58 protein-coding genes and 2 riboswitches (1 of these 60 cut by a window edge) are annotated in these 54,669 nt (G+C 65.0%); of the genes, 24 read left to right on the top strand and 34 right to left on the bottom strand.

The genetic code is table 11. The annotated features are described in order from the left end of the window. Positions 1-204: the start of a hypothetical protein gene (locus ABQJ54_RS10915; RefSeq protein ID WP_367854313.1), read on the bottom strand. It extends 1,224 nt beyond the left edge of the window; 204 of the gene's 1,428 nt are visible here — the first part of the coding sequence; the start codon lies at positions 202-204; the stop codon falls past the left edge of the window. 120 nt (positions 205-324) lie between these two features. Then, complete coding sequence (locus ABQJ54_RS10920; protein ID WP_367854314.1) at positions 325-726, bottom strand: H-NS histone family protein; 402 nt, start codon at positions 724-726, stop codon at positions 325-327. A gap of 302 nt (positions 727-1,028) precedes the next feature. Here ABQJ54_RS10920 and ABQJ54_RS10925 point away from each other — a divergent pair, with 302 nt between their 5' ends. The 5 genes from ABQJ54_RS10925 (at position 1,029) to ABQJ54_RS10945 (ending at position 6,725) form a co-directional block, all read left to right on the top strand. Next, positions 1,029-1,850, top strand: coding sequence for an SDR family NAD(P)-dependent oxidoreductase (locus tag ABQJ54_RS10925; protein WP_367854315.1), 822 nt, complete (start codon positions 1,029-1,031; stop codon positions 1,848-1,850). A 53-nt stretch (positions 1,851-1,903) separates the two neighbouring features. Continuing rightward, entirely contained in the window at positions 1,904-2,974 is a 1,071-nt protein-coding gene (locus ABQJ54_RS10930; RefSeq protein ID WP_367854316.1) for an HlyD family secretion protein, read from the top strand. 2 nt (positions 2,975-2,976) lie between these two features. Beyond that, entirely contained in the window at positions 2,977-4,548 is a 1,572-nt protein-coding gene (locus tag ABQJ54_RS10935; protein WP_367854317.1) for an MDR family MFS transporter, read from the top strand. Positions 4,549-4,620: 72 nt separating this feature from the next. Next, positions 4,621-6,063: an efflux transporter outer membrane subunit gene (locus ABQJ54_RS10940; protein WP_367854318.1), complete on the top strand. Its 1,443-nt coding sequence runs from the start codon at positions 4,621-4,623 to the stop codon at positions 6,061-6,063. A gap of 71 nt (positions 6,064-6,134) precedes the next feature. Further along, complete coding sequence (locus tag ABQJ54_RS10945) at positions 6,135-6,725, top strand: TetR/AcrR family transcriptional regulator (RefSeq protein WP_367854319.1); 591 nt, start codon at positions 6,135-6,137, stop codon at positions 6,723-6,725. Between the two features lie 521 nt (positions 6,726-7,246). Here ABQJ54_RS10945 and ABQJ54_RS10950 read toward each other — a convergent pair. Further along, the gene (locus ABQJ54_RS10950; RefSeq protein WP_367854320.1) at positions 7,247-8,152 is read right to left on the bottom strand and encodes a LysR family transcriptional regulator; all 906 of its coding nucleotides are present in this window, start codon (positions 8,150-8,152) and stop codon (positions 7,247-7,249) included. A gap of 95 nt (positions 8,153-8,247) precedes the next feature. On the opposite strand from ABQJ54_RS10950, the gene ABQJ54_RS10955 reads away from it, so the two are divergent. The 13 genes from ABQJ54_RS10955 to ABQJ54_RS11015 all read left to right on the top strand — a co-directional run bounded on the left by ABQJ54_RS10955 (position 8,248) and on the right by ABQJ54_RS11015 (position 18,104). Then, positions 8,248-8,925 (top strand): peroxiredoxin-like family protein, encoded by a 678-nt coding sequence (locus ABQJ54_RS10955; protein WP_367854321.1) that lies wholly within the window; start codon positions 8,248-8,250, stop codon positions 8,923-8,925. Between the two features lie 43 nt (positions 8,926-8,968). Further along, the gene (locus tag ABQJ54_RS10960; protein ID WP_367854322.1) at positions 8,969-9,673 is read left to right on the top strand and encodes a glutathione S-transferase family protein; all 705 of its coding nucleotides are present in this window, start codon (positions 8,969-8,971) and stop codon (positions 9,671-9,673) included. A gap of 28 nt (positions 9,674-9,701) precedes the next feature. Continuing rightward, on the top strand, positions 9,702-10,580 hold the full coding sequence (gene yghU, locus ABQJ54_RS10965) for a glutathione-dependent disulfide-bond oxidoreductase (protein WP_437343345.1): 879 nt from the start codon (positions 9,702-9,704) through the stop codon (positions 10,578-10,580). Continuing rightward, positions 10,577-11,383 carry an SDR family NAD(P)-dependent oxidoreductase gene (locus tag ABQJ54_RS10970; RefSeq protein ID WP_367854324.1) on the top strand — a complete coding sequence of 269 codons (807 nt, stop codon included), beginning with the start codon at positions 10,577-10,579 and terminating at the stop codon, positions 11,381-11,383. Before yghU ends, ABQJ54_RS10970 begins: the two co-directional genes overlap by 4 nt. Positions 11,384-11,508: 125 nt before the next feature. Next, on the top strand, positions 11,509-12,009 hold the full coding sequence (locus ABQJ54_RS10975; RefSeq protein WP_367854325.1) for a DoxX family protein: 501 nt from the start codon (positions 11,509-11,511) through the stop codon (positions 12,007-12,009). A 28-nt stretch (positions 12,010-12,037) separates the two neighbouring features. Further along, positions 12,038-12,292 carry an aldehyde dehydrogenase family protein gene (locus tag ABQJ54_RS10980; RefSeq protein WP_367854326.1) on the top strand — a complete coding sequence of 85 codons (255 nt, stop codon included), beginning with the start codon at positions 12,038-12,040 and terminating at the stop codon, positions 12,290-12,292. Positions 12,293-12,799: 507 nt separating this feature from the next. Then, on the top strand, positions 12,800-13,321 hold the full coding sequence (locus ABQJ54_RS10985; RefSeq protein ID WP_367854327.1) for a sigma-70 family RNA polymerase sigma factor: 522 nt from the start codon (positions 12,800-12,802) through the stop codon (positions 13,319-13,321). Positions 13,322-13,325: 4 nt separating this feature from the next. Further along, positions 13,326-13,988, top strand: a complete 663-nt coding sequence (locus ABQJ54_RS10990) for an NrsF family protein (protein WP_367854328.1) — start codon at positions 13,326-13,328, stop codon at positions 13,986-13,988. A gap of 83 nt (positions 13,989-14,071) precedes the next feature. Next, positions 14,072-14,389, top strand: a complete 318-nt coding sequence (bufA1, locus tag ABQJ54_RS10995; protein WP_367854329.1) for a BufA1 family periplasmic bufferin-type metallophore — start codon at positions 14,072-14,074, stop codon at positions 14,387-14,389. A 43-nt stretch (positions 14,390-14,432) separates the two neighbouring features. Next, positions 14,433-15,266 (top strand): MNIO family bufferin maturase, encoded by an 834-nt coding sequence (gene bufB / locus ABQJ54_RS11000; RefSeq protein ID WP_367854330.1) that lies wholly within the window; start codon positions 14,433-14,435, stop codon positions 15,264-15,266. Then, positions 15,241-16,050: an HvfC/BufC family peptide modification chaperone gene (locus tag ABQJ54_RS11005; RefSeq protein ID WP_367854331.1), complete on the top strand. Its 810-nt coding sequence runs from the start codon at positions 15,241-15,243 to the stop codon at positions 16,048-16,050. Before bufB ends, ABQJ54_RS11005 begins: the two co-directional genes overlap by 26 nt. After that, on the top strand, positions 16,041-16,556 hold the full coding sequence (locus ABQJ54_RS11010) for a DoxX family protein (RefSeq protein ID WP_367854332.1): 516 nt from the start codon (positions 16,041-16,043) through the stop codon (positions 16,554-16,556). Before ABQJ54_RS11005 ends, ABQJ54_RS11010 begins: the two co-directional genes overlap by 10 nt. A 501-nt stretch (positions 16,557-17,057) precedes the next feature. Further along, entirely contained in the window at positions 17,058-18,104 is a 1,047-nt protein-coding gene (locus tag ABQJ54_RS11015; protein WP_367854333.1) for a hypothetical protein, read from the top strand. Between the two features lie 468 nt (positions 18,105-18,572). Here ABQJ54_RS11015 and ABQJ54_RS11020 read toward each other — a convergent pair whose 3' ends face one another. The 4 genes from ABQJ54_RS11020 to ABQJ54_RS11035 all read right to left on the bottom strand — a co-directional run bounded on the left by ABQJ54_RS11020 (position 18,573) and on the right by ABQJ54_RS11035 (position 21,398). Beyond that, positions 18,573-19,343 carry an SDR family oxidoreductase gene (locus ABQJ54_RS11020; RefSeq protein ID WP_367854334.1) on the bottom strand — a complete coding sequence of 257 codons (771 nt, stop codon included), beginning with the start codon at positions 19,341-19,343 and terminating at the stop codon, positions 18,573-18,575. A 34-nt stretch (positions 19,344-19,377) separates the two neighbouring features. Further along, positions 19,378-20,232 (bottom strand): alpha/beta fold hydrolase, encoded by an 855-nt coding sequence (locus tag ABQJ54_RS11025; protein ID WP_367854335.1) that lies wholly within the window; start codon positions 20,230-20,232, stop codon positions 19,378-19,380. Positions 20,233-20,310: 78 nt separating this feature from the next. Next, positions 20,311-20,784: a nuclear transport factor 2 family protein gene (locus tag ABQJ54_RS11030; protein WP_367854336.1), complete on the bottom strand. Its 474-nt coding sequence runs from the start codon at positions 20,782-20,784 to the stop codon at positions 20,311-20,313. Positions 20,785-20,852: 68 nt separating this feature from the next. After that, the gene (locus ABQJ54_RS11035) at positions 20,853-21,398 is read right to left on the bottom strand and encodes a carboxymuconolactone decarboxylase family protein (protein ID WP_367854337.1); all 546 of its coding nucleotides are present in this window, start codon (positions 21,396-21,398) and stop codon (positions 20,853-20,855) included. Positions 21,399-21,534: 136 nt separating this feature from the next. Here ABQJ54_RS11035 and ABQJ54_RS11040 point away from each other — a divergent pair, with 136 nt between their 5' ends. The 3 genes from ABQJ54_RS11040 (at position 21,535) to ABQJ54_RS11050 (ending at position 23,308) form a co-directional block, all read left to right on the top strand. Next, entirely contained in the window at positions 21,535-22,446 is a 912-nt protein-coding gene (locus ABQJ54_RS11040) for a LysR family transcriptional regulator (protein WP_367854338.1), read from the top strand. A 351-nt stretch (positions 22,447-22,797) separates the two neighbouring features. After that, positions 22,798-22,947 (top strand): hypothetical protein, encoded by a 150-nt coding sequence (locus tag ABQJ54_RS11045; RefSeq protein WP_367854339.1) that lies wholly within the window; start codon positions 22,798-22,800, stop codon positions 22,945-22,947. After that, on the top strand, positions 22,940-23,308 hold the full coding sequence (locus tag ABQJ54_RS11050) for a hypothetical protein (protein WP_367854340.1): 369 nt from the start codon (positions 22,940-22,942) through the stop codon (positions 23,306-23,308). The genes ABQJ54_RS11045 and ABQJ54_RS11050 overlap by 8 nt, the downstream gene beginning before the upstream one ends. A 280-nt stretch (positions 23,309-23,588) precedes the next feature. Here the strand turns inward: ABQJ54_RS11050 and ABQJ54_RS11055 are convergent, their stop codons facing one another. The 8 genes from ABQJ54_RS11055 to ABQJ54_RS11090 all read right to left on the bottom strand — a co-directional run bounded on the left by ABQJ54_RS11055 (position 23,589) and on the right by ABQJ54_RS11090 (position 32,342). Then, positions 23,589-24,935, bottom strand: coding sequence for a carbohydrate porin (locus ABQJ54_RS11055; protein WP_367854341.1), 1,347 nt, complete (start codon positions 24,933-24,935; stop codon positions 23,589-23,591). A gap of 225 nt (positions 24,936-25,160) precedes the next feature. After that, positions 25,161-25,916 (bottom strand): class II aldolase/adducin family protein, encoded by a 756-nt coding sequence (locus ABQJ54_RS11060; protein WP_367854342.1) that lies wholly within the window; start codon positions 25,914-25,916, stop codon positions 25,161-25,163. Between the two features lie 3 nt (positions 25,917-25,919). Then, complete coding sequence (locus ABQJ54_RS11065; RefSeq protein ID WP_367854343.1) at positions 25,920-27,326, bottom strand: MFS transporter; 1,407 nt, start codon at positions 27,324-27,326, stop codon at positions 25,920-25,922. 56 nt (positions 27,327-27,382) lie between these two features. Continuing rightward, positions 27,383-28,387 (bottom strand): amidohydrolase family protein, encoded by a 1,005-nt coding sequence (locus ABQJ54_RS11070; protein WP_367854344.1) that lies wholly within the window; start codon positions 28,385-28,387, stop codon positions 27,383-27,385. Between the two features lie 32 nt (positions 28,388-28,419). Further along, the gene (locus tag ABQJ54_RS11075) at positions 28,420-29,094 is read right to left on the bottom strand and encodes a dienelactone hydrolase family protein (RefSeq protein WP_367854345.1); all 675 of its coding nucleotides are present in this window, start codon (positions 29,092-29,094) and stop codon (positions 28,420-28,422) included. Positions 29,095-29,117: 23 nt separating this feature from the next. Beyond that, positions 29,118-30,323, bottom strand: a complete 1,206-nt coding sequence (locus ABQJ54_RS11080) for an acyl-CoA dehydrogenase family protein (RefSeq protein WP_367854346.1) — start codon at positions 30,321-30,323, stop codon at positions 29,118-29,120. Next, the gene (locus ABQJ54_RS11085; RefSeq protein WP_367854347.1) at positions 30,316-31,191 is read right to left on the bottom strand and encodes a succinate--CoA ligase subunit alpha; all 876 of its coding nucleotides are present in this window, start codon (positions 31,189-31,191) and stop codon (positions 30,316-30,318) included. Before ABQJ54_RS11085 ends, ABQJ54_RS11080 begins: the two co-directional genes overlap by 8 nt. Continuing rightward, positions 31,188-32,342 (bottom strand): ATP-grasp domain-containing protein, encoded by a 1,155-nt coding sequence (locus ABQJ54_RS11090; RefSeq protein WP_367854348.1) that lies wholly within the window; start codon positions 32,340-32,342, stop codon positions 31,188-31,190. The genes ABQJ54_RS11085 and ABQJ54_RS11090 overlap by 4 nt, the downstream gene beginning before the upstream one ends. A gap of 289 nt (positions 32,343-32,631) precedes the next feature. Between ABQJ54_RS11090 and ABQJ54_RS11095 the strand changes: the two genes are divergently transcribed. Continuing rightward, on the top strand, positions 32,632-33,558 hold the full coding sequence (locus ABQJ54_RS11095) for a LysR substrate-binding domain-containing protein (protein WP_367854349.1): 927 nt from the start codon (positions 32,632-32,634) through the stop codon (positions 33,556-33,558). Between the two features lie 89 nt (positions 33,559-33,647). On the opposite strand, the gene ABQJ54_RS11100 is transcribed toward ABQJ54_RS11095, so the two are convergent. From ABQJ54_RS11100 to ABQJ54_RS11120, 5 genes are all read right to left on the bottom strand, one after another. Further along, entirely contained in the window at positions 33,648-34,496 is an 849-nt protein-coding gene (locus ABQJ54_RS11100) for an HpcH/HpaI aldolase/citrate lyase family protein (RefSeq protein WP_367854350.1), read from the bottom strand. Next, positions 34,493-34,948, bottom strand: coding sequence for a MaoC family dehydratase (locus tag ABQJ54_RS11105; RefSeq protein ID WP_367854351.1), 456 nt, complete (start codon positions 34,946-34,948; stop codon positions 34,493-34,495). Before ABQJ54_RS11105 ends, ABQJ54_RS11100 begins: the two co-directional genes overlap by 4 nt. Positions 34,949-34,955: 7 nt before the next feature. Next, complete coding sequence (locus ABQJ54_RS11110; RefSeq protein WP_367854352.1) at positions 34,956-35,621, bottom strand: dienelactone hydrolase family protein; 666 nt, start codon at positions 35,619-35,621, stop codon at positions 34,956-34,958. Positions 35,622-36,093: 472 nt separating this feature from the next. Continuing rightward, positions 36,094-36,324: a hypothetical protein gene (locus ABQJ54_RS19140; RefSeq protein WP_437343341.1), complete on the bottom strand. Its 231-nt coding sequence runs from the start codon at positions 36,322-36,324 to the stop codon at positions 36,094-36,096. A gap of 431 nt (positions 36,325-36,755) precedes the next feature. Then, complete coding sequence (locus tag ABQJ54_RS11120; RefSeq protein WP_367854353.1) at positions 36,756-37,958, bottom strand: PepSY-associated TM helix domain-containing protein; 1,203 nt, start codon at positions 37,956-37,958, stop codon at positions 36,756-36,758. Positions 37,959-38,264: 306 nt separating this feature from the next. On the opposite strand from ABQJ54_RS11120, the gene ABQJ54_RS11125 reads away from it, so the two are divergent. Further along, positions 38,265-38,963 (top strand): Fe2+-dependent dioxygenase, encoded by a 699-nt coding sequence (locus ABQJ54_RS11125; protein ID WP_367854354.1) that lies wholly within the window; start codon positions 38,265-38,267, stop codon positions 38,961-38,963. A gap of 17 nt (positions 38,964-38,980) precedes the next feature. Here ABQJ54_RS11125 and ABQJ54_RS11130 read toward each other — a convergent pair whose 3' ends face one another. From ABQJ54_RS11130 to ABQJ54_RS11190, 13 genes are all read right to left on the bottom strand, one after another. Next, positions 38,981-39,757: a tetratricopeptide repeat protein gene (locus ABQJ54_RS11130; protein ID WP_367854355.1), complete on the bottom strand. Its 777-nt coding sequence runs from the start codon at positions 39,755-39,757 to the stop codon at positions 38,981-38,983. A gap of 10 nt (positions 39,758-39,767) precedes the next feature. After that, the gene (locus tag ABQJ54_RS11135; RefSeq protein ID WP_367854356.1) at positions 39,768-41,894 is read right to left on the bottom strand and encodes a TonB-dependent receptor; all 2,127 of its coding nucleotides are present in this window, start codon (positions 41,892-41,894) and stop codon (positions 39,768-39,770) included. A gap of 532 nt (positions 41,895-42,426) precedes the next feature. After that, positions 42,427-42,651: a hypothetical protein gene (locus ABQJ54_RS11140; RefSeq protein WP_367854357.1), complete on the bottom strand. Its 225-nt coding sequence runs from the start codon at positions 42,649-42,651 to the stop codon at positions 42,427-42,429. Between the two features lie 125 nt (positions 42,652-42,776). Then, positions 42,777-44,684 (bottom strand): TonB-dependent receptor domain-containing protein, encoded by a 1,908-nt coding sequence (locus ABQJ54_RS11145; RefSeq protein WP_367854358.1) that lies wholly within the window; start codon positions 44,682-44,684, stop codon positions 42,777-42,779. Between the two features lie 132 nt (positions 44,685-44,816). Further along, a riboswitch (cobalamin riboswitch) is annotated at positions 44,817-45,041 on the bottom strand. Positions 45,042-45,091: 50 nt separating this feature from the next. Continuing rightward, a complete protein-coding gene (locus ABQJ54_RS11150) occupies positions 45,092-45,811 on the bottom strand; it encodes an adenosylcobinamide-GDP ribazoletransferase (protein ID WP_367854432.1) in 720 nt (239 codons plus the stop codon). Next, positions 45,808-46,380, bottom strand: coding sequence for a histidine phosphatase family protein (locus tag ABQJ54_RS11155; protein WP_367854359.1), 573 nt, complete (start codon positions 46,378-46,380; stop codon positions 45,808-45,810). The genes ABQJ54_RS11150 and ABQJ54_RS11155 overlap by 4 nt, the downstream gene beginning before the upstream one ends. 2 nt (positions 46,381-46,382) lie before the next feature. Next, positions 46,383-47,429: a nicotinate-nucleotide--dimethylbenzimidazole phosphoribosyltransferase gene (gene cobT / locus ABQJ54_RS11160; protein ID WP_367854360.1), complete on the bottom strand. Its 1,047-nt coding sequence runs from the start codon at positions 47,427-47,429 to the stop codon at positions 46,383-46,385. Further along, positions 47,426-47,947 carry a bifunctional adenosylcobinamide kinase/adenosylcobinamide-phosphate guanylyltransferase gene (gene cobU, locus ABQJ54_RS11165; RefSeq protein WP_367854361.1) on the bottom strand — a complete coding sequence of 174 codons (522 nt, stop codon included), beginning with the start codon at positions 47,945-47,947 and terminating at the stop codon, positions 47,426-47,428. Before cobU ends, cobT begins: the two co-directional genes overlap by 4 nt. Next, entirely contained in the window at positions 47,935-49,422 is a 1,488-nt protein-coding gene (locus ABQJ54_RS11170) for a cobyric acid synthase (RefSeq protein ID WP_367854362.1), read from the bottom strand. The genes cobU and ABQJ54_RS11170 overlap by 13 nt, the downstream gene beginning before the upstream one ends. Then, positions 49,419-50,402, bottom strand: coding sequence for a threonine-phosphate decarboxylase CobD (cobD, locus tag ABQJ54_RS11175; protein ID WP_367854363.1), 984 nt, complete (start codon positions 50,400-50,402; stop codon positions 49,419-49,421). Before cobD ends, ABQJ54_RS11170 begins: the two co-directional genes overlap by 4 nt. After that, the gene (cbiB, locus tag ABQJ54_RS11180; RefSeq protein ID WP_367854364.1) at positions 50,395-51,324 is read right to left on the bottom strand and encodes an adenosylcobinamide-phosphate synthase CbiB; all 930 of its coding nucleotides are present in this window, start codon (positions 51,322-51,324) and stop codon (positions 50,395-50,397) included. Before cbiB ends, cobD begins: the two co-directional genes overlap by 8 nt. 11 nt (positions 51,325-51,335) lie before the next feature. Beyond that, positions 51,336-51,956, bottom strand: coding sequence for a cob(I)yrinic acid a,c-diamide adenosyltransferase (gene cobO / locus ABQJ54_RS11185; RefSeq protein ID WP_367854365.1), 621 nt, complete (start codon positions 51,954-51,956; stop codon positions 51,336-51,338). After that, positions 51,953-52,534 (bottom strand): hypothetical protein, encoded by a 582-nt coding sequence (locus tag ABQJ54_RS11190; protein WP_367854366.1) that lies wholly within the window; start codon positions 52,532-52,534, stop codon positions 51,953-51,955. The genes cobO and ABQJ54_RS11190 overlap by 4 nt, the downstream gene beginning before the upstream one ends. A gap of 32 nt (positions 52,535-52,566) precedes the next feature. Then, positions 52,567-52,802, bottom strand: a riboswitch (cobalamin riboswitch). Positions 52,803-52,861: 59 nt separating this feature from the next. On the opposite strand from ABQJ54_RS11190, the gene bluB reads away from it, so the two are divergent. Continuing rightward, the gene (bluB, locus tag ABQJ54_RS11195) at positions 52,862-53,560 is read left to right on the top strand and encodes a 5,6-dimethylbenzimidazole synthase (RefSeq protein ID WP_367854367.1); all 699 of its coding nucleotides are present in this window, start codon (positions 52,862-52,864) and stop codon (positions 53,558-53,560) included. Between the two features lie 138 nt (positions 53,561-53,698). On the opposite strand, the gene ABQJ54_RS11200 is transcribed toward bluB, so the two are convergent. Beyond that, positions 53,699-54,262 (bottom strand): 2'-5' RNA ligase family protein, encoded by a 564-nt coding sequence (locus ABQJ54_RS11200; protein ID WP_367854368.1) that lies wholly within the window; start codon positions 54,260-54,262, stop codon positions 53,699-53,701. Positions 54,263-54,669: the final 407 nt, after the last annotated feature.

Genomic DNA, 54,669 nt, shown 5'->3' on the forward strand with positions numbered 1-54,669 from the left:
TTTGCATTTAATGCCGGCTACCGCTTCGATAAATCCAAGGGTCTGTTCAAGCGATTCGAAACTCGGTGTTTCTTTACATGGATATTTGTCGTCCCAATAAAGATCTTCTTGGAGTTCACTGAAGGTGGCTATTTCATCCAGTCGGCAACTTCCGGTGAACTCAAAACGCAGTGGGTCCTTGGGTTTTTCTCTACGGTGGCTCATGGTGAATAGGATCTTGGTGCGGATCAGAGTTGCTAGATCTTGTAGTGCACGCTTCGTGTGCATAAAGAAGCCCCACAGGAACACCTGTAGGGCCTTCTGATTGACACGAGGTGGCTCGCCTTACTTCTTGGAGGAGGCTTTCTTGGTTGCCTTGACGGGGTACTTGCGAGCGGGCGCGGCCTTGGCGGCACCCTGGATGAGCAAGCTCTCTGCCGTCACACCCTTCTTCTTCAGGGCAGCAACGAACCACAAAGGGCGCTTGCCGCGACCTGACCAGGTCTGTGCCGCGTTTTCCGGGTTGCGATACTTCGGGGCGACAGCCGACTTCGCGCTTTTCGTGCCTTTACCGCCCCGCCGCGGATACACCTCATCCAGCGTCAGGCCGGCGCTTGCCAACAGGTTGTCGATCTTCGTGCGGGTGTCCCTGATATGGCTCTGACGGGAGGCAGCCATCTGCGCTTCGGCACTTTTGATGAGTGCTTGCAGCTCGGAGGGGGAAAGGGCGTCGAGATTGATGGCCATGGTTGTTCCTTGAAGGATAATTGGGACGCATGTTGGGATGGATGTGCCGCGTATTCAATGTACAACACTGTCTGGTGGTTGGAGTTGCTGGCGCTGCTCGGTGAATTGTGGAACCTTTCTACATCCTTTTTTTCCTGCACGGCGTCGAGCACGAAGTCGGTACGGGCCAAGGACGACAACTTTCAGTCCCCGATGTGGCAGGCCCCTCGTTAGTTCCTCGATCCTATCGACACAGAGATTGAGACGTGTCCTGGCGTTGGCTTTACATTGGATGATGATTGTAATATGATGATCATCATCCAATGAACGAGGCAACTGCCATGAACCAAAACGTAATCGAAGGTTCGGTCCTGATCACGGGCGCGTCCGCCGGCATCGGCGCGACGTATGCACAGCGTTTCGCGGCACGGGGACACGATCTGGTGCTGGTCGCCAGGGATGTGGCGCGGCTGGAAGAGATCGCCGCGGGATTGGCCAAGGAGTACGGCGTGCAAGTCGAGGTGCTCCCCGCTGATCTCACCAACCGTGAGCAGTTGGCGCGGGTGGAACGGCGCCTGCAGGCGGACGACCGCATCGGCGCGCTGGTCAACAATGCCGGCATGGGCGCACCCGAACGATTCGTCGGCTCTGATGTCGAGACACTCGACCGGGTGGTGCAGTTGAACATCACCGCCGTCATGCGGTTGGCCGGTGCTGTGCTACCGGCATTCAAGGCGCGCGGCAGGGGTACCTTGATCAACATCGCCTCGGTGCTGGCGCTGGCGCCCGAGCTTTTCAGCGGCGTCTACAGCGGCACCAAGGCTTTCGTGCTCAACTTCAGCCAGTCGCTGCAGCAGGAACTGGCCGGCAGCGGGGTGCACGTGCAGGCGGTACTGCCTGGTGCGACCCTGACCGAGATCTGGGCGCGCGCCGGCAAAAAGATCGAGGAGCTTCCCACACACATGGTGATGCCGGTCGATGCGATGGTGGACGCGGCCTTGGCTGGTCTGGACCGCGGCGAGTCGATCACCATCCCGCCGCTGCACGACGAGACCCAGTGGCAGGCGTTGCAGGCGGCGCGCGTCGCCATGTTGCCGAACCTTTCCACCGACCGGCCCGCGGTCCGCTATCTCGCCGCCGTCTGAACGCTACTCATTGAGAACATGCCCGGCGCCCGGCGCCGGGTGCTGGAGTCGTCATGCAAGAGCATGTATCCGCGCCTTCCGCGAAGCCGCGGCGGCGCAAGCGCTTCGTCGTACCCGGGTTGATGCTGGTTGCCGCGCTGATGCTGGCCTGGATCGGCTACTGGTGGTTCCACGGGCGTTATTTCCAGAGCACCGACGATGCGTACGTGGGCGGCAACGTCACCGTGATTTCGCCGCGGGTTTCCGGCTACGTGTCGAAAATCTGCGTCAAGGACAACGCTTACGTGCATGCTGGCGATGCGCTGGTGGAACTCGACCCGGCGGACTTCGCCGCACGCCGGCGTGCCGCCGATGCCAAGGTCGACGCCGCGAAGGCGGCGTTGGAGCGCCTGGACGCGCAGGTGCAGCTCACCCATGCGGACATCGCCGAGGCGACGGCCGAACAACAAGCCAGCCAGGCCACGCTCACTTTTGCGGCGCAGGACGCTGCGCGCTACGCGCAACTGGCCAGCAGTTCGGCCGGCACGGTACAGGCGGCGCAACAGGCGCGTTCACGTCATGCGCAGGCCGAGGCGCAGTTCCACGCGGCTGCTAGTGCACTGCTGGCGCGCCAGCGCCAGCTCGCCGTGGTCGAGGCACAGGTCGTGGAGGCCCGGGCGATCCTGTCGCAGGCACGGGCCGAAGCACACGAGGCAGCACTCGATGCCGGCTACACAGTGATCCGTGCACCGATCGACGGCTACGTCGGCGACCGCTCGGCCCACGTGGGCACTTTTGTCGGTGCGGGCACCCAGCTCATGTCGCTGGTGCCGGCCCGCGGCCTGTGGGTCGACGCAAACTTCAAGGAGGACCAGCTTGCGCGCATGCGTCGCGGGCAGGCGGTGAGCATCGTTGCCGACGTGGACTCAGGCGAGAAGATCAGCGGTCATGTGGTCAGCCTATCGCCGGCCTCGGGTTCGGTGTTCAGTCTGATCCCCGCGCAGAACGCCACCGGCAACTTCACCAAGATCGTGCAACGCGTGCCGGTGCGTATCGCGCTTGATGGCCGGTTCGCCGACGTGGGCGTGTTGCGGCCGGGACTGTCGGTCACCGCGACGGTCGACACGCAGGTGCAGGAGCGCTAGTCGTGAACGCCGCCGCACCTGCGTCGAATCCCCCGCATCCTTCGATCTTGCCGTTCACGGTGATGTGCGTGGGCATGTTCATCGCATTGCTCGACATCCAGATTGTTGCCGCGTCGCTGCAGGACATCGGCGGCGGCCTGTCGGCGGGGCAGGACCAGATCGGCTGGTTGCAGACCGCCTACCTGATCGCCGAGATCATCGTCATTCCCATGTCCGGCTGGCTTACCCGCGTGTTTTCCACCCGCTGGCTGTTCGTGTCGTCAGCACTGGGATTTACCGCGGCCAGCGCGCTATGTGGCATGGCTTGGAACATCGAGAGCATGATCGCGTTTCGCGCCCTGCAGGGCATGCTGGGCGCGTCGATGATCCCCACTGTCTTCACCTCCACCTTCCATTTCTTCCCGGGCAAGCGCCAGCCGCTGGCGGCAGCAGTGATCGGCACCATCGCATCGGTGGCGCCGGCACTAGGCCCGATGATCGGCGGCTGGATCACCGACACCCTGTCCTGGCACTGGCTGTTCTACATCAATCTTGTGCCTGGCCTGCTGGTGGCTGCCGGCGCTGCGGCCTGGGTCGACATCGACCGTCCAGAACGGGGCCTACTGAAAGACGCCGATTATCTCGGTATCGGGCTGATGGCCATTTTCCTCGGCAACCTGGAATACGTGCTGGAAGAGGGCGCGCGCTGGAACTGGCTCGACGACGCCGGCATCCGCCATTCGACCTGGGCAGCCGTCGTGGCAGGCGTGCTGTTCGTGTGGCGCAGCCTGGCCTACGCGCATCCGATCGTGGAACTGCGCGCGCTGAGCAATCGCAATTTTCTGATCGGTTGCGTACTGTCCTTCATCACCGGCATGGGGATCTTCGGCACTATCTACCTGATCCCGCTGTTCCTGGGCTATGTGCGCGAACTGTCGGCCTGGCAGACCGGCGTGGTCCTGAGCGCCACCGGCCTGGGCTCGCTGCTGGGTGTGCCGTGCTACATCGCGCTGGCGCGGCGGGGTGTGGATACACGCTGGCTGATGGCGTTCGGCCTGGCGATGTTCGGCCTGTCCATGCTCAGCTTCAGCCGCATCACCCACGATTGGGGTGGCGACCAGTTGTTCTGGCCACAGATCATCCGCGGCTTTCCGCAAGTGTTCGCGGTGGCACCTGCCGTCACGCTGGGGCTGGGCAGCCTGCCGATGGAACGGCTCAAGTACGCCAGCGGACTGTTCAACATGATGCGCAATCTGGGCGGCGCGGTCGGCATCGCGATCTGCGGGGCTATTCTCAACGACCGCACCAATCTGCATTTCGAGCGCATCGCCAGCTCGCTCAATGCGACACATGCGCCCCTGGGCGTGACCATCGCAGGCATGCAGGCGCGCCTGCAGCAGACGCTGGGCGACGGTACGCGCGCCACGGTGGCCAGCTTGGCGGAGCTGCGCCAGCTCGTCTATCGCGAGGCCTCGACCATGGCCTACGCGGACGCTTTCCTCGTGATGCTGGTGGCATTCGCCATCGCCATCGCCCTGGTACCGCTGTTGCGCAAGGTGGCGCCGCAGGGAGCCAGCGGCGCAGCTGGACATTGAGTCATGCGAACTTCGACGATCAACCACAACATTCATATCGCCAGGCGCATGCGTGTGTCATGGATCTTGCCGATGGTGCTCGCCATGTCCGGCTGCATGGTCGGGCCGGACTACACGCGGCCGCACATCGCCTTGCCCGAGCATTACGTCGGTACCGCGGCCCTTGCCGGAAGCCCGGCACAGACCAGGCTGGATGATTGGTGGAAGAGCTTCCGCGACCCGGTGCTGGACAGCATCGTCGGCCACGCCATGAGGCAGAACCTGGACATCCGATCCGCGGAAGCGCGGGTTGCGCAGGCGCGCGCGGTAGCACACGAAGCCGGCTCGGACCTGTATCCACAAGGCAGCCTCGACGGTGACGTGGCGCGGCAGCGCCAGTCGTTGCTGAGTCCCGAGGGGCGTGTGGCCAGCCAGTTCCCCGGCTACGCCCGCGACCAGACCCTGCAGCAGCTCGACGCCGGTGCGAGCTGGGAGACGGGTCTTGCCGGCGGCCTGCATCGTCGCGCCCGCGCCTACCGCGATGAAGCACAGGCTGCCGAGGCCGCGCGGATGGGCGTGCGCATCTCCGTGGTGGCCGAGGCAGCGGATGCCTATTTCCGGATACGCGAGGCGCAGTCCAGCGTGTCCTTGATGGACGCGCAGATCGATGCGGATCGCCGCCTGTTGCAACTGACCGGCGCACGGATCGCCGCGGGCGTGGCGACCGATCGCGACGAAGACGACGCACGCGCCGTGCTCGAGGCAGACAAGGCGGAGATGGCCGGGCTGCAGGATCAATGGCGGCAGCAGAGCTACCGGCTCGATGTGCTGATGGGCGACGCACCCGGTACGGACCGCTTCGACCTGCATGCATCCACGGATGCGACATGGACTGTTCCAGGCATTCCAGCCGATATTCGACCGGCGGAGCTGATGCGGCGGCGCCCCGACGTGATCGCGGCCGAGCGCCAGTTGGCCGCGCGAACCGAGAACATCGGCGTAGCGCTGTCCCAGTATTACCCCTCGTTGTCGCTCGGCGGTCTGCTCGGTTTCGAACGGCTGGGCACCGGCAGCCTGTTCGAGAGCACGGCCTTCCAGCCGGCGCTGTTGGCCGGGATCCATTGGCGCCTGTTCGATTTCGGCAAGGTCGACGCCGAAGTGGCCACTGCACGCGGCGGTCGGGCCGAAGCCTTGTCGAACTACCGGCAGACGGTGCTGCACGCGAGCGAAGACGTGGAGGACGCGCTCTCCACCCTCGCCAGGGTCGATGCACAAGGGCGCCGCCGGCAACAAGTGGTCGATGCTGATGCACGATCCAGGGCTTCGATCGGGCGAAGCTTTCGGGCTGGCGCTTCGAGCATGGTCGAGGTACTGCAGCAGGAACGCACGCTACTGGTTGCCAGGCGCGTGCAGGCCGTCCTGCGCACCGACCGTGCGCGTGCCACTATCGAAGTCTTCCGCGCACTGGGCGGTGGTTGGTCGCCGGCGAAGCGGCATGGTACTTCAGCATCGCTGGCGACAGCAGCCTCGCCATGATCCCGTAGGGCTCCGGAAGTGCACGCGAGTTCGTGATATGATGCATGGCATATAAAGGCAGGAGAAACGCCATGCGTTACAACGCCGAACACAAGCAGCAGACTCGCGACAAGGTGCTCACTGTGGCGGCGCGCGCTATCCGTGAGCAGGGGCCGGAGCGCGTCAGCGTGGCCGCTGTCATGGGCGAGGCCGGACTGACGCACGGCGGCTTCTATGCGCACTTTGCCTCCAAGGAGGCATTGGTCGCTGCCAGCATCGAGCACATGTTCGAACAGATGAGCGAACGCATCGACGATGTGACCAACGGCAAGGACGCGCGGACAGCACTTCACGATTACATCGATTTCTATCTCTCCGAGCGCCATGCCCAGGCACGCGGCCGCGGCTGCCCGATAGCGGCGCTGGGATCGGATCTCCCACGACTGGACGACGCGACGAGGAAGGCTTTCGCCGATGGCATGGGGATTCAGCACCGGCGCCTGCTGGGCCTCTTCAAATCGCTGGACGTTGCGGATCCTGACGACTCCGCCCGCTCGTTGCGTTCGGAATTGCTGGGAGCGCTGCTCGCCGCGCGCCTGGTCGGCGCTGGCGAACGCAAGGCGATACTGGAAGCGTCGCGCCGATCACTCAAGAGACGTTTTCGCCTGGAGCTGCAGACATGAGCGACATGAGAACGCTTTCATGTCTGCAATAGCTTTGGGGCAGAATGGTGCATGCCGCGTACCTGGCATCGGCATCTTGCTGGATTTCGATCTGGTGGCGGTCGACGTAAGGCAGGCAGTTTTTCTCTGACATGCCTAGCGACCACGCCTATAACCCCATCGATATGATCCATGGCAGTCATGCAGGAACCTTGCTGGACTCCGCCTATGATTGCGCCGTACATTCTGCATCCGCGGCCACTTCGATAATGCTCGTTATCGAGGGTAGGTCGACAAGGCGCGCCGAGTTGGTCCCCATCGCCTGGAAGAACAAGTCGCTGGCATCGTAGTTCCGGCTGTGCAAGCTCGGCGCCGGCAAGTCTCCCAACCCAAAGGTCTCGTCGTCGCGTGCACTCGTGGAGCAGCGGGTTTCGGCAGCCCCATGAAGCCGCTTTGAGCGGCTCACATAGTTAAAGCCCCCGGCTTTGCCGGGGGATACTTGCCTTGTCTGCACATCACTTATGGCCTGTCGCGCCTGTGGCTTATACCGCGAGTGCGGGCGACCCGGTATGGAGCGCCGTCATCATGTAGTCGGTGAACGCCCGTACCTTGGTCGAGGGGTGGGGGCCGCCGGGAAAGACGGCATGGACATCGACAGGCTCCAGCGTGTAGTCGGTCAACAGGGCCACCAGCGCACCTGACCGCAGTTCCGTGCCGCACATGGCGGCGGAAGCCCGGGCGATGCCAAGGCCGGCGAGCGTACTGGCGTGGAGTCCGGGGCCCGAGTCCGTGCAGATGCGGCCAGTCACATCGACCGAAATGACCGTGTTGCGCCGCTTGAAGGTCCAGCTCTCGCGGCCCAGCCCATTCGGGCCGAAGATGCAGTCGTGTTTCGCGAGTTCGGCAGGGCTGCGGGGTACGCCGCGCGTCTCCAGATACGCCGGCGCGGCGACGACGAACTTCGGCAGCGTCGCCAGCCTGCGCGCGCCGAAAGTGGAGTCCGCCAGCTTGCCGAGTCGAATCGCGACATCCACCCCTTCCGCGATGAGATCCTGGTAGGCGTCGGATACGCGCAACTCCACCCGCAACAGCGGATGGCGCGCGAGGAATCCAGGCAAGCGCGGGATCACTTCCCGCATGCCGAAAACCACGGGCAGCGCCACGCGGAGCGTGCCGCGCAGCGAGTCGACACCCCGTGCGGCATCCTCGGCCTCGTCCAGGTCGGCGAGAACGTCGCGTGCCCTTTCAAGGAACTTCTCGCCTGCCGCCGTCAAGGTGAGCCGCCTCGTCGTGCGCAGCAGCAGTTTCACGCCCAGCCGCGCCTCCAGCTCTCCAATGATGCGCGATACCGAGGGCTGGGACAGGTTCATGTCGTGGGCGGCACGGGTGAAGCTGCCGCTCTCGCCCACACGCACAAAGACGGTCAGTGCCTGGAGTCGATCATTCATTTGATAAATGGATAAATGTTGTCCAATCCTGAGCATACCCTTGGATTAATGGATGGACCACAATCGCTCCGTCATCCACTCGGGAACTGCGCGCCATGCCTCTTCAAGATCGTCTGGACGCCTTCAAGGCGGATTTCGAAGGCGGAAAGCTCGCTTACAAACCCGGCCCGGATGTGCTCGACGTCATACACCGCTCCACGGCGGAGCTGATCGCTACGGGCCAGGCGCTCAACGCCAAGAAGGCGGGTGACAAGGCACCGGAATTCACACTCAAGGATGCCGACAGCCATGGGGTTTCCTCCGCGGAGCTTCTGGCGAAGGGCCCGCTGGTCGTATCGTTCTATCGGGGTGCCTGGTGTCCCTACTGCAATCTGGAACTGCAGGCCCTTCAGATGGCATGGCCGCAGATCGAGGCTCGTGGTGCCCGCCTCGTCGCCATCTCGCCGCAGACGGCGTCCAACAGCCGCAAGTCCCAGCGCGAGCATCATTTGACCTTTCCCATCCTGAGCGATGAGAAGAGCCGCATCGCCGCGGCCTTCGGGTTGCGGTTCTCGCTGCCGGACTACCTCGTCGAACTCTACAAGGGCTTCAAGAACGATCTGCCGACGGTCAACGACGATCCGGCCTGGGTATTGCCGATGCCCGCGCGGTACGTCATCGGCACCGATGGCATCATTGCCTATGCGGAGGTCAATCCGGACTACACCCAGCGTCCCGATCCGGCGGAACTCCTCCCGGTGCTCGACAAACTGCGGGCGGCTTCCGTGGCCTGAGTGACGGCGATCTTCGCGGTTTCGACTACGGACGGAGACATCCATGATCCGCTTCTATTTCCATCCCACACCCAATCCGGCGAAGGTCGCGCTCTTTTTCGAAGAAGCGCGGCTGCCGAACGAGGTGATCCCGGTCGACACCAGCAAGGGCGAGCAGCACCTTCCGGCCTTTCGCGCGATCAACCCCAACGGCAAGGTGCCTGCCATCGTCGATACGGAAGGGCCGGGCGGCAAGGAGACACGTGTCTTCGACTCCACGGCGATCCTGCTTTATCTCGCCGGGAAGACCGGCCAGTTCCTCGGCGCGCCGGAAGATCGGCCCGAGCTGCTGTCCTGGCTGCTGTTCCTCGCCTCAGGACTCGGGCCGTTCTCGGGGCAGGCCGTGCATTTCCAGTTTGCCGCGCCGGAAGGCCTCGACTATGCGGTGAACCGCTATCGGCGCGAGGCCGAGCGTCATTACCAGGTACTCGACGAGCATCTCGAAGGGCGGACTTATATCGTCGGCAACACGTACACGATTGCCGATATGTCGGCCTGGGGCTGGCTGGATCGGGCCTCGCGGGTACGCAAGGGCGCCGAGGATGCGCTTGGCCCGTATCCGAACCTCAAGCGTCTCTTCGAGACGGTCGATGCACGGCCGGCGGCGGCACGCGCACGCGATGTCGGCAAGGACCATCCGTTCAAGAAAACCAACGACGAAGAGTCCCGGCGTGCGCTCTTTCCGTCCAATTACCCACCGGCGGCGTGAGCCGACCCAGGCGATCGTGGAGACGAGCATGACGGATTCCATCGGCTATGTGCCGCCGAAGGTCTGGACTTGGACCCAGCCGAGCGGTGGCGCCTTCGCGAATATCAATCGGCCGATAGCCGGCCCGACGCACGACAAGGAGCTGCCGATCGGCCGGCATCCGCTGCAGCTCTATTCGCTGGGCACGCCGAACGGCGTGAAGGTCACCATCCTGCTGGAAGAACTGTTGGCCCTCGGCCACTTCGGCGCCGAGTACGACGCCTGGTTGATCAAGATCGGCGAAGGCGATCAGTTCGGCAGCGGCTTTGTGGCGATCAATCCAAACTCGAAGATTCCGGCGTTGCTGGATCTTAGCGGGCCGGAGCCGATACGTGTATTCGAGTCAGGTTCGATTCTGCTGTATCTCGCGGAGAAGTTCGGTGCCTTCCTGCCGAAGGACGTCGCGGGCCGGACCGAGGTGTTGAACTGGCTGTTCTGGCAGATGGGCAGTGCGCCGTACCTGGGCGGTGGCTTCGGTCATTTCTACGCCTATGCCCCGACCAAGATCGAATACGCGATCGACCGCTTTGCCATGGAGGTGAAGCGGCAACTCGACGTGCTCGACCGGCGCCTGGCCGAGAGCGAATACCTAGCCGGCAATGACTACACCATCGCCGACATCGCGGTGTTCCCCTGGTACGGCGGACTGGTGATGGGATGGCAGTACGGCGCGGCCGAGTTCCTGTCGGTGCAGGGCTACAGGAACGTCCAACGCTGGGCCGACGCGATTTTCGCGCGACCCGCCGTCAAGCGTGGACGGATGGTCAACCGCACGAGCGGCGAGCCGTCGGAGCAGCTTCGGGAGCGCCACGATGCCAGCGACTTCGACGACAAGACCCAGGACAAGCTTGCGGGAGCGTCATCATGAACCTCGAAGGCAAGCGCATCCTCATCACGGGCGGATCGAGCGGCATCGGCCTCGCGCTCGCGAGGTTTTTTCTTGCCAAGGGGGCGAGAGTCGCCATCAGCGGTCGACGTGCCGACGCGCTTGCGAAGGCGGTCGAAGCGCTTCGCCAGGCGAGCCCGTCCGTCTGGGGCATCGCCGCCGACGTGGCGACGCCCGATGGCCGTGCGGCGACACTCAAGCAGGCCCTCGACACGCTCGACGGGCTGGACATCCTGGTGAACAACGCCGGAGGCGTCAGGGCAGGGCGCCTGGAGAACACACCCGAAGCCGAGCTGCAGGCCATGATCGACGTCGATCTCGTCGCACCGATCCTGCTGACCCGCGCGGCGCTGCCGGCACTGCGTACCAGCGGCGATGCCATGGTCGTGAACGTCGCCTCCGGCATCGCGTTGATCGGCGCACCGTTCTACGCGACCTATGCCGCCACCAAGGCCGGTCTTGCCCGCTTTGGCGAGGCGCTGCGGCGCGAACTCAAGGGCGAAGGCATCCACGTGTTGACCGCGTATCCCGGCGCGACCGACACGCCGATGATGCAGTCGAACCGCGCCGGTCCCGAACTCGGCTTCTCGCGGGAGCCGGCCACCACCGTCGCCGACGCCATCGTCGAGGGGATCGAGACGGGGGCGTTCGAGGTGATCCGGGGCGGCGAGGCGAGGGCGCAGATGATTGCCCTCAATCGTGACCATCCGGCCGCCGTCGACGAACGCTTCCTGGGTCTGAAGCTGGCGCTGGAGGACGCAGTGAAGGATCACTCGGCGCTCTGAATGTAGAACAGCGGTAAATACGCCTGTTTTCAGCAGGGGCTGGGTAGCCGGACAAGTGTCATTTATTCGGTTCCATGTGTCGGTTCCATGTGCAACCAGACCATTTCCTGGAGCGATCTGTCGGCATGAGCATCAAAGCGATTCTTCGGAAGTTTGCCGTAGCCCCTCTTCCTCTCCCGGCGGACTGGTATGCCATTCCGCTCCGACTGATTGTAGGCGCCGGATTTGTTGAGCACGGTTACGCCAAGCTGGCGAGAGGCCCGGAGGTATTCATCGCCATTCTTCATGCGATCGGTGTACCGCTCCCGCACCTGTTGGGTTGGGCAACCATCGTTGTCGAGGTGGTCGGCGGTCTGTCGATTCTCGCCGGAGCGTTCGTGCCGGTTGCAACTGGGCCCATGATCGCCGTGCTTCTGGTGGCGACCTTTACCGTGCACCTGCCCAACGGATTCAGCTCGATCAAGCTCCTGTCCTACGATGCAGCCGGTGCGCATTTCGGCCAGCCCGGTTATGAGACGGACCTGTTGTATATCGCGGGCCTTCTTGCGTTGTGCGTGGGTGGCGCGGGCCCCATCTCACTGGATCGCTGGCTGAAGAGACGCCACTTTGCTTCCTGTGGCCATTGAGTGCCGGTGTCCTCTCCGAGTTCGCGGCATGAAAGCCATATACGACGAGGCTATCCAGATCACCCATGACTCCAGGTACGGACTGCATACCTGCGTCTTCGGAATCGATCTGGAACGGGTACGCCGCGTGGCTTCCCGGATTCGTGTCGGCCGTGTCCTGACCAACGGCATGACGGATGATCCGCAAGTACCTACGAGAACAAGGACATCAAGGCCCTGGCCAAGGTGGCGGCCGGCGCCTCGCCATAGCCCCATCATGGCCATTTTGATCGTGACGGCATGACCACCCAGGCACGGACCGATGCGGGCGATGATCGGGCACGACGGGGCTCAGGCGCCGGGCGGCATCGTGCAGGCGATTCGTCTGCTGCGAACCCTTTCCCCGCCACCGGGCGGTTTCCTCGCGCAGCGGATTCTCTGTGCCTATCGGCTCTCCACTGTGTTTCGAGCGCAAGCGGCGCGCCCCGTCCGCCCCGTCGGCCAAATCGCGGCACGGACAGGATGGGTGCGACCTCGGTTGACCCGAAAGGAGAAAGCATCAAGGCCAGCATCGACACCTTCGCAGGTCAGAACGGCAGCCGCGACACCGGCGTGGCGGGGAAGAAAGTCGGCAAGGTAACTTCCAGCCTGACCGTGGCGAACCATTCCTCAAGGCATTTGGCGAGGTATCCCGCCCGTGACCGCAGGCACTGCAGTCGTGCTCCATGATGATCGTTCCCGGGCCGAGCCCCGCAGCCACGTGTTAGCCGACGCTGCCGGCGCGCCAGCCGACCATCGGCGCAGGGTATGGATGGCCGCTGCGCAAGTGGGCGACCGCGTTGCCTACGAGCGCGTGTTGGCGGATTCCGTCGTGCTGATCCGCCACGTGGCGCGAAGACGCGGTATACCGGCCGATTCGCTCGATGACGTGGTGCAGGAGACCCTGCTCACCGTCCACCGGGTACGCCATACCTACGATCCATCGCGCTCCTACGATGCCTGGCTGGCCGCCATCGCCGGCCGGCGCGCGGTCGACGCGCTGCGCCGGCACGGTCGCCGCCGCCGCGAGGTCCATGACGAAATCGCCCTCAACCAGCAAGCCGACCCGGACGATGCGAGCACCGCCAGCGAACAAATGCAGCAGGCGCGCCGCCTGCGCGCGGCCATCGCGGAGCTGCCACCGCGACAACGCGAAGCAGTGGAGCGCCTGGGCCTCGAAGAACAGTCCTTGGCGGATGCTGCGGCCCATACCGGCCACAACACTGGCGCGCTGAAGGTGAGCCTGCACCGGGCGCTGAAAGCGTTGCGTGCGCGCTTGCATGGAGAATCCTAGAACCGTGTCGGCCGATCCACGCCAGCAAAGCCTGATCGTGTCGCTCGGCGCCGGGCTGACACCGGTGCGACGCCTGCGGTCGCCATGGCTCCGCATGCTCGTATGGGCGCTTTTGGTGGCCGTGATCGCGGCATTGCTGCTGTGGCACTCCGGCGCCACCGCGATGCTGCGGCGCTGGGCGGGTGCACCCGACCTGGCCTGGGCCACCGTTGGCGCTGTCCTCACGGCGGTCGGTGCCGCGTGGGCCGCCCTCGCACTCGCCGTGCCAGGGCGTTCGCGCGCATGGGCGTGGTTGCCGTTGCCCGGCGCCTTGCTGTGGATCGGCGCCAGCGGCTTGGGCTGCCTACAGCCCTGGCTGGCTCCCGGTACGACCATCGCCAGCGCGTATCAGTCCACGGTTCACTGCCTGACGTTCATCGTCGTTATCTCGATCCCGCTGTCGGCGTTGCTGCTGTGGTTGCTGCGACGTGCTTGTCCGCTACGCCCGGCACTCACCGCCTGCCTGCTGGGATTGGCGAGCGCCGCAGCCTCGGCGGCCCTGCTAGCCATCTTTCATCCTTTCGAGTCGACGGTTTCCGATCTCCTCGTCCACGGGTTGGCCGTCACCATCGTGGTGGCGATAAATGCGGCATGGGGCAACCGGCTGTTGTTACGACACCGGATGTAACCGCGGGTGTTCCGGTAGCGAAAAGAGGGGTGGAAACGGATCGGCCGCTTCCACCCTTTTCTTTCCATCACGGAGACACGTCCATGAACAGCACCACCCTCCTCAAGAGCAGCCTGGCCTGCGCGCTGACGCTCGGCATGGCGTCGCTGGCATCCACCGCTTTCGCCGGGCAGCGCGACGCGATGATGAAGATGACCCCGCCGCAAAAGACGGATGCGATGATGGCAAAGAACCATTACACCCCCTGTTACGGCATCAATGCGGCCTACAAGAACGACTGCGTGTCACCAGGGCATTCCTGCGCGGGGCAGGACTCCAAGGCTAACGATCCGAGCGCTTTCGTCGCGGTGCCGGCGGGGCTGTGCACCAAGATCGCGGGCGGTAGCCTGAAGGCCGCGTGAGCATCGCCCCGTGACGTATCCCACTGCCACGGGGATGCAACCGATGCCGGCGCGTGCCGGCATCGGTCTGCGCGCACCGCACGTCGCCCGCGTGCTGGCCGAACGGCCGCCGATCGCGTGGCTGGAAACCCACAGCGAAAACCTGTTCGCCGCGGGCGGCAGCTTCCACCACGCACTGGAACGCATTCGCGCCGATTATCCCTTGAGCCTGCACGGCGTCGGGTTGTCGCTGGGTTCGGCGGACGAACTGGATCGCGCGCATCTTCGGCGCTTGCGCGAAATCGTCGATCGTTACCAGCCCGCGCTGGTGTCCGAACACCTGTGCTGGGGCGCGCTCGGCGGCCGGCACAGCAACGACCTCTTGCCGTTGCCGTTCACCGAGGAGGCGCTGGAGCTCATAGTGTCGCGGATCGGGCAGGTGCAGGACGCGCTCGGCCGCGACATCCTGGTCGAGAACATTTCGACGTATTTGCGCTTCGAAGGCGGCGACTACGCCGAATGGGATTTCGTCGCCGCAGCGGTGCGGCTCAGCGGCTGCGGTCTGCTGTGCGACGTCAACAACATCTACGTCAACAGCATCAACCATGGCTTCGATCCGCATGTATATCTGCGTGCGCTTCCACGCGCGGCCGTGAAGGAGATGCACCTGGCCGGTTTCACCCGCAAGGACAACCTGCCGGTTCCGTTGCTGATCGACTCGCACAGCCGGCGCGTGGATGTGCAGGTCTGGGCGCTGTACGCCGACGCCGTCGACCTGTTCGGGCCGGTGCCGACCCTGATCGAATGGGATCAGGACATTCCCGAACTGGACGTGCTGCTGGACGAAGCTGCACGCGCCGAGGAGGTGCTCGATGCACGCCGTGCCCGCGCTGCCTGAGTGGCAGCGGCAATTCCTCGACGCGTTGTACGACGCCGACGCGCCCGGTCCGCGCGCAGTAATCCTCGGCAACGGGCTGGAACCGGATGCGCGCCTGCGCATCTACCGCCACAGCAGCGAGGCGATCCACACGGGCGCACTGCGCATCACGTATCCCGCGGTGCTGGCGCTGGTGGGCGAGGACTATTTCGATCAGGCCGTGCGCGGCTATCGCGGTGCGCATCCTTCGCCGTCGGGCAATCTGCAGGCGTTCGGCACACGCTTTGCCGAGTATCTGGAAACGCTGCCGGATATGGACGCGCTCGCGTACTTGCCTGACGTCGCGCGGCTGGAATGGTTGCGGCAGGAAAGCGCACTGGCGGCCGATGCCGAACCCACGGCTCCAGACACTTTCACGAATGGGTTGGCGCATGCCGGCGAATCGCTGCGGATCGGTCTGCATCCGAGCGTCCGACTATGGGCGAGTGTGCACCCGATCCTGACGATCTGGCGTTATGCGATCCAGCCGACTTCCGAACGGCTCGTGCTGGATGGCGAAGGCGAATACGTGGTGTTGTGGCGCGAAGACAGCGAGGTCGCGATGGCGGGGGTCGACCCCGCGAGCTTCACCTGCATCGCGTCACTCGCCAGCGGCGATACGCTCGATGCGGCACACGCGGCGGCGCAGGCGCGCGATCCCGCCTTCGACCTTGCGGCCTGCCTTGCCAGCCTTTGCCGGCAAAACCTGATTAGTGCCATCGATCCATTCGACGAATCCTGCGAGGAACCCGCGCCATGTCGATGATTAACTGCATCAACGACTGCTATACCCGCACCGCCGACGGGCTCGCTCGCTGGTTGGGCCCGGTCACCCTGCTAAGCATGCGCCTTTGGGTCGCATGGGCGTTCTGGCAGGCCGGACTGGTCAAGATCGCCGATCCAGAGGGCACGCGTTACCTGTTCGAGAGCATGTACCACGTACCCTTGCTGCCACCGGATTTCGCGGCAGGGCTTGGCACCTGGATCGAGCTGATCGTGCCGTGGTTCGTGGGCCTCGGCCTGTTTGGACGTCCGTTCGCGTTGTTCCTGTTCGTCTACAACATCATTGCCTTCACGTCGTTCCCGGCGTTGTGGCCACACGGTTTCTGGCACAGCCTGTTCAACACCACGGACTTCGCTGACCACAAGGTCTGGGGCCTGATGCTGATGGCCGTGATCGCTTGGGGCCCGGGCGCGCTGTCGGTGGACAAGTTGATCGGAATCACGTGGCGGCGCTGGCGCGGAGCGAGTGGCGCCCTGCAATTAGGATGAGTTTACCGGTTCGCACATCGATCACCGCGAGGGCAGGCACGAGTGCAGCGAGTTGGCGCCGCGGCTCCGCAGCGGGTGATGCAGGGCGCCCTATAGAAGGCGTTTGACTGGATGAAGGTCCATATGCCGACACGTCGAACTGCCGGGTGAGTCGGGTTTTCCGCTGCAATCCTCCCAGCGCTCGTTCCATGGCGTGGGTCGTTTACCGGGTCGCGAGACAACTGCTTATCGGTCCGGCCAGCACATGCGACGCACGCACCGTTTGCCTTGAGTACGGCCACGCGGGATCGAAGGACATCAGCGGTTACTGTTTGCGAGCTGGATCAATAAGCCCGCAACCCTGCGATCAGTGTCACAAAGTGCACAACGTGTTTGCAGGCATGTAACCCGATAGAACTTCTCGTCGAAGTAGGCGTAGGTCGATGCGCACGGCCGTTGGCAACACCCTGCCGCGACAACACCTGTTGCCGCCGTCACCCACGCTCAATTCGAGGAAGAACCATGAAAAAGGCAGTCTACGGAGCAGCGCTGCTTGCGCTGCTGGTAACCGGCGCCGTCAATGCACAGACCGGCCCCCGCTGGAACGATGGCGACTTCATCGTCACCTCGTCGAACACGTCCAACAATGAGTTGCTCGTCTACAATCCCCAAGGTGCTCTGGTCGAACAGTCCAGGACTGGCGGTTCCGGTGGCGTTACCGGCAATGCAGGAGGTATCGCCCAGAGCCGCGACCTCCTGGCCGTCGTCAATTTCGGATCCGGCGATGTTTCGGTCTTCAAGAAAGGCGACGGCCGCGTTCCGCTGCAGTTGCAGAAGATCGTTCCCGCCCTGAACAATCCGGTGAGCGTCGCCTTCGGCCGGCATCATCTCTACATTCTCACCACGACCTACATCGAGTCGCACCTGATCGGCCCGTACGGCATAAGCTCCACCCCCGATGGCAAAACCAGGCTCGCCATCGCCGACGGCTCCGCGGCCCAGGTGGGCGTCCTGGACGGACAACTGGTCATCTCCGAAAAAAGCAATGCCATCGAGACGGTCGACCTGAACTACCAGGGCGCCATATCGGGCTCGCCCCAGGTGGTGGCCAACATCCCTGCCAACGTCAACGCACCGTTCGGCCTGGCCACGCGCGGCGACGATGCCTACGTGACCATCGCGCACGCCAACGAGATCAGTCTCGTGCGCCATAACGCCGTGCTGACGGTCACGGGCTCCGGCACGCAAATGGCGCCGTGCTGGGCCGCCCTCGATGGTCCCTTCCTCTTCACAGCCAACTCGCCCAGCCGCTCCGTTTCCCGCTATGCGGTCTACGGCCAGAAGATCATTCAGGACGCGGCCGTCGTGGCGACCTTCAACGGTGATCCGACGGATATCGCCTATGGCGACGGCCTTGCGGCGGTAGTCGACGCCAACGGCTCCGTCTCGCACGTGTCCATTTTCGGCGTGGACGGCGACGGCGACTTCAACCTGAAAAGCAGCGTCACCCTCAACAATGCCGCCACCAACGGTATCGCGATCATGCACAACGACTACCGCTTCAACTGAGCAGCTGCCTATCCGTACCGGGGAGCGAAGACGCTCCCCGGTACGCCACTTTCCCTCAGCACCCCATTTGGGACGAGTACCTCGCTCGGCCCATAGGCTTGCGGACTGACGACGGATCCCGGATGCGCATCTCGCCACTGCAGGGCGCGGGCGCAGGATACGGGCCGCGCATCGGAACGAACGTGTGGGTCATGCTAACTAAGAGATGACATACATGAAGCCGGTCTTGTTGTTCGCTTGTTTTATGCTGTCTTGCCCTCGCGGAAGGTGATGCGGACGAAATGCCAATTCAGCCATGCGCACGCCAGGAGAAAGGCGGCGGTGATGAAGAACACGTACCTCAAGCCGATATGCGCGCCGATGGATCTCTCGGCCATTGCTTCTGGCACCTGTCTCTCGTGAACTGCGCCGATGGCAGATAGCCGAGAGCCTCATCATCGCGGTGGAAGAGTGTTGCTCAATAGGCAGCTAGATTGATTTGACCTCACCGCCGTCCATGCGAAGCGAGGCTCCAGTCATCCAACGTGCACCGGGCGACACCAGGAACGCCATCAGTTCGGCAATCTCCTCCGGCTTGCCATAACGGGCGATGCCGGCTTCGCGCGGAAAATGCTCGGTCGCTTCGGCCACACTCATGTCATGCAACGGCGCCCAGTGCTCCAGATACGAGCGTCGACGCCCCGTCATCACGGGGCCGGGCAACACGCTATTGACCTGCACTCCATCACCGATGCCGCGATCGGAAAACGCCTTGGCCAACGCGGTGATCGCCGCGTTGATGGTGCCGACAGCAGCATACGGCGCCTTGGGAAAGATCGCCGAATTGCCCGAGGTGAACACCACCGATCCGTTGGCTTGCCTGAGCGCGGGCCACGCTTCGATGGTCAACCGCCGGGCACCGTGTAGCTTGAGCGCCATGCCGGCATCCCACTGTTCGTCTGTCATCTCGAACAGATCGATTTGCGGCACGGCTCCGGCGATGTTGACCAGTGCATCGATGCGGCCGAATGCGGAGAGCGTCTTCTCGACGACGATTTTCGCGGCAGTTTTTTCCGCGAGGTCGAGATCCAGCACCAAGGCTTTCGCGCCTTCCGCCTCGACCATCCCCGCCGTCTCCAGCAGATGATCGCGATTCCTGGCGACCAGCACCAGCGAACCGAAATCCTTGGCCAGGCGCACCGCCGTGGCACGACCGATGCCCTGACTTGCACCGGTGACTATGGCCGTTGAGTGGGACATGTTCTTCTCCGTATCCGACTGCTATTGACAGATCTCAGGTCGCGAAAAACTCGCGGATGGCTTGCGCAATCTCTTTTGCGTGCGTCTCCAGGGCGAAGTGTCCCGTATCGAAGAAGCGCACCTGGGCATCGGGTATGTCGCGCTTGAATGCTTCCGCACCCGGCGGCAGGAAGAATGGATCGTTCTTGCCCCACACCGCCAGGAAGCGTGGGCGATGTTTGCGGAAATACGCCTGGAAGGCGGGATAAAGCGCTACGTTGCTTTGATAGTCGAGGAACAGATCCAGCTGGACCTCGTGCGCGCCTTCGCGTGCAAGGTAGTGATTGTCGAGCGCGATGCCGTCGGGCGACACGAGGGATTCATCCGTCACACCGTGCGTGTATTGCCAGCGGGTGGTTTCCGGCGCGAGGAAAGCGCGTAACGCTTCACGGTTATCCGCCGAGGGCTTTTCCCAGTACGCGCGTATCGGATTCCAGCCATCGCTCAACCCTTCCACATAGGCATTGCCGTTTTGCGAAATGATTCCGGCGATACGCTCCGGATGTTTCGCAGCAAGGCGAAAACCGGTCGGCGCGCCGTAGTCGAAGACGTAAACCACGAAGCGATCGAAGCCCACCACGTCCGTAAAACGGTCGATCACGCTGGCAATATGGTCGAACGTGTACGCGAACGCTTCGCGCGATGGCATGTCTGACTGGCCGAACCCCGGCAGATCGGGCGCGACCATATGGAAGCGATCGCCAAGCAGCGGCATCAGGTCGCGGAACATGTGGCTGGAACTCGGAAAGCCGTGCAGCAGCAGGAGCTTGGGCTTATCGGGCGAGCCGGTCTCGCGGTAGTGGATCTTGAAGCCATCCACGTCGACGCTTCGGTAAGTGGTATGTGTCATGAGCGTTCTCCAACACGTCTGGCCATCGTGCGATAACCGTCCTGAAGTGATCGTTGCAGGAACCTGGAAAGCGACCGGCTAGAACCCGAGGTCACTCAGCCCAGAATGACCATCCGGCCGCCGACCCAGCGGCCAGTGGAAACGGCGGTCCGCTTCGCGAATGGGAGCGTCGTTGATGCAGGCGAAGCGCTTTCGCATCAGGCCGTCCTCGTCAAACTCCCAGTTCTCGTTTCCATACGACCGGAACCAGTGGTCGCTGTCGTCGTGCCATTCGTAAGCGAAGCGGACAGCCATGCGGTTCTCGCGGAAACCCCATAGTTCCTTGATGAGCCGGTAGTCCAATTCGCGCTGCCATTTTCTGGTCAGGAACGCGACGATCGCTGCGCGGCCATTCACGAACTCGGCGCGATTGCGCCACTGGCTGTCGACGGTATAGGCCAAGGCCACCTTGGCGGGGTCACGGCTGTTCCAGCCATCCTCGGCGAGGCGCACTTTCTCGATGGCCGTTTCAAGCGTGAACGGCGGAAAGGGAGGTCTGGCGGTGTCCATCATGTTTCTCCAAGGGTTCTGGGCCCGGCACGTCGAACTGTATTTCCGGTTCTAGTGGGGCCTGGCATGCCTCAGGCGAGTTCCTTTGCGAGGACGACGGGGAAATCGATGTCGGTCCTGGCAACTTCGTTGAGGTAGTTGGTGAACGTGTTCTCCGCGACCAGCGCGATGATTTCCACGATCTGCGCATCACTGAACCCTGCGGCACGCACGGCCGCGATGTCGGTGTCTTCGACGTGACCGCGCAGGGAAGCCACCTTCGAGGCGAACCCGACTGCGGCGCCGGCCTTGGCGTCTCCCGATGCGCCCCGGCGATTAAGGGTCATTTCTTCGGGGCTGATCTTGGCCAGGTTCAGTCCCAGATAACTGTGGGCAGACAGGCAATAGTCGCAGCCGTTGACCTGGGCGACCGCCAACGCGATGCGTTCGCGCGTCTTGACATCCAACGTTCTGGACAATGCAGCTTGGAAGCCGGCGAATGCGCCAAGCGCGACTGGACTGGTACCGATCAGCCGAAACAGGTTGGGTACAACGCCCAGTTGCTTATGCACAGCATCGAGAATCGGCCTGGATGCTTCCGGGGCGGAATCGACGGTCGGAATGGGGAGGCGAGACATGGCGAACTCCTTCGTGGAAGGCCGGTACGGCCTTGGGCGAAGGAGATACTGCGTCTTTCCGTTTGATAGGATAATCTGGCAACATTGGAAATGTTCTTTCCAGAAAATGGAATAGTCTGTGGATCGTCTTGAAGCCATGTCGATGCTCGTCGCCGTTGCGGACAAAGGCAGCTTTTCTGCGGCGGCGCGAGCTTTGAAGATCCCTCTGGCCACATTCAGTCGCAGGATTTCCGATCTCGAAGCGCATCTGGGAACGCGGCTTCTCTTTCGCACGACACGCAAACTTGCGTTGACCGATGCCGGCCAGGCTTATGTGCTGGCCGCGCGGCGCATCCTTGACGAAGTGGAGAGCGCCGAGCGCGAGGCGGCAGGCGAATTCAGCACACCCAAAGGCGAGCTGGTGGTGACCGCCCCGGTCTTCTTCGGCCGTCTGCATTTGCTGCCGGTGGTGACCGACTTCCTTGCCATGTATCCGGAGATCAACCTTCGCCTCATACTGACCGATCGCAACATCGATCTCATCGACGATCACGTGGACATGGCGGTGCGCATCGGCAAATTGCCGGACAGCTCCATGGTGGCCACCCAAGTGGGCGTGATGAGAACCGTCACCTGCGCGAGTCCTGCGCTGCTTGCAGCTCACGGTGCCCCACGGCAGCCGGACGACCTGTTGAAATATCCGTGCGTGGCGGCCATCACCCCCATGCCCGTACCGTACTGGCGATTTCGTTTGCCAGGGTCACGGACGACACATGAGGTTTCCATTCTTCCTCGGCTCGCAGTGACAACACCCGAGGCGGCGGTACTGGCAGCCATCCGAGGAGCAGGTGTCACTCGCTTGCTGCATTACCAAGTGGCTGATGCACTGCGGGATGGCGAGCTGCAGATCGTGTTGGAAAGCTACGAGCCTGAGCTGGTACCTGTCCATCTTCTCCATGCAGCTCGGGGTCAGATGCCGCTCAAGTTGCGAAGCTTCATCGATTTCGCCGTGCCGCGATTGCGGGAAGCGCTGATTCATCTTTCGCGTGCCCCGCAATGCGTGAACTGAAGGTCTGGATGGCGCTTGTCGGATGCTGCAAGGTTTCTCGATTTGAGCCCACCACCATCCAAATAGTTGATCCAACTACTTGTTTAGTACCCAACCCATGGTTCGAATGCCATACATCTAGGCAAGCACGGAAATCGTGCGTTGGGAAAGCGGTTGTCCAGCGCGATTCCCAAGGCTGGGCAGGCCGTCAAACGGGTTCGAGTGATCGCGATCTGCTGGCGCGCGCAAGCTTGGTATAGCAGCGTCTCAATCCAACGTCTTTCAAATCCACATCGCCCTGTTGAGCAGAGCGTTCTCTGCTCCTTTCGCATGCTTTACGTCCGGAAGCCACATCCTCATGGAGTCTTGGTGATGTTCAACAACGCATGGGTGGGTTACGCCTGTTCTTCCCTTGTCGAATGCCTGATTGTGTTCGCCATCCTGTTCCTCGCGGGTTTCCTATGGTCGTGGGGTCTGCGCCGGTACGTAGCCCATCGCCTGAAGGACGACATCCATGAATGATGCCTTCCCGGACGACGAATGGAGCGGCGACCTCATGGAGTTCACGTCGTGCTGCTCCCAATGCCGATCGACGCACGTCGAACCACGCAACCTGGCAAGACACTACGGCGGAGCGATTGGCGCCATCGTGGGAACGACTGGTGGCGTCGCTGCCGCCGTAGCGAGTGCAGAGGCCGGTGTCCTGGGTGGCCCCATCGGAGTGCTGCTTGGCGCAGCAGTTGGCGTGGTCATCGACGGCATTGTCGGCGGGGCCACGGACTGTGCGGCCGGTTCGCGTCTGGGTGAAACCATCGACCGGAGCATCCTGCACAACCACCGCTGTCGTACCTGCGGGCATACCTTTGGCGACACGTCCCGCTGAGCCTGGCTCCCCTGCTGCGGTTCACCCCCTACCTTTCCCTCTCATGGCGACATACGCCCCGGGCCCGGCAGAAGCCGGGCCCGGGGCGTTATGCCGTCTCATCCAAGGAATCTGTCATGCCAACGCCTTCACCTTCGGCATCGTCGTCTGCCGATCCTTCCCTCGACGTCCGGAATCATGTAATGACCCAGCAAATTCCGTCGAGTTCCGGCAGCCAAGACTGCCAGATGTTCTCCTTTTAAATGACGGCCGCTTAGGGAGGGCTATGTCCCGACGTCGATCAGAATTTGATGGCTAGTTCACCGCCGACGACTATCGCATTAGGATAGTGCGTCTTACTGTAGACGCCTGGGTCCATTAGGTATTGGACGTCGGGTGTGATGAACAGCCAAGGCGTCAGCTGGATGTGGTACGAGAGATCAATGTACTTCTCCGCATCGTAGTATCTGACGTCCGGTCGTCGCTGACGTTCGGCGGCGAGGATGCGGCCGTTGATGTCGGACTTGGCCCAGCCCAGGCTGAGGATGTCGTCCGGCCGGCTGGCGAAGGGGCCGAGGAAAACGAAGCCGGCAGAGTTGTAGCTCTGGATCTGCTCATTGCTCCGGCCGGCCTCGGTGAGGTTGAGGAACAGCACCAGGCCGCGTTTCGCGTCTGGGCCGATACCGTAGACCATCTGATCGATGGCCAGCCAGCCGTTGGTGCGGCCCTTGCGCTGGATGCTCGTGTCCACCACGTCCGGGGCATCGCTGGTGTCGTAGTAGCCGCCGATCTTGTAGTGGCCGACCAGCCCCTGCTCGCCGAGCTTCGCGTCCCAGCCCAGTTCGCTCAGGTAGATGTTACCGGTGGCGCCGCCGGTGCCGAGGTGGAAGCCGTAGGCGTTGTTGACGTAATCGCGCGGGATTACCTTGAAGGCACCGACCTTGAGGTAGACGTCCGGCAGGATGAAGCCGGTGACGCGCGCACCCATCTGCGCGCCGGGCGGGTTCTGGATGCCGGAGGAATCGGCCGCCAGCGAGTTCGGGTGGCCGCAGAAGCCCTGGTTGAGCAGGCCGCACAGGATCGGGCTGTAGTCGAACTCAGCCGCCGCCGGGAAGTAGCCGACTTGGTAGCTGAGCCGGCCTTTGAGCAGCGACTGCCGGAAGCTCAGGTTGGCCAGGCGGAAGTTCTCGCCTTCGCCGTAGTTGCTGTCGATGATGACCTTGGTGCCAGCCCAGTTGGAGGCGTTGGAACCGAAGCGGTCGGAGACGGCGAAAGTGAAGTTGCCACCCGGGATGCCCATCAGCTTGTCGAGGTTGAGCGTAGTGCCTGCGACGACTTGGTAGGTGGTTGCAGTGCCGCGCTTCTTGCCGCCGTGGGTGATCGAGGAGGTCTGCGACTGGAGGTTGCCGAAGAAGTTGTAGCCGTCGTTCGACAGCTGGGTGCGTTCGCCACCCCAGTCGCCGAGGAAGCCGGTATCGTGCAGCCAATCGGTCGGCGTTTCCACCGGCGAGGTGGCGGTGTTAGGGTCCTGCGTTTGGGTTTGTGCATGTGCGTTTGCGGTCACGTAGCACGCCAGCACGATCAGGCAGGCGGCCGTGATACGGCCGCGCGTGCCGGTGGTTTTTCCCGTGGCCTTGCTGTGTCCCATGGCTGGATTCCTCCCCTCGTTGTCGTGGCTTGGCTGCGGGTGTCTTGCCTGCAGCATTTACTACGAGCCATCCAAGAACGCGGGCAAAACCCTCCCGCCAGCACCCCCGGCCTTTGCCGCAGTGCTGCTTGCTTCCCGCCTGGACAGCCCTATTCCCTGGCTTTTCTTCAGGCCGGCGCGGCGCTGTTTCTGCGACGCGTCGACCGTGTTTCGTCACTCCCGGCGCTACCAGCTTTCCGGCATCGGCGTATTGTTGGCGAGCGCTTGGCGCGCCTTGCGTTCGTAATAGCCCCACAATAGCCGCAGCAGCCGCGGGTTGAAGGTGCCGCGAGCGCAGTCGGCGGCTTCCTCCGGCTTCAGCGGCAGCGCGCCACCGAGGATTTCCGCCTCGACCTGCTTGCGCGCGTTCTCCTCGAAGAAAGTGCTGCGGAAGAACGCGATCTCGGCCGACTCGCCCACCACCACGCTGCCGTGGCCGCGCTGCTGTACTGCCACGTTCTTGCCCAGCGCCGCCGATAACGAGGCGGCCTGAGCGTCGTTCACCACCAGCCGGGGGTCGTCCCAGACCGGCACGCCGGTGTGCAGGAAGGCGCCGTGCAGGAACACCGGCACGATCGGCCGCCCGGCGATGCCGAGCAGGGTCGAGTGCTGCGCGTGCAGGTGGGTGACGCTCATGATTTCCGGGCGGTCGCGGTGGATCTGCGTGTGGATGCGCCACTCCAGCGGGATCTCACCGCCGGGGTGTTCGAGGATCTCGCCGTGAATGTCGAACACGAACACGTCTTCGGGCCTGATCGCGCCCTTCTCCGAACCCGCGCCGGGGCTGAGCAGAATGCGATCGGTGTCGGGCACACGGATCGAGACGTGGCCGAACATGCCAATGGAGCCTTGCAGGTTCAGCATCATGCACATCGTGGCGGTCTTGCCGCGCAGCTCGGCTTCGGTCTCGATCGGTTCGGCGGCGGTGGGGCTGGCTTGCATGGGTCAGTTCCTCGAAATCGGGGGGAGCGTGTCGCCGCCGGCCGGCTGCGCGCGCGTCTCGCCGAGGCGCAGTTCGCGGAATCGGCGGTGGCAGAGGTAGAGCAGCAGAGCCGCGCCGATCGCGCCGATTGCCAGCGGCGCCAGCGGGGCCAGGAAGAGTTGCGGCAGAGGCGTCCTGCGCGCGATCAGCCAGCCGCCGACGATCGGTCCGCCGGTGGAGGCGAAGCGGCCGACCGCGCTGGCCCAGCCGGCGCCCTTGGAGCGGATGCTGGTGGGATAGATCATGCCGGTGACCGCGTTCATGCCGAGCTGGCTGCCGAGCACGCAGGCGCCGGTGAGGAACACCATGCCGGTCAGCGCCATGTGCGACAGGCCGGGCGTGCCAATGGCCGCGACCACCGGGCCGCCGATGGCGAAGTAGGCCATGATCGGCACGATGCCCCAGCGGTCGATCAGCCTGCTGATCAGTAGCCCGCCGACGATGCCGCCGACGTAGTACGCCGCCTGTGTCACCGCGGTCTGGTCGATGCTGAGGCCGCTGGCGCGGAACAGCGTCGGCATCCAGCTGTTGACGAAGAAGTTGACGATCAGCGCAGCCGAGAACAGCAGCCAGACCAGCAGGGTGATACCGCCGAGTCCGTCAGCGAACAGCAGGTTCGGCTTGAAGTCGTGCGTGCCCTGGCGCGGCGCAGCGGCGACGAAGCGAGTGTGCTTGTCGATACGCAGGTCGGGGCGCAGCTGCGCAGCCCACTTCGTGGCGCTCGGACTGACCTCGCCGTCCCTCGCCACCAGGAACTTGATCGACTCCGGCAGCAGGAAATACAGCACCACCGCCAGCAGCAGCGGTCCGATGCCGCCGACCACGAAGAATACCTGCCAGCCGAAGTGCGCTTGCAGCGTGATCGCCACCACCGAGGGCAGGATGCCGCCGACCGCCAGTCCCATGAACATCACGATGATCAGCGTGGCGCGCAGCCGCCGGGGTGCGAACTCCGCGTTCAGCGCCACCGTGTTCGGCAGCAGACCACCCAAGCCGATGCCGAGGATGAAGCGGCACAGCAACATGACCTGCAGGTCCGGCGCGACCGCCATCAGCAGGCTGAATACGCCGTAGACCAGCGTGGAGACAAGGATCGCCACGCGCCGCCCGAAGCGGTCGCCGACGTAGCCGAGCAGCGGGCCGCTCACCGCCATGCCGATCAGCCCGGCGCTGAACACCGGGCCGAGCTTGGAAGGTGCGAGATGCCAGCTGTGGATCAGCTCCGGCGCGGCGTAGGACATGGCGGCAAGGTCAAAGCCATCCGCACATTGCACCAGCAGCGACAGCGCGACGATGCGGACCACCAGCGCGCCGATCTTCTGGCTGTCGACCAGGGAATCGATGTCGATGACCTGGCCGGACCCGGCCATGGCGGCTCCGTGCAGGTGGCCGGACCCGGCGGGGGCGGCGAGGATCGTGTCCACGGTCACGCGTCCTCGCCCAGGAAGGTACGTACGTTTTCCGCGAGGATTGCGCGGGCCACGTCGTCGGGCAGGCCGGCGGCCTTCACCGTGGCGACCGGATCGTCGTCGCCGAGGCCAAAGGGATAGTCGCTGCCCAGCAGTACGTGGTCGTCGCCGAGCTTGTCCACCACGAAGCGCAGGCTTGCCGCGTCGAAGGTCAGCGCATCGACGTAGAGCCGGCGTGCGTAGTCGCTGGGCGGGCAATCGATGTGCTCGCGCATCTCACTGCGCACGGCGAAACCCCTGTCCACCCGGCCCAGCACCAGCGGGAAGGCACCGCCGCCGTGGGCGAAGCCGATGCGCAGGTCGGGCAGCTTCTCCAGCACGCCGCCGCAGATCAGCCGCGTCGCCGCCAGCCCGGTTTCCAGCGGATTGCCGACGATGTTCGGCAGGTAGTATTGGCGCATCCGCTCGATGCCGATCAGGGGCTGCATCGGATGCACGAACACGGCCATGTCGAGGTCGCGGCAAGCCTCGAAGAACGGGAACAGCGTCGTGTCGTCCAGTTCGCGGCCGGCGGGGAAGGTGCCGATCTGCACCGCGCGCATCGCCAGCGACTCGCGCAGGTGGCGCAACTCGGCGATGGCGAGCTCGATGTCCTGCAGGGGTACCGTGCCCATGCCGGCGAAGCGCGACGGATGCTTTGCGACCACTTCGGCGATGTGATCGTTGAGATAGCGTGCCACCGCGTGCCCGCCCTGTGGGGGCGCCCAGTAGCAGCTCAGCATCGGGATTGGCGAGAGCACCTGCATGCCAATGCCGGTGCGGTCCATGTCGAGCATGCGGCGTTCGGGCGACCAGAAGCGCTCGTCCAGCTTCATGACGACGGTCTCGCCCATCATCAGCGTGGCGTTGCCGTCGTCGTCCGGTGGCAGCAGGCGCGGCCAGCGGCCGGAGCCGAACGCGGCCGCCCAGTCGGGCAGCATGCCCGGCGGCGAGATCAGGTGGGTGTGGAAATCGACGTGCATCTGTTTTCGTCCGCCTGTGGCTGATGGCGCGCTCAGCGCCGCATGTGTTGCGCGAGGAAAGCCAGCGAGCGGCCGCGCGCCAGCAGCGCGGGAAACGGCTGGTAGTAGCGCCGGTCGTTGCAGCTGAAGCCGTGCTCGGTGCCGGGATACAGGTACATCTCGATCTCCGGATGGGCGGCGCGGATCGTCTCGACGTCGGCCAGCGGGATGTACTCGTCGTGCTCGGCGAAGTGCAGCAGCACGGGCACGCGCGGCCGCTCGCCCGCATGCCCGGCGATCTGCGCGCCGTAGTAGCCCACCGCGCAGGCCAGCCCCTGCAGCCGTGCCGCCGCCAGGAAGGCCAGCGAGCCGCCCCAGCAGTAGCCGAGCGCGGCGACCGGGCCGGACGGCGCCGCCGCGTCGATCGCGGCCTGCACGTCCAGCATGGTCTGGTCTAGGTCGAGCCTGGCGCGCAGTTCGCGGCCCTTCTGGATACCGGCCTCGTCATAGCCCAGCTCCACGCCACGTTCGACGCGGTCGAAGATCGCCGGCGCGATGGTGTGGAAGCCGTCGCGTGCATATTGGTCGGCCATCGCACGGATGTGCGGGTTCACGCCGAAGAATTCCTGCACCATCACCATCGCGCCGATGGTGGTGCCGGTCGGCTCCGCGACATAGGCGGAAAGGCGGTGGCCGTCGCTGGCGGTGATCTCGATGTGCTTGCCCATGGGTCGTTTCCTCGATGCTCCGGTCAGGCTTCGGCCAGGCCGGAGATGCCGACGCTCTCGTCGAAGCCGCTGGAGACGCGCTTGCCGATCAGGTCGCGCAGCGTCTCCGAGGTGCCGCCGCCCAGCGTGCCGTAGCGCGCGCCGCGGTACAGGCGCGAGACCACGCTGTCGTCGGTGAAACCGAAGCCGCCGTGGATCTGCAGCGCCTCGCTGGTGACGGCGAGCGACATCTCGTTGCAGCGGATCTTCGCCATCGCGGCCAGCAGTGCGTCGGGGAACGGGTTGGCCGAGAGGCAGGCGCGGTAGAGCATCCAGCGCGCCGACTCGATGCCGATGAACATGTCGGCCAGCTTCCAGCGCATGCCCTGGAAATCGCCGATGGAACGACCGAAGGCCTTGCGCTTGCGCGCATAGCCGACGGCCTCATCGAACGCGCCCTCGGCCAGGCCCAGCGAGATGCTCGGGTTGAGGCAGCGCTGCGTGTTGAACGCGCTGAGCAGCGACTTCAGGCCGGACTCGCGCACCACCAGGTGGTCCAGCGGCAGCTCGCAGTCGGTGAAGCTCACCTCGTGCAGGTTCTCGCCGCCCAGCGTGTGCACCTTGGCGGTAAGCGCCAGCCCCGGCGTGTCCTTCTCGACCAGCACGCAGCCGATGCCGTCCAGGCCCGGCCTGCCGTCGACGCGGGTGAACACCACGAACAGACCGGCCTCCTCGGCGCGGCTGATCAGCGACTTGATGCCGTTGAGGATCACCTTGTCGCCGCACACCGTCGCGTTGGTGGTGTAGCTGGCGACGTCGGTGCCGGCGTGCGGCTCGGTCATGCAGATCGACAGCACGCAGTCGCCGGCGCACACCGCGGGCAGGTACTGCCGCTTGATGTGCTCGGGCGCGAAGGTGGAGATCACGCGGGTCTGCGTGCCCACTTCACCGAGCACGGCCATCGCGGTGATGTAGCAGCCCTTGGCGATTTCCTCCAGCACCAGCGCGGTGTCGAACACGCCAAGCTCGGAGCCACCGTAAGGCTTCGCCACGGCCATGCCGAGCACGCCGATGCCGGCCAGCTGGCGCATGTTTTCCCACGGGAAGGAACCGTCCAGCAGTTCCTTGCCGCGCGCCTTGAACTCGCCCTGCACCAGTTCGCGCACCTGGCCAACGCGGCGGCGCTGTTCCTTGCTCAGGCGGATGCCGGCCAACGCGTCCGTAAGACATTGGGTGATGAGGTCAGACATCGCTGGCTAGCACTCCGTTCACAAGATCCTCGATGCGGGTGAAGACGCGCGCGCCGGCGCCGCGCAGCGCTTCGGTCTTCGACTTCACGGTGCCGCGGCCGCCCTGCACCAGCGCGCCGGCATGGCCCATCGTCACGCCCTCCGGCGCGGAGGCGCCGGCGAGCAGCACGAACACCGGCTTGGCGAAGCCGAGCTGCCGGATCGCCTCGGCCAGTTCCTCTTCCTCGCTGCCGCCGATCTCGCCGAGGATCAGCAGGGCGCGCGTGTCCGCGTCGCGGTGGAAGTAGGGCAGCAGCTCGGCGAAGCGCGAGCCTTTCACCGAGTCGCCGCCGACGCCGATCCAGGTGGACTGGCCAATGCCGCGGCTGCCCAGGCGGAAGCAGGTCTCGTAGGACAGCGTGCCGCTCTTGGACATCACGCCGAGCGGTCCGGACACCAGCGACACGTCGGGGATGAAGCCGAGCTTGAGCTTGTTCGGGATGGCGAGGCCGGGAGTGGACGGGCCGATCCAGTGCGCCCCGTGTTCCCTCACGCGATGGCAGGCGACGATGGCGTCGCGCACTGGCATACCTTCGGACGGCGAGACGATCAGCTTGATGCCGGCTTCCAGCGCCTCGGTGACCGCCTTCAGCACGTCCATCGGCGGCACCAGCGTTATGCTAGCCTGCGCGCCGGTCACCGCGACGGCGTCGGCGCAGTGGTCGAACAGCGGGATGGCCGACTCGGCGCGCCGTACGCTAGCGCCAGCGATGCCGCCGACGATGTTTGTGCCGTACTGCTTCATCAGTTCGGCGTGGCGGCTGCCCATGCGGCCGGTTGCGCCCTGCACGATCACCTTCATGTCGGGATGGAGCGCGAAGCCGCTCATGCCACTACCCCCGCCCGCGCCACAGCAAGCCGCAGGGCCTTGTCCAGATCCGTCTCCACGGTGATCGCGCGGCCCGACTGCGCGATACGCCGCGTGGCCGCTTCCAGGTTATTGCCGATCAGGCGTGCCACCACGGGAACCTTGACCTCGGGTACCGCGTCCAGCGCTTCCAGCAGCAGCCGCGCGAACTCGTCCAGGTCGGTGATGCCGGCGAAGATGTTGACCAGCACGACCGCGATGTCACCGCCGCGCGCGAACTGCTTCAGTACCTCGATCAGTCGTGTCGGCACGCCGCGCAACAGGCCGGTACGCACGTCGCAGAAGTTGTACGGGTGCAGGCCGGCCTGCAGCATCTCGTCGATCAGCATCATGCTCAGACCTGCGCCGGTGGTGAGCAGGCCGACTTGGCCGCGCGAGTCGATCTCCACGTAGTCAAAGCCCTGTTCAAGCTTGAACACCGCCTCGCGGTAGACCGAGGGACGCGACAGCACCACGCGCTCCAGCTCGGGATGGCGCTCGAGCGCGTTCTCGTCCAGCGAGAGCTTCATGTCACCAGCGACCCAGCTGCCATCGGCGCGCACGAACAGCGGATTGACTTCGAGCAGCGTGGCATCGAAGTGCAGGAACACGCGTGCCAGCGCGGCCACCGCCTCGCCGATCGGCGCGCGCAGCTCGGGCGGCAGTTGCACGACTAGTGGTGTGGCCGCCGCGACGAGCGAGGCCTCGTCGGGCATTGCCAGCGCGGTCAGCATGGCATCGCCATGCTGCGCGTGCGCTTCCACGTCCACACCACCCTGCGCCGAGAGCAGAACGCGCACGCCGCGCTGCGCGGCATCGACCATGAAGCCGAGATAGACCTCGTACGCGAAGGCGATTTTCTCCTCCACGCGGAAGCCGGCGACTTTGTGGCCCCTGATGGCGGCATCGGCGTGCTGGTGGACGAAGGCGGCGATGTCTTCCTTGGACGAGGCGAAGCCGATGCCGCCGGCTTTACCGCGCCCACCCACGTCGACCTGCGACTTCACCACCCAGGCACCGCCGCCAGGGAAGTGCGCGCCGTCGGCGGAGCGCGAATCGACGAAAACGCCGGCGGGAACGGGAATGCCCTGTTCGCGGGCGAGTTCCTTGGCGTCATGCTCAAGTAGAAGCACGTGTGTTGCATCCTCATGGGGGGCGTCACGATGCGGACCACGCACGCGCTATGCGCCATGCCACCGCGGTTCCGGACGTTAAGGGATGGTGTGTGCGGCGCAAATGGACAATTTGGCATCCGGCCATGAGTGATGCTAATTGCCGCTGCGACGCGCCTGCTTGTGCCAAAGCGCATGCAGGTACCGGAGGGGCACGCGCCGATGCGGAAATGCGGCGGTGCACATTGACCGGTTTGCGCATGACGGACCAAGCTCAGCGGGTCATTTGCCGGTTTGCAGCAGAACGACCATGCGTCCCTTGCCTCCGCTCAATCCTCTACTGGCCTTCGAGGCGGCATCACGCCACCTGAATTTCACCAAGGCGGCGCAAGAGCTCAACGTGACGCAGGGTGCGGTGAGTCACCAGATCGCGGTGCTGGAGGACTACTTCGGCACGCGACTGTTCGAGCGGCACAGCAATCGCATCGACCTCACGCCCAATGCGATTCTGTACGCCAAGGCGCTGCACGCGGCGTTCGAGGACATCCGCCGCGCCACCGTGAGCTACCACGCCACTGCGTCGCCGCGAACCACGCTCACCATCAAGGGCTACCCGCTGCTGCTGAGCCGCTGGCTGATGCCGCGGCTACCCGCCTTCAGCCGGCAGTTCCCGCTCATCGATGTGCGGTTGATCTCGATCTCCGGCGCGAGCTTCGCCGACTTCGGCCAGCAGGACATCGACGTCGAGGTGCGCTACGGCTGGGGTCACTGGCGTGGCCTGAGTAGCCACCTGCTGTTCGCCGACCAATTGGTGCCGGTGTGCACGCCTGCGCTGGCGGAACAGCTCAAACTGCGCGACCCGCAGGACCTGGTGGGCAAAGCGCTGCTGCAGACCCATGCGCGCTCCAACGACTGGCCGGACTGGTTCCGCTGTGCCGGCATCACCAGCGCAGCGACGCTGCGCAGGGTGAAGTCGTTCGAGGACTTGAGCATCGTGCACCGCTTTGCGCTCGAAAGTGGCGGCGTCGCCATCATGCAGCGCGCCTACGTGGAGGAGGACATTCGCGAAGGGCGTCTCGTCGTGGTGTGCGAACCGGTGCTGCAGCGCGATCTCGGCTACTACCTGGTCAATCCGTCGAACAACGACCAGGACCCGAAGGTGCGCGCCTTCATCGACTGGCTGCGCGGGGATACCGGGCTGAGCGATGAGGTGTCGAAGGAAGCGGTCGCCGCCTGAGCGGCGTGAGCAGGTGGCAAGTCTTACAACGGACGGGCCGCAGACGCGATGCCGATGCCTGTTCGTGTGTTCTAGGATACGGACGGGGTCTAGCGCTGGCCGGCGCGCTCGATCAGCCGGTGTGCCAGTTTCGCGTGCGGCGCGTCGATCATTTGGCCCTCCAAGGCGAGCGCGCCCGCTTCGGGATGTTCGGCGAACGCCGCCACGATGGCGCGCGCCCGCGCCAGCTCCGCCTCGGAGGGATCGAACGCCGCATTGATGACGTCGAGCTGCGATGGATGGATCGCCAGCATGCCAGCGAAGCCGTCACGCGCGGCGCGCGCCGCGGCGCTGGCGAGGCCGTCGCAATCCTTGATGTCGGTGTACACCGTCTCGATCGCAGGCACGCCGGCGGCATGTGCGCCGAACAGCGCCAGCGTGCGGACTATCTGATACGGAGCGGTGAAGCCGCCGGCCTCGCGCGTGGCGGTGGCGCCGATGGCGGCCGACAGGTCTTCCGCGCCCCAGGTCAGCGCGAGCAGTCGCGATGCAATGTCCCGATAGGAACCGAGCGCAAAAACGGCGGTGGGCGTTTCGGTGGCGATCGGAAGCAATGGCAGTCGATCTAGTTGAGTATTGGATAGCAACTCGTCAAGCCATTCGATGGAGGCCCGACCCTCGGCCTTGGGAAGCACCAGCGCATCCGGCGCACAGCTACCCAGCGCGGCGAGGTCCGCTTCCGCCATGCCGTCGGACAGCGTGTTGATGCGTACGAACACGGGCTTCGCGCGCGCACCATTGGCGAGGAATGCCGCTACCGCCTCACGCGCAGCGGGCTTGCGCGTGGGCGCCACCGAATCCTCCAGGTCGAGGATCACGGCGTCGGCCGCCGAGTGCATCGCCTTGGCCATGCGCTCGGGTCGGTCGCCGGGCACGAACAGCAACGAGCGCAGCCTCATGCGTCGGGTGCCCTGTGCAGCAATGCCGAGCGCAGGCATTCGCACACCATCTCGTCGTGCTGGTTGAGCAGATGGTGGCTGAACACCACGATGCCGGCGTCCGGCCGCGAACGGCTCGCGCGCATTTCCACAACGCGGGTCTCGGCGTGCAGTGTGTCACCGATGAACACCGGCCTGGGTGTGCGTACTTGGTCGTAACCGAGGTTGGCAAGCAGGGTGCCCAGCGTGGTGTCGGCCACGGTGAGGCCGATCAGCAGGCCGAAGCTGAAAGTGCTGTTGACCACGATCCGCCCGAACTCGCTGGCGCGCGCGTACTCGGCGTCCAAGTGCAGCGGCTGCGGGTTGTGGGTGAGGGTGGAGAACAGCAGGTTGTCGGTTTCCGTCACGGTGCGGCGGATCGCGTGCACGATCCGCTCGCCGACCTCGTAGTGCCCGAAATAGCGGCCGCCCATGCGTGTCTCAGCCGAGGTGGCGGCGAAGGAAGTCGACGCTGCGCGATTGCGCCAGCGCGTAGGCGGTGGGATCGAACATCGGCCGTTCCTCGCAGCCGAAGCCGTGCGCCGCGCCTTCGTAGATGAAGGTCTCCACGCCGGGCTGCGCTGCGCGGATCGCCTCGACATCACTCAACGGGATCGAGTGGTCCTTCTCGCCGAAGTGCATCTGCACCGGGCAGTGGGGTCGCTCGTCCTTGTCGGCGGCGAGGCCGCCGCCGTACCACGCCACGGCGGCATCAAAGCGCGTGCTGCGCGTGGCACCCCACCACGCCACGCGGCCGCCCCAGCAGTAGCCGATGACGCCGACCTTGCGCGCACCGAACACCTCGCGCGCGGCGAGGAGGTCGGCCAGTGTGGCGGCTTGCGGGATGCGCGCGCGCAGTTCGATGCCGTGCTGCAGATCATCGGTGCCGTAGCCCAGGTCCACATCGCGCTCGGCGCGGTCGAGCAGGGCAGGGGCGATCACCGCGAATCCTTCGGTCGCTAGTTGTGCGCAGGCGTAACGCATGTGGCGGTTGACGCCGAAGACCTCCTGCCCAACGACAAGGCAATGTGCCGCATTTTCTGGGCCGTCCCGATAGGCGGAGAGTTCGAATCCGTCCGCCGCCCGGATCTTGATCCAGTTTCCCACAGCTCTCTCCCGATCATCACCGACATGGCGTGGTATTAGCTCGCCGTGCCATCAAGTGCTGCAAGGGTAGGAGCCTGGCCATGAGACCGGCAACGGAAGAAATCCAATCTGCGTATGAGCGTAGGTCATGGTAGGTTGGACGAAGATGGAACCGAAACGGTGAAGCCGTCGCTGTGCACGGAAAGTGCGTGGCGACGGACCTCGCACCTTCCTGCCGGCAAACAGCCCCGAGCTTTCGGATTGCGTTGCCATGGACAGTATGCGTCAGTGCGCGATCGGGCTTGCTAATCGGACAAGCAATGCGCCATGTACTGTAGTTCGGGTCGAGATAGATCGGGAAACGCGCGATCTTGGGTTGGTAGTTGATCGAACATACCTCGCGTTCGGCCAGTTTGGCCTTGAACAAGGTGGCCATCAACGTCAAGTCTGGCTGTTACAACGGGGCGATTTGCTGGGCCAGTTTGTCGATCGCCTAAACAATGCCGTGTAGGCGCAACGATTTGAGTGTGGCGATGATGGCGTCATACGACATGGCGCAGCTTCTGCAGATGGTCATGATGTGCCTTGTTGAGACCGGCTCGATCTGCACGCTGTCCCAGTCGGGCTGGCCAACTGGGCGGTTGGAGCGCAGCAGGTCGGAGACTAGGGTTTCCTCGACGGCAGCGGCATTCGCATCTGTGCGCAGGTAATCGGCCTTGGGCACCCCAGTCGTCCGTCGACATCGGCAGGACGTCGTTATTTCTCATTGACTGTCATGCTTTCCTGATACTTCGACAGACCGTACAGGGCGAAGCCGTACATCACCACAGCAACGATGACTTTGAACATTGCTGGACTCTTCTCTTAGTGGATGGGTAATGGACGTGTTCGATGTAGGTGTGTTTGGTTCAGCGAGCTGAGTCTGCGCGCTTTGCCTTTGTGAAACGCCACCAAAGTCGTTTGGTCCCTTTTATATGTGTGGGCGTAGCGTCGCGAACCACAGGATGATGGCGAGGGGCAACGCCAGTGCAGCCCATGAGATCACCTTCCATGCGAGATGCTCGCCGAGTAGTGCAGAGATCAGTCCGGCCACAATGATCAGCGCCAAAAGGCATGGCGCCCTCCATACCTTCCGGAACGTGCGAGTATGCGATGTCACGGGCGAAGCTCCTTAACTTCTTCACGCGCTTGGGTTCCAGCATGCAAGGCCACCAGATGGGCCAGTCGTTCCGACTGCGATCGTCGGCGTGCGAGCCAGAGATAGAGCCCGCTGACGAGGACGATGATCGTGACGAGATCCAGTAACGCCCACAGGATCTTGAGCGGCAGGCCCCCGTAGTTGCCGAAGTGCAGTGGGCGCGACAGTTCCAGCGCCTTCAGGTACCACGGCAGCTCCACGGTGCCGGCAAACGCCCCGGTCCGTGCGTCCACCAGCGCGGGCGTGATCAGCTCGAAGGTCGCGGGCGTGGTGCCGCGCACGTAGAACACATAGTCCTGGGGCGTGGTGCCGAACGTCGTCCCCGGATAGGCGACGTAACGGATGGTCTTGCCCGGCATCAACCGTTTGACGGTATCCAGTGCACTTTGCGGCGAAACCATCTCGGCCGGGGTCGGCACGGGTTTGCCTTGATAAGGGGCCAGCAACTTGGGCAGGGTCGTGAGTTCCCACAGGCCGGTCAGGGGTGTCGACAGCGTGTTCAACAACCCCGTCACGCCCACGACCGTGATCCAGCCCAGCGCGACGATACCCAACAGATTATGCAGGTCCAGCCACTTCAGCCGGGTGCTGCGTTCCCGGCGCACCGTGCCGAAGTCGAGCTTTTTCATGAAGGGGCCATACAGCACGACACCCGTGACGATGGCCGCCAGGAACAGCAGTGCCATGAACGCTAGGAACAACTGCCCCGGCAAGCCGACGAATAGGGCCATATGCAAGGTCAGCAGGGCCCCCATGAAGGCGTCGAGCCCCCGTATCCGCGCCTTCGATGGCAGCGGCGCGAGCGTATCGTCGACGGCGGTGGCCGTATGCGCATCAAGCACCAGCACATGGTGGCTGTGCGGTCCCGGCGTGGGCGCGACCAGGCTCACGTAGACCTTGGGTTCATCGTCGTCGGCAAAGAGCGAGGCAATACGGTCATGCGGGTAGTGCTGCAGGGCCTTGGCGGCAAAGGTGTCCAGGCTCAAGGTCGGTGCGTCGGGCGGCGAGGTGGATAGGGCAGCGGCGTCGTTCCAGTCGGTGATGTCGTCATGGAAGATCAGCGGTAGGCCGGTGATGCACAGCTCGAGCAGGAACAGCGTGCAGATCAGGCTGCTCCACTTGTGCATCAGGTACCAGCGACGCAGGTGATGGGATTTCATTCCATGGACTCCCAGTGGTGGGTAGGTGCGGCTGCCCAGGTCGTGGGCAGGGCGAAAGCCCCTGGGTGTGCGGGCGTGGGCACACTTGGGAAGCGCGATGCGGTGGGGGCGAGACGTGCGTGCATGAGGGCCGTTGATTGAAACCGGGTGGGAACGAGGTTCTTACGAGGCGAATGGGTGTGCGCCGGGGATGGGTAGAGTACTTTATGCGGATGATAATCACTCGCAATAAAAATGATTCTCTTCTAGACTTCGGCGCAGGGCATCTGCAAAAGGGTGGATGTTCTGTGCGAAGGAAGCGAGCCCGTGCTGTTGCATATCCCTCAGGTACTGACGGCGGACGAGGTGTCCGACTTTCGTGCGCGGCTGGCGGCGGCCGGGTGGGCGGACGGTCGCCTTACGGCCGGCTATCAATCCGCGCGGGCCAAGCACAACCTCCAATTGCCGGAAAGCGACCCGGTTGCGCAGGAACTCGGTGCGCAGGTGCGTGCGGCGCTCAACCGAAGTGCTCTTTTCCTCGCCGCGGCGCTGCCCCGTCGCGTCTTTCCGCCACTGTTCAATGGCTACCGGGCGGGCGACGGATTCGGCAACCACGTCGACAACGCTGTGCGTTACGACCGAAGCGGCCCCTCCATCGAGGAAAACGGCCAACCGGTACGCACCGACTTGTCGGCCACCCTGTTCTTGTCGTCCCCCGAGGACTACGACGGCGGCGAACTCCTCATCGAGGAGCTGCTGGAGACTCGGCAGGTCAAGCTGCCGGCGGGCGACCTGGTGCTTTATCCGGCGACCAGTGTGCATCGGGTTCAACCGATCACACGCGGTGCGCGCATGGCCTCGTTCTTCTGGATCCAGAGCCTGGTGCGGGACGTTAGCCAACGCAGCCTGCTGTTCAACCTCGACATGTCGATCCAGAAGCTGGAGCGCGATCATGCCGGTGACCCCACCCTCGTCGAGTTGGTCGGCACGTACCACAACCTGTTGCGCTTCTGGACGGACGTCTGAAGCGCGCTGCCTGTTCGTCATGGCCATGCGCTGACCCCGCCACGTGCAGCGCGTAGGCGTTCGCGCGTCGAGGGATCGGGCAGCGGCGGCAACGCTTTCGCGAAAGCGCGCAGTTCCGCGTGGACGGATGACGCCAGCATCGTCGCCAGTTCGGCGATAAAACGGGGCGGTGCTTCCGCCGCGGCCTGGCGCAACCAATGCAGCGCTTGGTCGGTATGGCCCTGTTCCGCAAGCGCGGAGGCATGGCTGCACTGGCCACGATAGTCGCCGCCTTCGGCGGACTTCTGGTACCAGTCGAAGGCGGCGTATCGGTCCATCGGCGTGCCCCAGCCGCGCTCGTAGTACAGGCCGAGGAAATTCATCGCGCGGGCATGGCCGCGGTTGGCCGCCATCCGGAACCAGGTGAAGGCCGTCGCGCGATCCTGTGTGACGCCGCGGCCATGCGCCAGCAACTGGGCGTAGTTGTACATCGCCCAATCGCAATCGAGGCCGGCAGCATACAGATACCAGTACGCCGCCTGCGGATAGTTCACGACCGTGCCGAAGCCGTATTCGTGGCAGCGGCCGATCATGTTCATGGCCATCGGTACGCCCACATCGGCGGCGGCGTGGAACCAGCGCAGAGCCTCGACGCTGTCCAGCCGCGTGCCAATACCGTTGATAAGCAACTGGCCAAGCGCCAGTTGGGCGTGAGGGTCGCCCAACTGTGCTTGACGACGAAGATGTGCCACTGCCGAGGCTGGATCGCGCGGCAGGAGTTGCTTGACGTCCGCGTAAGGGTCCATGTCGGACATGCCCGTACCGTCAGAACTTCAGGTCGACCGTCGCCATGTAGGTGCGACCCGGCGCCGGCAGCGCGTACCAGTAGAAGTCCTTGGAGTAGTAGTGGCGGTTGAACAGGTTCTGCACATTGGCTTGCAGCGCAATGTGAGTGCTGATCTGCCACTTCGCCATCGTGTCGAAACGCCAGTAGCTGTCGATGTATTCGTTGGGCGGTCCGGCGTAACCGATCTGCTCGCCACGGAAGTAGGCGCCGGCACCGACCGTAACCGCCGGTACGACGCGGTAGGTGGACCACAGGCTGAACGTGTTGACCGGCGTATTGGGAACTTGCTGGCCGACTTCGTCGTAGATGCCGCCCTTGACGATCCTGGCGTCGACGTGGGAGTAGCCGGCGATGATGTTCCAGTTGTCGGTGATCGAGCCGTTGGCGCTTAGCTCCACGCCCTTGGAGCGCGTCTCGCCGATCTGTTCAGTGACATCCGGCGTCACGTAGATCACGGCGTTGGTATGGTTCTCCACGAACACGTCGCCGCTCAACAGCAGGTGGCTGTCGAACAAGTTCCACTTGGTGCCCAGTTCCAGCGAGCGCGTTTTTTCCGGCTTGGGCGGCGTGCTCTTCAGTACTTCGTCCTGGCCGGCATTGCTTTCGGCCTGGTTCTCGGGGATGAGCGAGGTGCTGGTGGTGAGGTAGATGGTGCCGTTGCTGGCCGGCTTGTACATCACGCTGGCCTGGTAGCTGGCGAACGACTCCCGGAACGAACTGGCCTCCAGCGCATTGATGAGTGGATTGGCCAGGTCGCTCGATTCGGTGTGGTAGCGATCCCAGCGCACGCCCACGTTGGCCTTCCATTGCGGGCTGAAGGTGATCGTGTCGAAGGCGTACGGCGCCCAGTCCGTGGTCTTGAAATCTGCAATGGAGTAGGTCGCGGGCGTGATCGTGCCTTGCCACGGGTCGTGCGGATTGGGCGAATACAGGCTGGTGCAGTCGTAACTGGCGACGAGGGCTGGGTCGCCGCAATCACCGCTGGCGGAAAAGCCCTGCAGGCCCGCGGAAGACACGACGTTGTAGCCGTCGTAGGGACCCTCACCGAAGAGGCGCTGGCGTTCGTTGGCGGCATCGAGGCCGACATCCACATCGTGATGGATCGACCCGGTGTCGAAATGCCCGAACAAGTCGACGTTGCCGGCAAGGCTGCGAGTTTCGTCGTGGTTGCCGATCGGCAGGCGGTACACGTCGCCGCCGGATACCACCGGCAGGGTCAGTACGTAATTGTTGATGGAGTCGGTGTAGCGAAGCTGGCTGCGCAGCGACCACGCTTCGCTGAAATCGTGTTCGAAGCGAATCGTGCCGGCATTGACGTCGTTGTGGCGGAAGTCGCGATCGGTCAGGCCGTAGTAGTTCTTCGGGTTGATGCCCAGCGTTTCCGTCAATGGGCGGCCGGTGACGCTGTAATCCACCGGGATACCGTAGTCGGGCGTGCTGTTGTCCTCGAAGTGGTACCAGCTCAGGATCAGGCGCGTCGGCGTATTCAGGCCGAACGTGATCGTGGGCGCAAAGCCCACCTTGTCTGTCCGCACCGCGCTGTCGCGGCCCGGCACACCACCGCCCATCGTCATGACGTTCAAACGCGCGGCGATCGTGTCGGTCAGCGCTAGGTTGCCATCCAGCGTGGAGCGGTATTGGCCGGCGCTGCCGTAGGTGCCGCTGACTTCCACGGAGTCCTTCGCCTGGGCCGTCTTGGTCACCATGTTGATGCTGCCGCCACCTGCCGCACGACCCGCGATGGACGAATCGGGACCCTTGACCACTTCCACCTGATCGAGGTCGAAGATGTCGCGCGTCTGCACGCCGATGTCCTGCAGGCCATCAACGTAGAGGTTGCCGGTGGAGTTGAAGCCGCGGATGGAGGGCAGGTCACCCGTCGGTGTACCGCCTTCGCCGGCGGCAAAGGTGATGCCGGGCACGTTGCGCAACGCATCCTGTAGCGACGTCGCGGCTGTTTCCTGCATTACCGACTGCGGCAGGACGGTGACCGACATGGGCGTGTCCAGGAGCGGCGCGGTGAATTTCGGCGAAGAGGGCTCCAGGCTCTCGCCCTCGACGTTGACCGCGCCCAGCTTCGTGACGTTGCCCTTCTTGGAAGGCACCGAGGCCTTGGAGGGCGCCGGAGGGCTAGCTGGCGGTGAAGGGGGCTGCGTGTCTTGTGCCCAGGCATGGGTACTGCCAAGCACGAGGGCTGCCCCCAAGGCCTTCAGCAGTGGTCCGCCCAGCGGTTTGCCCGAGGCCGGCATAGCCGTTTCGTTCGTCTCGTTTCGATGCATCGGATATCCCCTTCGTGAGCCGTGTAAGAGCTGTGGAAGGTCCGCCCCAGGCAAGGGATGCGCCGTTTCCGAGAAGGTGAAGAAGCTAGTGAGAATCAATCTCAAATGCAAGTGGGGGTGCGGCCATGCTCGGCACCGCCACCCACATCTGGCGTTGCTTGCTCGATAGCCGGCGCATGATCGAGATCAGGGTGAATCGGCTTCCGTACCGTAATGCCCAGTCGGCGTCCCCAGCTCTCGCCGTTCCATCCGATTTGCCCGTTGCCGTTTACAGACGCAACCTGATCCGGTCAGAGGAGGTGGCTGGCAGGACGAGAAACTTGGTCTTCGCTGTCTGGTGCAGGGTTCCTACCTGACTTCAGGAGGCCTTTTTGATCTTGTCCAAAACGAAGTAGTCGGGGTACTCACGTTTCGCCAGGATCATGGCCTCTCGCCGATTGCTGGCCCGGATCGCGGCGACGAATCCGGGCGCATTCGGATCGACCGAGTCGACGGCCAGCGAACAACCTGCTCCGAGGTATTCCGCGTAGTCGTCTTCTCGTCCCTTGTAGATGATGGTGACGAAATAAGTGGCTTTAGCCACGTGACTATCCTGCTTGCTTGGGCCGCCGGAGGCTAAAACGCATGCACGTCAGGTCATGGATGCGAAGTACCTCGACGAGATGCGCTGCCCTGCAGACACGAGCAGGGGCAGCGCTTTAGGATCGTTTACGGCGCGTAGCGCAGGGTCAGATACCAGGTACGGCCCAATTGGTTGTAGTAGTAGGCCGTCTCGTAGTTGTGGTCGAAGACGTTGGCGAGTTTGGCCTCGACCTGCCAGCCGGGCGCGAAGGTAAAGCTGGCGCGCAGATCGGTAGTGGCATAGCCGCCCAGGCGGTACTGGTTGGCCGCGTCGTCGTAGCGCTTGCCGGAAGCGAAGAACGTGGCGCCGAGGTTGAAGGCGCCGAACTTGCGATCCACGTCCACGCGTGCGGTCTGGCCCGCGCGGCGCGGCAGCCAGTTGCCGTGGTTGGCGTCGTCGCTGTTGTCCTTCGGCTGCAACCAGGTGAGCGCGGTGTTCACCCGCCAGTCGTCGACGTTGAAGCCGAACTGGCCTTCCACGCCGCGGATCAACGCACTGCTGACGTTCTCCGGGACGTACTCCTCGTTCAGCGTGATGAGGTCGCTGATCCGCGTTTGGTAGGCATCGATGCCCCAGTGCCAGTTGTCGAATTGTTGGGTAAGACTCAGCTCCGCCGAGTGGGAGGATTCCGGCTTGAGGTTGGGATTGGCCGTCGGCACGCCGTAGTACGGCGGGTAGTACATGTCGTCGAAGGTCGGCGCATGGAAGGCGCTGCCGTAGCTGGCTGACAGCAGCAGGCCGTGGTCGAAATGGTAGCCCCATGCCACCGCGCCGGTATTGTGGCCACCGAACGAATCGTTGTTGTCGTGGCGCCCGGAGACCTGTACCTCGTTCCGGCCGAACGTGCCCTGGTACTGCGCGAAGGTGCCGGTGTCGCCGCGCGTTGTGGTAATGAAGTCCGTGTCGCTGTCGATATGCTGCTGCAGGTAATCCACACCCACGCTCAGCAGCTGGTTCGGCGCCAGCGTAATGTCGTTTTGCCACGAGGCCTGGTTCTGGCGCGAGTTGAAGTAGCCCGTCGGCGTGCGCGGGTAATACTCGCCGTAGTAGACGCCCTGGTAGAAGGTCGACGAGTCGTCGCGGGTCTGGCCGGCGCTCAGCGTCACCTTCAAGAGGTCCAGCGGCGAGAACCTCAGCCGCGTGCCGGCGACGTGCTGTTCTTCCTGGTTGCTGTCGCCGCCGTAGGGGCTGCCGCCGAAGTAGTTGTCGCTCCTGCTGCGCAGCCAGTCGAAGGCGAGTTCCGTGCCGTTGTCCCAGCGGTAGCCGAAGTTGGCCAGGCCGTTGTAGTTGCGGTACGGGTCGTTGCGGGGATCGTCCGCGAAGCAGGCCACGCCGAGTTCCGCCGCGCCCATGCGGCAGGAGGGAATGCCGCTGGTGTATTCGCCGCCGAGGCTGGCGTTGTACCAGTAGTGGCCGTCGCCGCCCGAAAGGCCGGCCTGGCTGTCGATGAAGCTGTGGCTGCCGGTCGTCACGCTCAGCGACGGCGCGATATTGCCGTTGTCCGAGCCGTGGCGGGTGAAGATCTGGATCACGCCGCCGACGGCGTCGGCGCCATACAGGCTCGAACGCGGGCCGCGCACGATTTCGATGTGGTCGATGGCGTTGACCGGGATCTGCTCCAGCGCAGCGGCGCCCGACGACACGCTGCCGATGCGGATGCCGTCGACCAGCACCAGCGTGTGCGTGGAGTTGGTGCCCCGCATGAACAGCGAAACGGGTTGGCCGATGCCGCCGGTCTGCGTGATCGAGACGCCCGGCAGGCCGGTGAGCAGGTCGACCAGGGAGGCGGGCTGCAGGCGCTTGATGTCTTCGCGCGTGATGACGGTGACGGACGACAGCGTGTCGTCGGTCGGCTCCGGGGTGCGCGTGGCGGTGACGACCACGGTTTGCAGGCTCGTCATTGATTCAGGGGTGTCGGCGAAAGCAGCCGGCGTCAGCAGCGCTCCGGCAAGTGCCGCAGCCAGTGTGCGGTATTTCAGCGTCGTGTGATGCATGGTCGTGTTCCCGCCGCGCGTCCCCGCACGGCTTAAGTGGATAAGCCGGCAGTCACGAAGGTTGGGGGAATGAGAAGCGCGGGCTGGTACGCAACGGGCAGCTGGCGCCCCCAAGCCTCGCCCACCGCGGGTACCGGAGTCATGCTTCAGGCCGGTCTCCGGGCTCGCGGCTGGCATGGATTCATGCCTTGAACGATGCCTTCCCATGCACGAGGCACAGTGGCGTGTGATCGTTCGGAACGCGCTTACCGTTGCGGGGGCAGCGCCGGCCTTGCTGCGCGAGCAGCGCACCGGCTTGTCGTTTCACTCCCAGGACCAATGACTGGCCGAGGGAACACCTGAAGTTAGAAAACTGTAATGGCAATGCCGACGCATGGCAATCGCGTGCGGATTGCCGAGGCCGACGCCTACAGTACCAAGGCGACCAGCACGGCCATCTCGACCAGTTCGGTCAACGCTCCGCAGGTATCGCCGGTCATCCCGCCCAGGCGGTGCATGACCGACCAGCGCCAGAAGCTGAAGGTCGCGGCGGCGGCCACCAAGGCGCGTACGCCGTGGAAGCCAAAACCGAGGGAGAGGAGGGCGGTCAGCAGCAGGACGGCAAGGCAGGCTCCACGTGGCGCACCGGCAAGCCCGCTGCCCATGCCTCCGCTGCGCACGTACGGCGTGCTCATGAAGGCCAGCGTCAATGCTCCCCGTCCAAGGAGCGGGGCGAGCCATAAGGCGGCGACCGGCTCCGGACGTGCGGCCAGTGCCGCGAATTTGAGCAGCAGGACCACCCCGATGGCCGTCACGCCCATCGGACCGCTGCGCGGGTCTTTCATGATGTCCAGCGTGCGTGCACGGTCGCCCAGTCCCCCCACCCACGCATCGGTGCTGTCGGCCAGGCCGTCCAGATGGAGCCCTCCCGTGATGCCGACCCAGACCAGGAGCAGCAGCGCCGCCGCCAGCAGGGGCGGCTCGCGGGACAGCAGCCAGGCCAGCCCCGAGAGGATCGCACCGATCAGCAAGCCTACGACGGGATACCACGGCAACTGCACGGGAGGTCCGGACGTCCCCGCCCATGTGCGGGGAGGCACCGGCAAGCGGGTGAGGAAGGCGATCGCGGCAAGCAGTCCGCGCATCAGGCGCTGACCCGTATCACAGCTGAGCGTGGCCAGCGCAGCGCGTGCAGCGATGCGTGGGCTACATCGATGCCGGCCATGTCGCCGAAATCCCGGTCTTCGGCCACGCAGCGCAGCAGGCGGATCGCACCGCCATGGGTGACCACAAGCACGCGTTGCGTCGTGGCGGCGACGGCCACCTCGTCCAGCGCCGCGCACAATCGGGCGCGAAAGGTGGCGAAGGGCTCGCCGCCCGGCGGTGGCGCGTTCACCGGATCGACCCAGAAACGCGCCAGGGCGTCGCCCTGCTCCTGCGCGAGGGTCTCGATCGGAACGCCCTGCCATTCGCCGAAGTGGTATTCGACCAATCGCGGATCGATGCGCAGGGGCAGACTACGCTCGCTGGCTAATGCCTCGGCAAATGCGGCGCAACGGCGCATGGACGAAGCCACGATCGCGTCCCAGGGATGTCCGACGACGGCTGTCCGCAATTGGTGCCAACCCAGCTCGCTCAGCGGGTCGTCCAATTGGCCGCGATAGCTACGCTGGCCGGTATCGCCATGGCGCAACAGCTCGATGCCGGGAAGGGCCATGCTCATGCGTTGCTCACCTGGGCCTGTGCAAAGGTCGCCATGCGGTTGTGCAGTTCGCAGGCCAGCCGCAACAAGGGCACGGCGCTCGCCGCACCGCTGGCTTCGCCGAGGCGAAGGCCGAGGTCGAGCAAGGGATCAGCCTGGAGCGCTTCGAGCAGGCGTGCATGGCCACGTTCGCGGGAGCGGTGGGCGAAGAACATCCAGTCGCGGCAGGCGGGCTGGATGCGCACGGCCGCCAGTGCCGCCGCCGTGGTGATGAAGCCGTCGACCAGCACGGGCAGGCCGCGTTGCGCCGCGGCGACGTAGGCGCCGGCCAGGGCCGCGATCTCGAAGCCGCCGACGCGCGCCAGCCATGCCAGCGGATCGTTGCCGGCCGGATAGCGGGCCAAGGCGCGCCCGATCACCTCCGCCTTGTGCCGGATGCCCGCGTCGTCGAGGCCGGTGCCGGCGCCGGCGAGGCGGTCCGGCGTTTCGTCCAGCAGCGCGCAAGCCAGGGCTGCGGCGGACGTGGTATTGGCAATGCCCATCTCGCCGCCGATGAACAACGCCGCTCCGGCTTCGCGCGCGGCATCCACGCTGTCTGCGCCGACGCGCAGGGCGGCCGCCAGCTGCCCGTCGTCCATCGCGGGGCCTTCGCAGAAGTTGCGCGTCTGGGCGGCGACGATGGCGCGGCGCACGCCGGGCAGCTCGCCCGGGTCGTTGACGGTGCCGAGGTTCACGACCTCCAGCCGCGCCCCCAGCGCGCGGGCCAGCACGCTGATGGCGGCCCCGCCGTTGGCGAAGTTGCGCACCATCTCGCCGGTCACCACCTGCGGGAAAGCCGACACGCCCTCGGCGGCGATGCCATGGTCGCCGGCGAACACGCTGATCCACACCTGCGCCACGGCAGGCGTCGCGCTGCGCTGCATCCCGGCCAGGCGTATCGCCAGCGTCTCCAGCATGCCGAGCGAGCCGGGTGGCTTGGTGAGCTGCGACTGGTGCTCGCGCGCCACCCGCATGCTTTCTTCGTCGATCGCCGCGCAGGCGGCCGTCAGCCAGTCATGGCTCATGCAAGATTCCCCTTGATTACCAGCGGCAGGCCTGCCGCAACGAACAACACGCGTTCACAACGCTCGGCCAGCGCCTGGTGCAGGCGGCCGGCTTCGTCCACGAAACGACGGGTCAACGCGCCCATCGGCACGATGCCCAGGCCGACCTCGTTGCTGACCAGGAGCACCTGGCCTTGCAGCGTCGGCAAGACCTCGAGCAGGGCATCGCGCTCCTGCGCGAAGCGGCCCTCGTCGTCGTGTCTCAGCAGGTTGCTCAGCCACAGCGTGAGGCAGTCGACCAGCAGGCAGCGATCGGCGCGTGCGTGCCGGCGCAACGCGGCGGCCAGCGCCAGCGGTTCCTCCACGCTTTGCCAATGGGCCGGGCGGCTGGCCCGATGGTGGGCGATGCGGGCGGCCATTTCCTCGTCGTTCGCCTGCGCGGTCGCGATGTAGGTCACCTCGCCTCCGCTGGCCGCGGCCAGGCGTTCGGCCAGGGCGCTCTTGCCCGAACGGGCGCCTCCGAGGATCAGGTTGCGCATGGGCGCTCTCCGTTCATGACCAGCAGTCGTCGAAGCGTATCGATGTCCAGGTGCCATTCCACCGCGTCGGCGAGGCGGTCGATGGAGGCCTCGCGCTCTTGTCGTATGTCGAAGGGGACAGGATCGCGCAGTCCCGCCCACGCCAGCAGTGCCGACAGCGCCTGGGGCTCGTCGAACAGCCCGTGCAGATAGGTACCGAGGATCCGGTCGTCGGCAGAGTGGGCGCCGTCCGGGCGTCCATCGCTCAGGAGGCAGGCCGGGCGATCCAGGGCTGCTCCCTGGCTGACGCCGCAGTGGATTTCGTAGCCGCGGACAGGGGTATCGCCCAGCGTAAGCGTTCCGGCTGCCTGGCGCAGGACCTTGGCGGGCGCGAGGGTGGTCTCCATGTCCAGCCAGCCCAGGCCATCGCTGGAACCGGGCAGGCCCTCGATGCCCTGCGGGTCATGCACGGCGCGCCCCAGCATCTGGAATCCGCCGCAGATGCCGATCAGCCTGCCGCCATAGCGCAGGTGCCTCGCGATGGCGGATTCCCAACCCTGGTCCCGCAGCCACTGGAGGTCGGCCCGGGTGGTCTTGGAACCCGGCAGCACGATGAGGTCGCAGGCGGGAGGCTGTTGTCCGGGCCCCACGAACAGGCACGCCACATCGGGATGGTTGCGCAGCGCGTCGAGGTCGGTGTGGTTGCTGATGTGCGGCAATGCCGGCACGGCCACGCGCAGGCCGGCACCCGCAGAATCGCGCTCATCCCCATCGCGCGGCAGGGCGTCTTCCGCTTCCAGGCTGAGGCCGTGGAGGTAGGGCAACACACCCAGCACCGGCTTGCCGGTCTCCTGCTGCAGCCAGTCGAGGCCGGGTTGCAGCAAAGCCATGTCGCCACGGAAGCGGTTGATGATGAAACCCGCCACCCGCGCCCGCTCGCTGGCCGAAAGCAGGGCCAAGGTGCCCACCAGGTGGGCGAATACGCCGCCGCGGTCGATGTCCGCGATCAGGATCACCGGGCAGTCCACCGCTTCGGCATAGCCCATGTTGGCGATGTCGCGCTCGCGCAGGTTGATCTCCGCGGGGCTGCCCGCGCCTTCGACGACGACGGCTTCGAAGCGTTCGCACAGCCGCCGGTGCGAGGCGAGCACCGCCTGCATCGCGACCTGCTTGTAGTCGTGGTAGCGGTGCGCCTCCATCGCGCCGACGGCATGCCCGTGCACGATCACCTGGGCGCCGACATCGCTTTGCGGCTTGAGCAGCACCGGGTTGAAATCCGTGTGCGGCGGCACACCTGCCGCCTGTGCCTGCACCGCCTGCGCACGGCCGATCTCGCCGCCGTCGGCCGTGACCGCCGCATTGAGCGCCATGTTCTGCGGCTTGAACGGTGCCACCGCCACGCCTTGTCGGTGCAGCCAGCGGCACAGTCCGGTCACCAGGGCGCTCTTGCCGGCGTCGGACGTGCAGCCCTGCACCATCAGCACGCGGGCGTTCATCGCAGCGCCTCCCGCAACGCCGTCTCCAGCCGCAGGCTGGCGGTCTGGTCCGGCGGAAGGCCGAAGCGCAGGCTGGGTGGCTGGTCGAAGAGGCGCGTGAGGATGCCTTTGGCCGCCAGCGCGCGATGGATGGCCGCCGCGCCGGGGTGCATGCACCACTGGAAGAAGGCGCAGCCGCCGGAGGGCACAAGGCCCACCCTGCGCAACAGGACGGAGAGTCGCTCGCTGGCGATCTGCAGCCTTTCACGTGCCTGGGCCTGCCAGCCGGCATCGGCCAGCGCCAGCCCGACGATATGCCGGCTGGGGCCCGCCAGCGTCCAGGGCCCCAGTCTTTCGCGCAGCGCCTCCAGCAGTTCCGGCGCGGCGCAGACGAAGCCGGCGCGCGCGCCGGCCAGGCCGAAGAACTTGCCGGCGGAGCGCAGCACCACCAGGCCGGGCCGTGCCGCATCCGCACACAGGCTGTCTTGCGGCGTGGCGTCCATGAAGGCTTCGTCCACGATCAACCAGCCGCCGCGGGCGGCCAGCGTCGCGTGCAGCTCGCGCAGGCGTTGGGGTTCGAACCGCTGGCCGGTCGGATTGTTGGGATGGATCAGCACCACTACGTCGTAGTCGTCCGGTGCAGCCAGCAGCGCGGCGCCATCGCGCCGTTCGATGCGATGGCCCGCGCGCTCCCAGGCGTGGGCATGCTCGGCGTAGCCCGGCGTGATCACTGCCACGCGCGAAGGCGTTCGCAGCAGCGGCAGTGCCTGGATGGCCGCCTGCGAGCCGGCCACCGGCAGGACGTGCGGCGCGCCGTAGCAGGCGCGGGCGGCATTGGCCACGCCGTCGTCGTCATCGGGCAGGCGGCGCCACGCGTCTGTAGGTATCGACGGTACCGGCCAGCCGAAAGGGCTGATGCCGGTAGAGAGATCCAGCCAGTCGCCGAGGGCGATGCCGTGCTCGCGTACCGCGCGGTGCAGCCGGCCTCCGTGTTCAAGCATGGAGGCCCCCACGCCAAAGCCACCCCAGCAGCACGGCGACCGCCAACCAAGTGGCGACACCCCGGCGCACCAGACGCACGGCCCGCCGGATCGCGCCCGCGTCGGGAGGAGTGCCCGTGCCGAGCACCGGACGGTCTTCCCACACGCCGTGATAGGGCGCCGCGCCTCCCAGCGTCACGCCCAGAGCACCCGCGCCAGCCGCCATCACCGGGCCAGCGTTGGGGCTGTCCCACGCGGGTGCCTGGGTGCGCCAGCAATGCAGTGCCTGGGCGACATGGCCCCACACGGCATAAGTGACGGCGGTTAAGCGGGCAGGGAGGTAATTGAGCACGTCGTCGATGCGGGCGGCGGCCCAGCCGAAACGCTCATAGTGCGCCGTGCGGTAGCCCCACATCGCATCCAGGGTGTTCGCCAGCCGGTACAGCACCGCCCCTGGCGCGCCGAGCACGGCGAACCAGAACAATGCACCGAAGACAGCGTCGTTGCCGTTCTCGAGCACCGACTCGGTGGCCGCGGCAGCCACCTGCCCCTCATCCAGTGCAGCCGTGTCGCGACTGACCATGCGGCCGACGGCGGCGCGGGCGTGGTCGAGTTCGTCGTTCTCCAAGGCACGGGCTACGGGCAGTGCGTGCGCACCCAGGCTTTGCAGGCCCACAACGAGATAGAGCACGGCTGCGTTGAAGGCGAAATCGAGCCAGGGCGATGCCGCCGCCAGGACCATCGACAGCCATGCGGCCAAGGCGACCGGCGGCCATACCGCCAGCGACCAAGCGAGTGCGCCGGCAAGGCGCCGGTCGCGATGGAGGCGCTTTTCGATCCAGTCGGCCACGCGTCCGAACGCCACCAGCGGATGCATGCGGCGCGGTTCACCCAGCACGGCATCGAGCAGCAGCGCGGCGACCATCGCCATGGCGACCGGCATGCCTGGCAGCCTCAGAGCTCGATGCCTTTCTGGGCCATGACCCCGGCCTGGAAAGCGTGCTTGATCAGGCGCATCTCGGTCGCCGTATCGGCCGCTTCCAGCAGCGCATCGGGCGCCGCGCGCCCGGTGACGACCACGTGCTGGTGCGCAGGGCGTGCCGCCAGTGCGGCGAGTACGTCTTCGACCGCCACGTAGCGCTTGACCAGCGCGATGTTCAGCTCGTCCAGCAGCACAAAGGCGTAGCTGGCATCGGACAGCATGCGGGCCGCTTCGCGCCAGGCCGCTGCGGCTGCCGCAATGTCGCGTGCCTGGTCCTGCGTCTCCCAGGTGAATCCCTCGCCCATCACGCGGTAGTCGAGCAGGTCGCCGCCCGCGCGGCGGAAGAAGGCCTCCTCGCCGGTGGAGAACGTGCCCTTGATGAATTGCACCACCCCGCAGCGCATGCCGTGGCCGAGCGAGCGCGCCAGCATGCCGAAGCCCGAAGAGCTCTTGCCCTTGCCGTTGCCGGTGTTCACCACCAGCACGCCGCGGTCGATGGTGGCGCGCGCCACCTTGCGGTCGACCAGCGCCTTCTTGCGCTGCATGCGCTCGCGGTGGCGTTCTTCCGGCGTGCCGGGCACGGGTGCGCTCATGCCCGCGCGGCCTCGCCGCCATGGAGCCGCCTGGCCAGCGCCCGGACGGCCACGTGGGCCAGCAGGCCGGCCACGACGTAACCCAGCGTGACGCGCACGAACATCGGTCCCCAGCGCCACACGCCCGCGAGGTAGCCCGTCAGGTCGGGATGCGGAAAGCGCCCGCCCAGCCAGTAGAACGAGCCATTGGAGATCGCGAAGCACACCGACGCGCTGACCAGTGCCACTCCGAGGGCTCCGAGCAGCGACCACGCGCCGCCGTCGAGCCGGTCGGCATAAAGCCGACCGCCATACCAGAGTGCAGCATAGGCCGGCAGCAGGAAGGCGTAGGCCACGGTCACGCAGAAATTGCTTACCCCGGCGAAGGTGATCACGGCCCAGTCGATCAGCACCGCCAGCAGGAGGCAGGCCACGAACGCCAGATGCCTGCGCAGGTACAGGCCGCCCAGGAAGAACACGGCCATGGAGGCGTCGGGCAGGTGCAGCGCGTCGCCCATATGGCTCACGCGGGTGGCTAGCATCAGCGCCGCGAGCACGGCGGCGACGCAGACGAAGCCGGTACGGGACAGCGGTTTCATGAATGCACTCCTCTATGGACAGGCCCGCCGCCCGTCAGTGGTGCTCCGAGGCCGGTCTCCGGGCTCGCATGCGCAGTCTGGCGACTGTTCCGACCACGCCTTCCCATGCACTGGGCACAGTGGCGGATGTGGTGCGGGTGGCCCAGCGGGGCCACGACATGCCTACCGTTGCGGGGGCAGCTCCGGATGGGACGCCTGGGCGTCATGCCGGATTCCCGTTTCAACCTCCGGCCCCATGCCGGGGGTCACCTCAGACGGGCATTATCATACACAGCGCAGTCGCCGCCCACTGGCGGCGGCACCCGCCACCACCGGAAGTTCCGCACCATGAACCGTTACAGCGATGCCGACATCGCCGCCGTCTACCGGGTGATCGAACAGCGTCGCGACATGCGCCACTTCCTGTCCGATCCGCTGGATCCGGCCCTGCTCGAACGCCTGCTGCGCGCTGCCCACCTGGGCCCGAGCGTCGGCTTCATGCAGCCCTGGCGGTTCATCCGTATCACCGACCGGGCGGTACGTCACCAGGTCCATGGACTGGTCGAGAAAGAACGACGCCTGACCGCCCAGGCCCTCGGCGAACGCGAGGACCAGTTCATGCGGCTGAAGGTGGAGGGGGTGCTGGAATGCGGCGAGCTTCTGGTGGTCGCCCTGATGGATCGGCGCGACGGCCACGTGTTCGGGCGGCGCACCATGCCGGAGATGGACCTGGCATCGGTCGCCTGCGCCATCCAGAACCTCTGGCTGGCAGCCCGGGCCGAAGGCATCGGCATGGGCTGGGTGTCATTGTTCGACCCGGAGGCGCTGGGCGCGTTGCTGAGGCTCCCCTCCGGCGCTGCGCCTGTCGCCGTGCTGTGCGTCGGCCACGTGCGCGAGTTCTACGACGAACCCATGCTCCAGAAGGAACGATGGGCGGAACGACAGCCGCTTGACGCGCTGGTTTTCGAAAACCGGTGGCGTCATGACGGGGATGGCGCGTTGTCGCCGGCAAACGCCATCGTCGACAAGCGCGACGGACACGGTTGATCCGCTCAAACAGTCACACAGAGCATGTTTCCCGCAGCTTGTTTCAAGCGTGTCGCATGTGAAGGTGCGCGCACCGTTCGTCTTGAACGTAGCGAAGCGGAGTCGAAGGACGCTGGATGAAACCATTTGCGGGCCGGGTCAACAGCAACGCGTTGACCAGACCCCGCGGCTGTTGCCGCACGCATCCAGCATCAGCCTATATCGGCTTTCCAGCGGGCCAGACTGCAGGCGTGCATCGAACGTGGCGTAATGCAGGCTGTCCACCCGCAATGGCGCCGGAGGCGCTTCGACCTCGCCCACGCGCTGCCGCACGATTTCCGCCGACACCCGTCGCCGGTACAGGCCCAGGGTGATGTGCGGCACGTAGGCCGCTTGCCGGACCTCGCGCGATTCACTTCCAAGCACCTCGCGCCACGCCGCCAACCGGCCTTGCGGATCGCCCACGGTAACGAAAGCGGCACTGGCGAAACTGTCCGGCGCGGTCAGCGGCAGCGCGAAAGATGTTCCGCAAGTTCGATGCAATGCAAGGATTTGTGCTTGGAACTGTGCCTGCGAAAAATCATCGTCCCAGATGCGCGACGGCTGCTCAAAGCCACAGACAAACACCGTGAGGTGCGGCTGCCGCTGTGCCATGGGGTGGAGAAGATCCGCCAACCGGCGTTGCACTGATGCGATGTAATCTAGCAACGCCGGATCGTCCACGGGAACGGCCCAGACCCCATAACACAAGCGTCCACGACGCCATTCTGGGTAATCGCGCAGATCGGTAACTGTAGTTTCGGCAGGGCTATGCAAGACATCTGAAAAGAGCATCGTTTAGCCGTTTAGAGACTTGGTGGAGGCTTCGGCGCCATGTGCAGTCTGGGAATGGAGTACTGGCTGGCGCAGTGTTAGGAGCCGTTGCCCATACCCCGATGGTCATATGGCGAACAATGAAGATCGAACGTTTACTGTTGCCCATGATGAAGCCTTGCGCCTGATTTCACTCGGCCCAGAGCGGTGGACAGAGGTAGAGCAAGAACTTGAGGCCCTGGCCGCACGCACGGTATCGATTCGACTGCAGGCCTACGCTGGATCAGTAAGCTGAAAAAGACGAGTCGGTACGGTGC

The organism is Rhodanobacter lycopersici, from assembly GCF_040812335.1.
In the GTDB taxonomy this organism is placed as follows: Bacteria; Pseudomonadota; Gammaproteobacteria; order Xanthomonadales; family Rhodanobacteraceae; genus Rhodanobacter_A; species Rhodanobacter_A lycopersici.

Bases quoted from the DNA above. Each gene is read 5' to 3' on its own strand.
- ABQJ54_RS10920 (WP_367854314.1), bottom strand. From the start codon at position 726: ATGGCCATCAATCTCGACGCCCTTTCCCCCTCCGAGCTGCAAGCACTC.
- ABQJ54_RS10925 (WP_367854315.1), top strand. From the start codon at position 1,029: ATGAACGAGGCAACTGCCATGAACCAAAACGTAATCGAAGGTTCGGTC.
- ABQJ54_RS10930 (WP_367854316.1), top strand. From the start codon at position 1,904: ATGCAAGAGCATGTATCCGCGCCTTCCGCGAAGCCGCGGCGGCGCAAG.
- ABQJ54_RS10940 (WP_367854318.1), top strand. From the start codon at position 4,621: ATGGTGCTCGCCATGTCCGGCTGCATGGTCGGGCCGGACTACACGCGG.
- ABQJ54_RS10945 (WP_367854319.1), top strand. From the start codon at position 6,135: ATGCGTTACAACGCCGAACACAAGCAGCAGACTCGCGACAAGGTGCTC.
- ABQJ54_RS10950 (WP_367854320.1), bottom strand. From the start codon at position 8,152: ATGAATGATCGACTCCAGGCACTGACCGTCTTTGTGCGTGTGGGCGAG.
- ABQJ54_RS10955 (WP_367854321.1), top strand. From the start codon at position 8,248: ATGCCTCTTCAAGATCGTCTGGACGCCTTCAAGGCGGATTTCGAAGGC.
- ABQJ54_RS10960 (WP_367854322.1), top strand. From the start codon at position 8,969: ATGATCCGCTTCTATTTCCATCCCACACCCAATCCGGCGAAGGTCGCG.
- yghU (WP_437343345.1), top strand. From the start codon at position 9,702: ATGACGGATTCCATCGGCTATGTGCCGCCGAAGGTCTGGACTTGGACC.
- ABQJ54_RS10970 (WP_367854324.1), top strand. From the start codon at position 10,577: ATGAACCTCGAAGGCAAGCGCATCCTCATCACGGGCGGATCGAGCGGC.
- ABQJ54_RS10975 (WP_367854325.1), top strand. From the start codon at position 11,509: ATGAGCATCAAAGCGATTCTTCGGAAGTTTGCCGTAGCCCCTCTTCCT.
- ABQJ54_RS10980 (WP_367854326.1), top strand. From the start codon at position 12,038: ATGAAAGCCATATACGACGAGGCTATCCAGATCACCCATGACTCCAGG.
- ABQJ54_RS10985 (WP_367854327.1), top strand. From the start codon at position 12,800: ATGGCCGCTGCGCAAGTGGGCGACCGCGTTGCCTACGAGCGCGTGTTG.
- bufA1 (WP_367854329.1), top strand. From the start codon at position 14,072: ATGAACAGCACCACCCTCCTCAAGAGCAGCCTGGCCTGCGCGCTGACG.
- bufB (WP_367854330.1), top strand. From the start codon at position 14,433: ATGCCGGCGCGTGCCGGCATCGGTCTGCGCGCACCGCACGTCGCCCGC.
- ABQJ54_RS11005 (WP_367854331.1), top strand. From the start codon at position 15,241: ATGCACGCCGTGCCCGCGCTGCCTGAGTGGCAGCGGCAATTCCTCGAC.
- ABQJ54_RS11010 (WP_367854332.1), top strand. From the start codon at position 16,041: ATGTCGATGATTAACTGCATCAACGACTGCTATACCCGCACCGCCGAC.
- ABQJ54_RS11015 (WP_367854333.1), top strand. From the start codon at position 17,058: ATGAAAAAGGCAGTCTACGGAGCAGCGCTGCTTGCGCTGCTGGTAACC.
- ABQJ54_RS11020 (WP_367854334.1), bottom strand. From the start codon at position 19,343: ATGTCCCACTCAACGGCCATAGTCACCGGTGCAAGTCAGGGCATCGGT.
- ABQJ54_RS11025 (WP_367854335.1), bottom strand. From the start codon at position 20,232: ATGACACATACCACTTACCGAAGCGTCGACGTGGATGGCTTCAAGATC.
- ABQJ54_RS11030 (WP_367854336.1), bottom strand. From the start codon at position 20,784: ATGATGGACACCGCCAGACCTCCCTTTCCGCCGTTCACGCTTGAAACG.
- ABQJ54_RS11035 (WP_367854337.1), bottom strand. From the start codon at position 21,398: ATGTCTCGCCTCCCCATTCCGACCGTCGATTCCGCCCCGGAAGCATCC.
- ABQJ54_RS11040 (WP_367854338.1), top strand. From the start codon at position 21,535: ATGTCGATGCTCGTCGCCGTTGCGGACAAAGGCAGCTTTTCTGCGGCG.
- ABQJ54_RS11045 (WP_367854339.1), top strand. From the start codon at position 22,798: ATGTTCAACAACGCATGGGTGGGTTACGCCTGTTCTTCCCTTGTCGAA.
- ABQJ54_RS11050 (WP_367854340.1), top strand. From the start codon at position 22,940: ATGAATGATGCCTTCCCGGACGACGAATGGAGCGGCGACCTCATGGAG.
- ABQJ54_RS11055 (WP_367854341.1), bottom strand. From the start codon at position 24,935: ATGGGACACAGCAAGGCCACGGGAAAAACCACCGGCACGCGCGGCCGT.
- ABQJ54_RS11060 (WP_367854342.1), bottom strand. From the start codon at position 25,916: ATGCAAGCCAGCCCCACCGCCGCCGAACCGATCGAGACCGAAGCCGAG.
- ABQJ54_RS11065 (WP_367854343.1), bottom strand. From the start codon at position 27,326: ATGGCCGGGTCCGGCCAGGTCATCGACATCGATTCCCTGGTCGACAGC.
- ABQJ54_RS11070 (WP_367854344.1), bottom strand. From the start codon at position 28,387: ATGCACGTCGATTTCCACACCCACCTGATCTCGCCGCCGGGCATGCTG.
- ABQJ54_RS11075 (WP_367854345.1), bottom strand. From the start codon at position 29,094: ATGGGCAAGCACATCGAGATCACCGCCAGCGACGGCCACCGCCTTTCC.
- ABQJ54_RS11080 (WP_367854346.1), bottom strand. From the start codon at position 30,323: ATGTCTGACCTCATCACCCAATGTCTTACGGACGCGTTGGCCGGCATC.
- ABQJ54_RS11085 (WP_367854347.1), bottom strand. From the start codon at position 31,191: ATGAGCGGCTTCGCGCTCCATCCCGACATGAAGGTGATCGTGCAGGGC.
- ABQJ54_RS11095 (WP_367854349.1), top strand. From the start codon at position 32,632: ATGCGTCCCTTGCCTCCGCTCAATCCTCTACTGGCCTTCGAGGCGGCA.
- ABQJ54_RS11100 (WP_367854350.1), bottom strand. From the start codon at position 34,496: ATGAGGCTGCGCTCGTTGCTGTTCGTGCCCGGCGACCGACCCGAGCGC.
- ABQJ54_RS11105 (WP_367854351.1), bottom strand. From the start codon at position 34,948: ATGGGCGGCCGCTATTTCGGGCACTACGAGGTCGGCGAGCGGATCGTG.
- ABQJ54_RS11120 (WP_367854353.1), bottom strand. From the start codon at position 37,958: ATGAAATCCCATCACCTGCGTCGCTGGTACCTGATGCACAAGTGGAGC.
- ABQJ54_RS11130 (WP_367854355.1), bottom strand. From the start codon at position 39,757: ATGTCCGACATGGACCCTTACGCGGACGTCAAGCAACTCCTGCCGCGC.
- ABQJ54_RS11145 (WP_367854358.1), bottom strand. From the start codon at position 44,684: ATGCATCACACGACGCTGAAATACCGCACACTGGCTGCGGCACTTGCC.
- ABQJ54_RS11155 (WP_367854359.1), bottom strand. From the start codon at position 46,380: ATGGCCCTTCCCGGCATCGAGCTGTTGCGCCATGGCGATACCGGCCAG.
- cobT (WP_367854360.1), bottom strand. From the start codon at position 47,429: ATGAGCCATGACTGGCTGACGGCCGCCTGCGCGGCGATCGACGAAGAA.
- cobU (WP_367854361.1), bottom strand. From the start codon at position 47,947: ATGCGCAACCTGATCCTCGGAGGCGCCCGTTCGGGCAAGAGCGCCCTG.
- ABQJ54_RS11170 (WP_367854362.1), bottom strand. From the start codon at position 49,422: ATGAACGCCCGCGTGCTGATGGTGCAGGGCTGCACGTCCGACGCCGGC.
- cobD (WP_367854363.1), bottom strand. From the start codon at position 50,402: ATGCTTGAACACGGAGGCCGGCTGCACCGCGCGGTACGCGAGCACGGC.
- cbiB (WP_367854364.1), bottom strand. From the start codon at position 51,324: ATGCCGGTCGCCATGGCGATGGTCGCCGCGCTGCTGCTCGATGCCGTG.
- cobO (WP_367854365.1), bottom strand. From the start codon at position 51,956: ATGAGCGCACCCGTGCCCGGCACGCCGGAAGAACGCCACCGCGAGCGC.
- ABQJ54_RS11190 (WP_367854366.1), bottom strand. From the start codon at position 52,534: ATGAAACCGCTGTCCCGTACCGGCTTCGTCTGCGTCGCCGCCGTGCTC.
- bluB (WP_367854367.1), top strand. From the start codon at position 52,862: ATGAACCGTTACAGCGATGCCGACATCGCCGCCGTCTACCGGGTGATC.